The 57,671-nt window shown below is 30.6% G+C and carries 61 protein-coding genes (2 of these 61 only partly in view); 57 read left to right on the plus strand and 4 right to left on the minus strand.

All coding sequences use genetic code 11. The annotated features are described in order from the left end of the window. On the minus strand, nt 1-944 hold the 5' portion of the coding sequence (locus tag NSU06_RS05830; RefSeq protein ID WP_054105784.1) for a replication-associated recombination protein A. 325 nt of this gene lie to the left of the window's left edge; 944 of the gene's 1,269 nt are visible here — the first part of the coding sequence; its start codon is at nt 942-944; its stop codon lies beyond the left edge, outside the window. An 83-nt stretch (nt 945-1,027) separates the two neighbouring features. Here NSU06_RS05830 and cymR point away from each other — a divergent pair, with 83 nt between their 5' ends. Together cymR and NSU06_RS05840 are read left to right on the plus strand one after the other, a co-directional pair. Next, nucleotides 1,028-1,450: a cysteine metabolism transcriptional regulator CymR gene (gene cymR / locus NSU06_RS05835; protein WP_002448977.1), complete on the plus strand. Its 423-nt coding sequence runs from the start codon at nt 1,028-1,030 to the stop codon at nt 1,448-1,450. A gap of 109 nt (nt 1,451-1,559) precedes the next feature. Next, nucleotides 1,560-1,703, plus strand: a complete 144-nt coding sequence (locus tag NSU06_RS05840; RefSeq protein ID WP_017176172.1) for an SAS049 family protein — start codon at nt 1,560-1,562, stop codon at nt 1,701-1,703. A gap of 98 nt (nt 1,704-1,801) precedes the next feature. Here NSU06_RS05840 and NSU06_RS05845 read toward each other — a convergent pair whose 3' ends face one another. Continuing rightward, the gene (locus NSU06_RS05845; RefSeq protein WP_049382006.1) at nt 1,802-2,806 is read right to left on the minus strand and encodes an LLM class flavin-dependent oxidoreductase; all 1,005 of its coding nucleotides are present in this window, start codon (nt 2,804-2,806) and stop codon (nt 1,802-1,804) included. Between the two features lie 199 nt (nt 2,807-3,005). Between NSU06_RS05845 and NSU06_RS05850 the strand changes: the two genes are divergently transcribed. The 32 genes from NSU06_RS05850 to holA all read left to right on the plus strand — a co-directional run bounded on the left by NSU06_RS05850 (nt 3,006) and on the right by holA (nt 32,916). After that, nucleotides 3,006-4,145 (plus strand): cysteine desulfurase family protein, encoded by a 1,140-nt coding sequence (locus NSU06_RS05850; protein WP_145428795.1) that lies wholly within the window; start codon nt 3,006-3,008, stop codon nt 4,143-4,145. Nucleotides 4,146-4,148: 3 nt separating this feature from the next. Further along, nucleotides 4,149-5,261 (plus strand): tRNA 2-thiouridine(34) synthase MnmA, encoded by a 1,113-nt coding sequence (gene mnmA, locus NSU06_RS05855; protein WP_017176175.1) that lies wholly within the window; start codon nt 4,149-4,151, stop codon nt 5,259-5,261. A gap of 86 nt (nt 5,262-5,347) precedes the next feature. After that, nucleotides 5,348-6,019 carry a tetratricopeptide repeat protein gene (locus NSU06_RS05860; RefSeq protein ID WP_017176176.1) on the plus strand — a complete coding sequence of 224 codons (672 nt, stop codon included), beginning with the start codon at nt 5,348-5,350 and terminating at the stop codon, nt 6,017-6,019. Between the two features lies 1 nt (nt 6,020). Beyond that, nucleotides 6,021-8,444, plus strand: coding sequence for an SF1B family DNA helicase RecD2 (recD2, locus tag NSU06_RS05865; protein ID WP_145428793.1), 2,424 nt, complete (start codon nt 6,021-6,023; stop codon nt 8,442-8,444). A gap of 279 nt (nt 8,445-8,723) precedes the next feature. After that, entirely contained in the window at nt 8,724-11,354 is a 2,631-nt protein-coding gene (gene alaS / locus NSU06_RS05870; RefSeq protein ID WP_019835422.1) for an alanine--tRNA ligase, read from the plus strand. A 64-nt stretch (nt 11,355-11,418) separates the two neighbouring features. Continuing rightward, on the plus strand, nt 11,419-11,679 hold the full coding sequence (locus NSU06_RS05875; RefSeq protein ID WP_002448947.1) for an IreB family regulatory phosphoprotein: 261 nt from the start codon (nt 11,419-11,421) through the stop codon (nt 11,677-11,679). Next, nucleotides 11,680-12,108 (plus strand): Holliday junction resolvase RuvX, encoded by a 429-nt coding sequence (gene ruvX / locus NSU06_RS05880; RefSeq protein WP_017176179.1) that lies wholly within the window; start codon nt 11,680-11,682, stop codon nt 12,106-12,108. Nucleotides 12,109-12,122: 14 nt separating this feature from the next. Further along, a complete protein-coding gene (locus NSU06_RS05885; RefSeq protein ID WP_017176180.1) occupies nt 12,123-12,437 on the plus strand; it encodes a DUF1292 domain-containing protein in 315 nt (104 codons plus the stop codon). 260 nt (nt 12,438-12,697) lie between these two features. After that, complete coding sequence (locus NSU06_RS05890) at nt 12,698-13,333, plus strand: O-methyltransferase (protein ID WP_145428791.1); 636 nt, start codon at nt 12,698-12,700, stop codon at nt 13,331-13,333. Nucleotides 13,334-13,335: 2 nt separating this feature from the next. Then, nucleotides 13,336-14,259 carry a peptidase U32 family protein gene (locus tag NSU06_RS05895; RefSeq protein WP_017176182.1) on the plus strand — a complete coding sequence of 308 codons (924 nt, stop codon included), beginning with the start codon at nt 13,336-13,338 and terminating at the stop codon, nt 14,257-14,259. Between the two features lie 13 nt (nt 14,260-14,272). Beyond that, entirely contained in the window at nt 14,273-15,541 is a 1,269-nt protein-coding gene (locus NSU06_RS05900) for a peptidase U32 family protein (protein WP_017176183.1), read from the plus strand. Then, nucleotides 15,541-16,164 carry a uridine kinase gene (gene udk, locus NSU06_RS05905; RefSeq protein WP_017176184.1) on the plus strand — a complete coding sequence of 208 codons (624 nt, stop codon included), beginning with the start codon at nt 15,541-15,543 and terminating at the stop codon, nt 16,162-16,164. Before NSU06_RS05900 ends, udk begins: the two co-directional genes overlap by 1 nt. Nucleotides 16,165-16,221: 57 nt before the next feature. Then, nucleotides 16,222-16,698: a transcription elongation factor GreA gene (greA, locus tag NSU06_RS05910; RefSeq protein WP_017176185.1), complete on the plus strand. Its 477-nt coding sequence runs from the start codon at nt 16,222-16,224 to the stop codon at nt 16,696-16,698. Nucleotides 16,699-17,034: 336 nt separating this feature from the next. Continuing rightward, nucleotides 17,035-17,763, plus strand: a complete 729-nt coding sequence (gene pxpB, locus NSU06_RS05915) for a 5-oxoprolinase subunit PxpB (protein WP_070436600.1) — start codon at nt 17,035-17,037, stop codon at nt 17,761-17,763. Further along, on the plus strand, nt 17,753-18,757 hold the full coding sequence (locus tag NSU06_RS05920) for a 5-oxoprolinase subunit C family protein (RefSeq protein ID WP_145428789.1): 1,005 nt from the start codon (nt 17,753-17,755) through the stop codon (nt 18,755-18,757). The genes pxpB and NSU06_RS05920 overlap by 11 nt, the downstream gene beginning before the upstream one ends. A 2-nt stretch (nt 18,758-18,759) precedes the next feature. Further along, nucleotides 18,760-19,200 (plus strand): acetyl-CoA carboxylase biotin carboxyl carrier protein, encoded by a 441-nt coding sequence (locus tag NSU06_RS05925; protein ID WP_097601974.1) that lies wholly within the window; start codon nt 18,760-18,762, stop codon nt 19,198-19,200. A gap of 16 nt (nt 19,201-19,216) precedes the next feature. Beyond that, complete coding sequence (locus NSU06_RS05930; RefSeq protein ID WP_019834851.1) at nt 19,217-20,578, plus strand: acetyl-CoA carboxylase biotin carboxylase subunit; 1,362 nt, start codon at nt 19,217-19,219, stop codon at nt 20,576-20,578. Then, nucleotides 20,578-21,330, plus strand: coding sequence for a 5-oxoprolinase subunit PxpA (pxpA, locus tag NSU06_RS05935; protein WP_048680291.1), 753 nt, complete (start codon nt 20,578-20,580; stop codon nt 21,328-21,330). Before NSU06_RS05930 ends, pxpA begins: the two co-directional genes overlap by 1 nt. A 12-nt stretch (nt 21,331-21,342) precedes the next feature. Then, on the plus strand, nt 21,343-22,581 hold the full coding sequence (locus NSU06_RS05940; protein ID WP_017176191.1) for an NRAMP family divalent metal transporter: 1,239 nt from the start codon (nt 21,343-21,345) through the stop codon (nt 22,579-22,581). Nucleotides 22,582-22,748: 167 nt separating this feature from the next. Then, nucleotides 22,749-23,435, plus strand: coding sequence for a 5'-methylthioadenosine/adenosylhomocysteine nucleosidase (locus tag NSU06_RS05945; protein WP_017176192.1), 687 nt, complete (start codon nt 22,749-22,751; stop codon nt 23,433-23,435). A gap of 27 nt (nt 23,436-23,462) precedes the next feature. Next, the gene (locus NSU06_RS05950) at nt 23,463-23,990 is read left to right on the plus strand and encodes a YqeG family HAD IIIA-type phosphatase (protein WP_145428787.1); all 528 of its coding nucleotides are present in this window, start codon (nt 23,463-23,465) and stop codon (nt 23,988-23,990) included. Next, on the plus strand, nt 23,991-25,091 hold the full coding sequence (gene yqeH, locus NSU06_RS05955; protein ID WP_049419717.1) for a ribosome biogenesis GTPase YqeH: 1,101 nt from the start codon (nt 23,991-23,993) through the stop codon (nt 25,089-25,091). A 12-nt stretch (nt 25,092-25,103) separates the two neighbouring features. Continuing rightward, nucleotides 25,104-25,910 (plus strand): shikimate dehydrogenase, encoded by an 807-nt coding sequence (aroE, locus tag NSU06_RS05960; protein ID WP_019834855.1) that lies wholly within the window; start codon nt 25,104-25,106, stop codon nt 25,908-25,910. A gap of 6 nt (nt 25,911-25,916) precedes the next feature. After that, nucleotides 25,917-26,207: a ribosome assembly RNA-binding protein YhbY gene (gene yhbY, locus NSU06_RS05965; protein WP_017176196.1), complete on the plus strand. Its 291-nt coding sequence runs from the start codon at nt 25,917-25,919 to the stop codon at nt 26,205-26,207. 4 nt (nt 26,208-26,211) lie between these two features. Further along, nucleotides 26,212-26,781, plus strand: coding sequence for a nicotinate-nucleotide adenylyltransferase (locus NSU06_RS05970; RefSeq protein WP_002449696.1), 570 nt, complete (start codon nt 26,212-26,214; stop codon nt 26,779-26,781). Then, entirely contained in the window at nt 26,771-27,355 is a 585-nt protein-coding gene (yqeK, locus tag NSU06_RS05975; protein WP_017176197.1) for a bis(5'-nucleosyl)-tetraphosphatase (symmetrical) YqeK, read from the plus strand. The genes NSU06_RS05970 and yqeK overlap by 11 nt, the downstream gene beginning before the upstream one ends. After that, nucleotides 27,356-27,709, plus strand: a complete 354-nt coding sequence (rsfS, locus tag NSU06_RS05980; RefSeq protein WP_002449779.1) for a ribosome silencing factor — start codon at nt 27,356-27,358, stop codon at nt 27,707-27,709. It abuts the gene before it with no gap. Nucleotide 27,710: 1 nt separating this feature from the next. Beyond that, a complete protein-coding gene (locus NSU06_RS05985) occupies nt 27,711-28,442 on the plus strand; it encodes a class I SAM-dependent DNA methyltransferase (RefSeq protein WP_019834856.1) in 732 nt (243 codons plus the stop codon). 52 nt (nt 28,443-28,494) lie between these two features. Beyond that, nucleotides 28,495-29,157, plus strand: a complete 663-nt coding sequence (locus tag NSU06_RS05990; RefSeq protein ID WP_017176199.1) for a helix-hairpin-helix domain-containing protein — start codon at nt 28,495-28,497, stop codon at nt 29,155-29,157. 66 nt (nt 29,158-29,223) lie between these two features. Continuing rightward, nucleotides 29,224-29,688 carry a ComE operon protein 2 gene (locus tag NSU06_RS05995; protein ID WP_017176200.1) on the plus strand — a complete coding sequence of 155 codons (465 nt, stop codon included), beginning with the start codon at nt 29,224-29,226 and terminating at the stop codon, nt 29,686-29,688. Nucleotides 29,689-29,864: 176 nt separating this feature from the next. Then, nucleotides 29,865-31,871, plus strand: coding sequence for a DNA internalization-related competence protein ComEC/Rec2 (locus NSU06_RS06000; protein ID WP_239682456.1), 2,007 nt, complete (start codon nt 29,865-29,867; stop codon nt 31,869-31,871). A 70-nt stretch (nt 31,872-31,941) separates the two neighbouring features. Continuing rightward, nucleotides 31,942-32,916, plus strand: a complete 975-nt coding sequence (gene holA, locus NSU06_RS06005) for a DNA polymerase III subunit delta (RefSeq protein ID WP_017176202.1) — start codon at nt 31,942-31,944, stop codon at nt 32,914-32,916. A gap of 42 nt (nt 32,917-32,958) precedes the next feature. Here the strand turns inward: holA and rpsT are convergent, their stop codons facing one another. Further along, nucleotides 32,959-33,210, minus strand: a complete 252-nt coding sequence (gene rpsT / locus NSU06_RS06010) for a 30S ribosomal protein S20 (RefSeq protein WP_017176203.1) — start codon at nt 33,208-33,210, stop codon at nt 32,959-32,961. Nucleotides 33,211-33,540: 330 nt separating this feature from the next. Here rpsT and lepA point away from each other — a divergent pair, with 330 nt between their 5' ends. From lepA to recO, 19 genes are all read left to right on the plus strand, one after another. Then, nucleotides 33,541-35,364 carry a translation elongation factor 4 gene (gene lepA / locus NSU06_RS06015; protein ID WP_017176204.1) on the plus strand — a complete coding sequence of 608 codons (1,824 nt, stop codon included), beginning with the start codon at nt 33,541-33,543 and terminating at the stop codon, nt 35,362-35,364. 82 nt (nt 35,365-35,446) lie between these two features. Beyond that, nucleotides 35,447-36,568 carry a radical SAM family heme chaperone HemW gene (hemW, locus tag NSU06_RS06020; protein ID WP_145428783.1) on the plus strand — a complete coding sequence of 374 codons (1,122 nt, stop codon included), beginning with the start codon at nt 35,447-35,449 and terminating at the stop codon, nt 36,566-36,568. Nucleotides 36,569-36,671: 103 nt separating this feature from the next. Beyond that, entirely contained in the window at nt 36,672-37,649 is a 978-nt protein-coding gene (hrcA, locus tag NSU06_RS06025; protein WP_145428781.1) for a heat-inducible transcriptional repressor HrcA, read from the plus strand. 31 nt (nt 37,650-37,680) lie between these two features. Next, nucleotides 37,681-38,304: a nucleotide exchange factor GrpE gene (gene grpE / locus NSU06_RS06030; RefSeq protein WP_017176207.1), complete on the plus strand. Its 624-nt coding sequence runs from the start codon at nt 37,681-37,683 to the stop codon at nt 38,302-38,304. Nucleotides 38,305-38,346: 42 nt separating this feature from the next. Next, nucleotides 38,347-40,179, plus strand: a complete 1,833-nt coding sequence (gene dnaK, locus NSU06_RS06035) for a molecular chaperone DnaK (protein WP_017176208.1) — start codon at nt 38,347-38,349, stop codon at nt 40,177-40,179. Between the two features lie 152 nt (nt 40,180-40,331). After that, complete coding sequence (gene dnaJ / locus NSU06_RS06040; RefSeq protein WP_017176209.1) at nt 40,332-41,462, plus strand: molecular chaperone DnaJ; 1,131 nt, start codon at nt 40,332-40,334, stop codon at nt 41,460-41,462. A gap of 2 nt (nt 41,463-41,464) precedes the next feature. Beyond that, entirely contained in the window at nt 41,465-42,403 is a 939-nt protein-coding gene (prmA, locus tag NSU06_RS06045; RefSeq protein ID WP_017176210.1) for a 50S ribosomal protein L11 methyltransferase, read from the plus strand. 1 nt (nt 42,404) lies between these two features. After that, nucleotides 42,405-43,157 (plus strand): 16S rRNA (uracil(1498)-N(3))-methyltransferase, encoded by a 753-nt coding sequence (locus tag NSU06_RS06050; RefSeq protein ID WP_017176211.1) that lies wholly within the window; start codon nt 42,405-42,407, stop codon nt 43,155-43,157. A 5-nt stretch (nt 43,158-43,162) separates the two neighbouring features. Then, on the plus strand, nt 43,163-44,509 hold the full coding sequence (mtaB, locus tag NSU06_RS06055) for a tRNA (N(6)-L-threonylcarbamoyladenosine(37)-C(2))-methylthiotransferase MtaB (protein WP_340779612.1): 1,347 nt from the start codon (nt 43,163-43,165) through the stop codon (nt 44,507-44,509). 132 nt (nt 44,510-44,641) lie between these two features. Continuing rightward, a complete protein-coding gene (rpsU, locus tag NSU06_RS06060; RefSeq protein ID WP_002449867.1) occupies nt 44,642-44,818 on the plus strand; it encodes a 30S ribosomal protein S21 in 177 nt (58 codons plus the stop codon). 151 nt (nt 44,819-44,969) lie between these two features. Beyond that, on the plus strand, nt 44,970-45,677 hold the full coding sequence (locus NSU06_RS06065) for an NfeD family protein (protein ID WP_017176213.1): 708 nt from the start codon (nt 44,970-44,972) through the stop codon (nt 45,675-45,677). A gap of 14 nt (nt 45,678-45,691) precedes the next feature. Then, nucleotides 45,692-46,678: a flotillin-like protein FloA gene (gene floA / locus NSU06_RS06070; RefSeq protein WP_017176214.1), complete on the plus strand. Its 987-nt coding sequence runs from the start codon at nt 45,692-45,694 to the stop codon at nt 46,676-46,678. A 16-nt stretch (nt 46,679-46,694) separates the two neighbouring features. Beyond that, complete coding sequence (locus tag NSU06_RS06075; RefSeq protein WP_048682790.1) at nt 46,695-47,390, plus strand: hypothetical protein; 696 nt, start codon at nt 46,695-46,697, stop codon at nt 47,388-47,390. Between the two features lie 272 nt (nt 47,391-47,662). Next, on the plus strand, nt 47,663-48,610 hold the full coding sequence (locus NSU06_RS06080) for a PhoH family protein (protein ID WP_002449734.1): 948 nt from the start codon (nt 47,663-47,665) through the stop codon (nt 48,608-48,610). Further along, a complete protein-coding gene (gene ybeY / locus NSU06_RS06085) occupies nt 48,611-49,072 on the plus strand; it encodes an rRNA maturation RNase YbeY (RefSeq protein WP_017176216.1) in 462 nt (153 codons plus the stop codon). Then, the gene (locus NSU06_RS06090) at nt 49,068-49,415 is read left to right on the plus strand and encodes a diacylglycerol kinase family protein (RefSeq protein ID WP_029376821.1); all 348 of its coding nucleotides are present in this window, start codon (nt 49,068-49,070) and stop codon (nt 49,413-49,415) included. The genes ybeY and NSU06_RS06090 overlap by 5 nt, the downstream gene beginning before the upstream one ends. A gap of 13 nt (nt 49,416-49,428) precedes the next feature. Beyond that, nucleotides 49,429-49,833, plus strand: coding sequence for a cytidine deaminase (gene cdd / locus NSU06_RS06095; protein ID WP_002455278.1), 405 nt, complete (start codon nt 49,429-49,431; stop codon nt 49,831-49,833). Then, nucleotides 49,834-50,733, plus strand: coding sequence for a GTPase Era (gene era, locus NSU06_RS06100; RefSeq protein ID WP_002449851.1), 900 nt, complete (start codon nt 49,834-49,836; stop codon nt 50,731-50,733). 33 nt (nt 50,734-50,766) lie between these two features. Next, nucleotides 50,767-51,516 carry a DNA repair protein RecO gene (gene recO / locus NSU06_RS06105; RefSeq protein ID WP_017176218.1) on the plus strand — a complete coding sequence of 250 codons (750 nt, stop codon included), beginning with the start codon at nt 50,767-50,769 and terminating at the stop codon, nt 51,514-51,516. A 72-nt stretch (nt 51,517-51,588) separates the two neighbouring features. Here the strand turns inward: recO and NSU06_RS06110 are convergent, their stop codons facing one another. Continuing rightward, nucleotides 51,589-52,980, minus strand: coding sequence for a glycine--tRNA ligase (locus tag NSU06_RS06110; RefSeq protein ID WP_017176219.1), 1,392 nt, complete (start codon nt 52,978-52,980; stop codon nt 51,589-51,591). 330 nt (nt 52,981-53,310) lie between these two features. Here NSU06_RS06110 and NSU06_RS06115 point away from each other — a divergent pair, with 330 nt between their 5' ends. The 4 genes from NSU06_RS06115 to rpoD form a co-directional block, all read left to right on the plus strand. After that, complete coding sequence (locus NSU06_RS06115; RefSeq protein WP_072291429.1) at nt 53,311-53,934, plus strand: helix-turn-helix transcriptional regulator; 624 nt, start codon at nt 53,311-53,313, stop codon at nt 53,932-53,934. A gap of 10 nt (nt 53,935-53,944) precedes the next feature. After that, a complete protein-coding gene (locus NSU06_RS06120; RefSeq protein ID WP_017176221.1) occupies nt 53,945-54,757 on the plus strand; it encodes a pyruvate, water dikinase regulatory protein in 813 nt (270 codons plus the stop codon). Nucleotides 54,758-54,820: 63 nt separating this feature from the next. Next, a complete protein-coding gene (gene dnaG / locus NSU06_RS06125) occupies nt 54,821-56,629 on the plus strand; it encodes a DNA primase (RefSeq protein WP_017176222.1) in 1,809 nt (602 codons plus the stop codon). Between the two features lie 272 nt (nt 56,630-56,901). Beyond that, on the plus strand, nt 56,902-57,671 hold the 5' portion of the coding sequence (gene rpoD / locus NSU06_RS06130) for an RNA polymerase sigma factor RpoD (protein ID WP_002449793.1). 337 nt of this gene lie beyond the right edge of the window; only the first 770 of its 1,107 coding nucleotides appear in the window; it begins with the start codon at nt 56,902-56,904; its stop codon lies beyond the right edge, outside the window.

The raw sequence follows: 57,671 nt of genomic DNA on the forward strand, positions 1-57,671 counted from the left end.
ATTCGTGCTTCAGGCAATCCGAGTCGTTCAGCTGATTGAATAGCTGCTAGTGTTCTTTGACCAGCACTTGGAGAAGCTAAGCCAATATCTTCATAACTAATGACGAGTAAACGTCGTACGATTGTTGGAAGATCACCTGCTTCGATTAGTCTCGCCAAATAATGTAAAGCAGCATTAACGTCACTTCCACGAATAGACTTTTGAAATGCACTCATGACATCATAATGCATGTCACCATCTTTATCACTGATAAAAGCACCTTTTTGTAAACAATCTTTAGCATCTTCTAAAGTAACATGACGTTGATTATTGGAAACTTTAGCACTTAATACTGCTAATTCCAAAGCATTTAAAGCGCTTCTTACATCACCATGACTTCGAGTAGAGAAATATTTTAGTGCATCTTCATCAATTTTTGGTTGATACGATTTTAAACCATTTTGATCATCATTTAATGCTCTAGTTAATGCTTGATATACATCCTTTTCATCAAGTGGATATAATTCAAAAATTTGTACACGTGAGCGAATCGCTGGATTAATTGCATGATAAGGGTTAGAAGTTGTAGCACCAATTAAAATGATTTTACCATTTTCTAAATGTGGTAATAAAAAATCCTGTTTTGCTTTATCTAAGCGGTGAATCTCATCTAATAATAAAATGACTTGTCCTGACATTTTAGCTTCTTCAACTATCATTTGCATATCTTTTTTTGTATTCGTTACTGCATTTAATTGTCTAAATTTATATTCAGTACTGCCAGCAATGGCTTTAGCAATACTAGTTTTTCCAATTCCAGGAGGTCCATAAAAAATCATAGAAGATAATTTTTTAGTTTCTACCATACGTCTTATAATGCCTCTTGGACCAACTAGATGTTGTTGTGAAATAATTTCATTTATATTTGTAGGCCTCATTCTTGAAGCTAAAGGTTCTGTATTCAATTTTTTCACACCTTTCTATTACTATATTAACTGAAAAAATGATAGAATGGGACTATATTATTCGAATTAAGTGAGGTAAAACTATGAAAATATCAACGAAAGGGAGATATGGGTTAACTTTAATGATTTCCCTAGCAAAAAGAGAGGGGCAAGGGTGTGTATCATTAAAAACAATTGCTGAAGAAAATCATTTAAGTGATTTATATTTAGAACAACTCGTGGGTCCTTTAAGAAATGCTGGATTAATTCGAAGTATTCGTGGCGCTAAGGGTGGATATCAATTAAGAGTCCCATCTGAAGAAATTTCAGCTGGCGATATTATTCGCTTATTAGAAGGACCTATTACTATTGTAGAAAGTATAGATTCTGAACCACCAGCACAAAAAGAATTATGGTTGCGAATGAGAGATGCTGTTAGAGAAGTTTTAGATAATACAACATTAAAATATTTAGCTGATTTTGTAGAATCAGATAACGATTTAGATGGTTATATGTTTTACATTTAAAAATTTAAATTTATTATGTTTAAAACTTTTTTGCTGTGGTATTGGATTAATATAAGTAAAAATTACTTATTAAAAATTAAATGCTTAAATTCGAAAGGAGAATTTCAACATGGGATTCATGGATAAAGCAAAAGATGCAGCAGAGAAATTTAAAAATAGCGATAACGAACAAGTAAATAAAGTAAAAGATAAAATTAATGAATATACTGGCGGAAATAATGACAGTAAAGACGACAAAAAAGACAATAAATAATTAAAATTGTGAGTGGTGATTTTGATCATCACTCTTTTTTTATGAAAAATTTAAAACCTGTTGACAATTTATTTATATTCAACAGGTTTTAATCAATATTATTTATTTAATTTTTGAATGACTCGTTTAAAACGCTCATATGATTCAAATTGTCTATCTTGGTCATAAATATAGCTTACGACCATTATTTCATCAATATCACCATATTCCTCTAAAAATGCTTCTAATTTAGCTTTCACTGTTTCTTCAGAACCAATAAGAGAATCATCAAATCTTTGTTTTGCCATTTCATACTCTCTAGGTGTTAAAAGACCTTTTAAATCATCAGTTGGTGGTTGAACTGGTTGCATTCTTCCTCGAGCAATACTAATGAATACTTGTGCTAAAGAACTAGCTAAATATTCTGCTTCTTTATCAGTTTCTGTCACTATAGCATTTAAACATACAATCATATATGGTTTATCTAATGCTTCAGATGGTTCAAATAAGTCGTGATAAATTTCAATTGCTTCTTTCATTTGCTGTGGTGCAAAATGACCTGCAAAAACATAGGGTAGACCTTTTCTAGCTGCTAAATGTGCAGAGTCAGTTGATGATCCGAGTATATACAACGGTACATTTTTATCTACTGCAGGATAAGCCCTTACATAAGCTTGTTTATTTCCTGGACCAAAATAAGTTTGTAATTGTTCTACTTCTTCAGGGAAAGCATACACACCATTATGTTGATCTCGTCTCAATGCACTTGCTGTCATCATATCAGTACCAGGTGCTCTACCTAATCCTAAATCTACACGATTGGGATAAATGGTTTCTAAGGTACCAAATTGCTCAGCAACAACTAAAGGTGCATGGTTTGGAAGCATGATGCCACCTGAACCAACTTTAATATTATGAGTATGTTCAAGCGTATGTTGTATTAACAATGATGTAGCTGAGCTTACTAAATTAGGTGCATTATGATGTTCTGCAATCCAATAACGCTCATAATCTAATTCATCTAATTTCTGAGCTAAAGCCACCATATCATTAATTGCATCTTTATCAGTTTGACCTTCTCGTATAGGAACTAAATTTAATGCAGAAAATTTTATATCAGACATAGACTATTTCTCCTTTTTATCTTTATTATCTAATAGTTTAACAACTTAAAACGATTACAGTTATTAAATTGCTCATACTTAAAATAATTATTGAAAGAAAAATAGTTAATATATTAATTCATAAACAAGAAGGTAGAAAATTTTAGAATGAGGTGCTATTATAGGAACATTGATAATATTGTGAGGAGTGTACTTAATAATGGAAGTATATGCAGATTATGCTGCAACTACACCAGTCAAACCAGAAGTTATAGAAGCAATGATGGATATATATCAATCGCACTACGGCAATCCATCTTCTATTCACACAGTAGGTAGAGATGCTAGACGTTATTTAGATGAATCTAGAAGAAATGTAGCTCAATTACTAGGTGCTAAACCAAGCGAAGTCATTTTTACTAGTGGTGCTACAGAATCAAATAATACTGCTATTAAAGGTTTAGTCTATGCTAATGAGCATTTAGGTAATCATATTATTACTACAAAAATTGAACATCATTCTGTATTACACGTATTCGAGCAACTAGAAAAAGAAGGATATGAAGTCACATATTTAGATGTAGATGATACAGGTAAAGTTGATTTGGATCAATTGGAAGAAGCCTTAACAGATGATACTATCTTAGTATCTATTATGTTTGTCAATAATGAAGTGGGCACAGTAGAACCTATTTACGATATTGAAAACATTGTTTCTAATTCAAATGCTCTATTACATGTGGATGCAGTCCAAGCAATTAGCCATTTAGATATTAAATTTAGTGAGTTTAATATTGATACCATGAGTATTACTGCTCATAAATTTGGTGGACCTAAAGGTGTAGGTATTTTATTAGTAAAAAACAATACACCAATCGAGTATTCTCAATTAGGCGGGGAACAAGAAACTAAACGCCGTGCTGGAACGGAAAGTGTTCCACAAATAGTTGGAATGACAAAAGCTCTAGAAATAGCTACTAAAAATCGAGATCAAAATAATATTCATTTAATGCAATTAAAAGAACTATTTTTAGTAAGTTTGCAAGAACGTGCAATTTCATTTGAAGTCAATGGTTCAATGGTAGAAACGACTGGCCATATACTTAATTTATATTTTCCATTTATAGATGTAGAAACAATGTTAACTTTATTGGATTTAGCAAATATTTATGTTTCGTCTGGTTCTGCATGTACAGCTGGCTCAACAACTCCGTCACATGTACTTGCTGCTATGTATGAAGATGAAGATCGCGCAAAACATTCAGTTAGATTTAGTTTTAATGAACTCACAACCGAACAAGATATAAAATATATTGTTGCTGAAATTCATAAAATATATCATAAATTTAAGGAGGAATAGAACTTGTCAAATAAAGATATACGTGTTGTAGTTGGTATGTCTGGAGGTGTAGATAGTTCAGTCACAGCATATCTTTTAAAGGAACAAGGATATGATGTCATTGGCATCTTCATGAAAAACTGGGACGACACAGATGAAAATGGTGTATGTACAGCTACAGAAGATTATAATGATGTCATAGCTGTATGTAATCAAATTGGTATACCATATTATGCTGTGAATTTTGAAAAAGAATATTGGGATAAAGTATTCACATATTTCTTAGATGAATATAAAAAAGGTCGTACACCTAATCCAGATGTCATGTGTAATAAAGAAATTAAATTTAAAGCATTTTTAGAACATGCATTAAAATTAGGAGCCGATTATGTGGCTACTGGTCATTATGCACGAATCCGTAGACATGAAGATGGTCGCGTAGAAATGTTACGTGGGGTAGATGATAATAAGGATCAAACATACTTTTTAAATCAATTATCTCAAGAACAATTATCTAAAGTCATGTTTCCAATTGGAGACATAGAAAAAAAAGAAGTTCGTAAAATCGCTGAAGAACAAGACTTAGCAACAGCTAAGAAAAAAGATTCTACAGGTATTTGCTTTATTGGGGAACGTAATTTTAAATCATTCCTTTCTCAATATTTACCGGCACAATCTGGTGAAATGAGAACACTCAATGGTAAAAAAATGGGCATACACAGTGGTTTAATGTATTATACTATTGGCCAACGTCATGGACTAGGTATTGGTGGAGATGGAGATCCATGGTTTGTTGTTGGTAAAAATCTTGAAGATAATATTTTATATGTCGAGCAAGGCTTCCATCATGATGCATTATATAGTGATTATTTAATTGCTTCCGACGCATCATTTGTTAATCCAGTTGATTTAGAAAATGGATTTGAATGTACTGCTAAATTTAGATATCGTCAAAAAGACACTAAAGTATTTGTTCAAAAAGAAGATGAACAATCTATTCGAGTTACTTTCGACGAACCTGTTCGAGCTATTACACCAGGCCAAGCAGTGGTATTCTATAATGGAGAAGTTTGTTTAGGTGGCGCTACTATAGACGATGTATATAAAACAACAGGTCAACTTAGCTATGTTGTTTAATTTTTAGTAAACCGTTAACTCATTGTAAATGAGAATTAGCGGTTTCTTTTTAATTGCAAATTTATGTTAGAAATGGAGACATGGAAATGATTGAACAAGAAACAATATATCAGTGGATGAATAATGGTAATTATGAAGAAGCCATTAAAGCATTATTTAATAACATTGAAGAGAATCCTAACATTATTGAAAATTATATTAATGCTGGTATTATTTTAGCTGATGTTGGTGAGATTGAGAAAGCAGAAAGATTCTTCCAAAAAGCAATAACATTAGATGACAAAAATGGTGCTGTTTACTATAATTTAGCTAATCTATATTATGAACAATCTCGTTTTCAAGAAGCAATAAAACTTTATCAACGAGCTTTAAAGTATAATATGAATCCCATTGATACTAATTATATGATTGGTATGTCTTTTAGCCAACTAGATGCGCAAAGAGAAGCATTACCCTTTTTTATGACTGCTGCTGAATTAGATCAAACTTTGGACACAGAAGTTCAATTTCAATATGGTTTAACCTTATGTCATTTAGAAATGTTTCAAGAAGCCATTAAGCAATTAAACTATGTTTTATCTATTAATCCTAATCACGTAGATGCATTATATAATTTAGGTCTGGCAACGTATATGGAAACTGAGGATGCTGATGAAGCAATTCAGTATTTTGATAAAGCAATTCAAATTGATCCTAAACATTTATTAAGTCAGCATGCTAAACAAACATTTAAATCTCTAAAAAATGAGGAGGAATAATATGTCAAACCCTACACTATTTGATTACTCAATGGTTAAAGGAACAGTTGATACCATTCTATTTCAAAATAAAGATAACTTTTATACTGTTTTAAAAGTAGATTCCATTGAAACTAATGAATCATTTGATAATCTGCCTACAGTTGTAGGGTTTTTTCCTAATATTGTTGAAGGAGATGTCTATACGTTTAAAGGACAAATTGTTCAACATCCTCGTTATGGTAAACAACTTAAAGCTGAAACATTTGAAAAAGAACTGCCTCAAACTAAAGATGCCATAATAAGTTATTTATCTAGTGATTTATTTAAAGGTATTGGTAAAAAGACTGCTCAGAATATTGTAAATACATTAGGAGAAAATGCAATAAATGATATTTTAACTGATCCTTCTGTTCTCGAAAACGTTCCTAGTTTAGCAAAATCGAAACAAAAACAGATTGCAGAACAAATTAGTGCAAATCAAGAGTCAGAAAAAATAATGATTCGCTTACATGACTTAGGTTTTGGTCCAAAATTATCCATGGCGATTTATCAATTTTATCAATCAGAGACTTTAAAAATTCTAGAAAACAATCCATACCAATTAGTTTATGATGTAAAAGGTATTGGTTTTCAAAAAGCTGATACATTAGCTAGAAATAATGGTATTGCTTATAACGATTCAGAACGTTTAAAAGCTGGGTTATTATATACTCTTGAAGAAGAATGTATAAAACAGGGACATACTTATTTAGATGAAAATGCTGTATTAGAAATTACAGAAGATATGCTTTCAGATAAGCATTTAGATGAAACAATTGAACAAGAACAATTAAAACATGTGCTACAAACACTTTTTGAAGAAAAGAAAATTATTTTAGAGAATAGTCATGTTGCGATTCCAAGTTTATACTATTCAGAACTTAAAAGCGTTCAAAATTTGTATCGTATCAACACATACAAAAATCACTTTAAAATAATAGAGCAATCAGATTTACAGATACATATTGGTGAAATAGAAGATCAAAATAATGTTAATTATGCTAAATCACAACAAGAAGCACTTGAAACGGCGATGAATTCGAAAATAATGTTACTAACTGGAGGTCCAGGAACAGGTAAAACAACTGTTATTAAAGGGATTGTAGAATTGTATGCTGAAATTCATGGTCTATCTCTTAAGTATTCCGATTATCAAGAAGATGATTATCCAATCGTATTAGCCGCCCCAACTGGAAGGGCATCAAAACGTTTACAAGAATCAACTGGATTAGAAGCAATGACGATTCATCGATTAATAGGATGGAATCAAGATACTCAACCAGAAGATATTCTTGAAAATGAAATTAAAGCTAAGCTCATTATAATTGATGAAATGTCAATGGTTGATTCTTGGTTGTTCCATCAATTTTTAAGTGCCGTTCCACTAGATGCACAAATTATTCTAGTAGGCGATGAAGATCAATTGCCGTCTGTCGGTCCTGGCCAAGTATTTAAGGATTTAATTGAGTCTAAAGCATTTCCAAGAGTTAATTTAACTGAAGTTTATCGCCAACAAGATGGTTCTAGTATTATTGACTTAGCTCATCGCATGAAACATCATGAGTCAATAGATATTACAAAACGTTATCACGATAGAAGTTTTATTCATTGCAATGTAGAACAAATTCCAACCGTAGTGGAGAAAGTAGTATCTAGCGCTGTAAATAAAGGATATGATATGAGTGATATTCAAGTTTTAGCACCTATGTACAAAGGAAGTGCAGGGATAAAAAGACTTAATCAAGTATTACAAAATATTTTAAATCCTAAAGAAAAAGATACAAGAGAAATAGAGTTTGGCGATATAAAGTTTAGAAAAGGAGACAAAGTTTTACAACTAGTTAATCGACCAAATGACAATATTTTTAATGGTGATATTGGCGTCATAGTAGGTATATTTTGGGCTAAAGAAAATGCACTTAATAAAGATGTACTGATTGTCGATTTTGAAGGAAATGAAATTACATTTACTAGACAAGATTTATTAGAACTCACACATGCTTATTGTACCTCAATCCATAAATCACAAGGATCAGAATTCCCAATTGTTATTATGCCTATTGTCAAACAATATTTTAGAATGTTGCAAAGACCTATTTTATATACAGGTCTGACACGTGCAAAACAATCTTTAGTACTATTAGGAGATCCAAAAGCATTTGACATTGCCTTAAATACTCAAGGTCAAGAAAGACATACACAATTAAAAACACTAATTATAAATTATTTTGGTATGAGTCAGGTTAATATAGACGTAGAAGAGAATGATGAACCGATAAATATAGATGATACAGAGGATAATAATGCAGTTGAACACATTACTTTAAGTGAAGAAACAATTTATCAAATTAATCCAATGATTAATATGGGAAATGTTTCACCTTACGACTTTGTTGAACATTGACAATTTAAATAAAAATACTTAAAATAAATTTGAATTCGCATAAAGATGAGTAAACTTTTTAACTTAAGTAGAGATGTACTGGTTGGTGAAAAGTACAAGTTAATCTGTTGAACGCTACTTTGTGTTAACGTTAATATGATAATTAAGTGATGAGAAATTAAATATATTTGAAAAATATTTATTTCTTGTAACTAGGGTGGTACCGCGAAAACGTTCGTCCCTTTGTTGGATGAACGTTTTTTTATTTATAAATGTATTAATTATATTAGGAGTGAAAAAATGAAAAAACTTAAAGCAAGTGATATACGTCAAAAATATATTGATTTCTTTGTTGAAAAAGGTCATATGGTAGAACCATCTGCACCACTTGTGCCTATTGACGATGATTCGTTACTTTGGATAAACTCTGGTGTTGCAACTTTAAAAAAATACTTTGATGGACGAGAAACACCTAAAAAGCCTAGAATAGTGAACTCTCAAAAAGCAATCAGAACAAATGATATTGAAAACGTAGGTTTTACTGCGCGTCATCATACTTTCTTTGAAATGCTTGGAAACTTCTCAATTGGTGACTATTTTAAAAAAGAAGCAATTGAATTTGCTTGGGAATTTTTAACTAGTGACAAATGGATGGGGATGGAACCAGAGAAGCTATATGTAACGATTCATCCAGAAGATGTTGAAGCCTATCGTTTATGGCATGAAGATATTGGTTTAGAAGAAAGTCGTATTATTAGAATTGAAGGGAATTTCTGGGATATTGGAGAAGGACCATCAGGACCTAATACCGAAATTTTCTATGATCGTGGTGAAGCATATGGTCAAAATGATCCAGCAGAAGAAATGTATCCTGGCGGTGAAAATGAGAGATATTTAGAAGTATGGAACTTAGTATTTAGTGAATATAACCATAATAAGGATCATACTTATACACCACTTCCAAATAAAAATATTGATACCGGCATGGGATTAGAACGTATGACGTCTATTTCCCAAAATGTTCGTACCAATTATGAAACAGATTTATTTATGCCAATTATTGAAGAAGTAGAGCATATATCAGGAAAAAAATATCTTGAAAATAACGAACAAGATGTAGCATTTAAAGTCATCGCCGATCATATCAGAACAATCTCATTCGCAATCTCTGATGGTGCTTTACCTGCAAATGAAGGGCGCGGTTATGTTTTACGTCGTCTCTTACGTCGTGCTGTACGTTTTAGTCAAACGCTTGGCATTAATGAGCCATTTATGTATAAATTGGTTGATATCGTTGCTGACATTATGGAGCCATATTATCCAAATGTAAAAGAAAAATCGGATTTTATTAAACGTGTTATTAAATCTGAAGAAGAACGTTTCCATGAAACACTTCAAGAGGGTGTATCTATATTAAATCAACTCATTACGCAAGCAAAAGAATCTACACATCAGATTAATGGTTCAGATGCGTTTAAATTATATGATACGTATGGATTCCCAATTGAGTTAACTGAAGAACTAGCAAGTCAAGAAGGTATTACAGTCGACATGGCAACATTTGAAACTGAAATGGAACAACAACGTACTAGAGCGAGAGAAGCTAGACAAAGTTCACAATCTATGCAAGTTCAAAGTGATGTTTTAAAAAATATTAATACTGAAAGTCAATTTGTTGGATATGAAACAACAGAATATCAAACAATTTTAACAGATTTAATTTATAATGGTAAAACTGTTACATCTGCTGAGGCTGGAGAAACAGTTTACTTTATCTTAAAAGAAACACCATTTTATGCAGTAAGTGGTGGACAAGTTGCAGATAAAGGAACAGTAGGAAATGATCATTTCGAAATAGCCGTTCAAGAAGTTACAAAGGCACCAAATGGACAAAATTTACATCAAGGTACAGTTCAATTTGGACAAGTAAGTGTAAATAGTCATGTAGATGCAACTGTAAATAAAGAAGAACGTAAAGATATACAAAAAAATCATAGTGCCACTCACTTACTACATGCTGCATTAAAAGAGATTTTAGGTGAACATGTTAACCAAGCAGGTTCACTCGTTGAAAGTGAACGATTAAGATTTGACTTTTCTCACTTTGGTCCAATGACAGAAGAAGAGATTGATCAAGTTGAAAGAAGAGTAAATGAAGAAATTTGGAAAGGAATTTCAGTTCATATTCAAGAAATGCCTATTCAAGAAGCTAAAGAAATGGGTGCTATGGCTCTATTTGGTGAAAAATATGGTGATATTGTAAGAGTAGTCAATATGGCTCCATTTTCAATTGAATTATGTGGTGGTATTCATGTAGATAATACTGCTGAAATAGGGTTGTTTAAAATTGTAAGCGAATCAGGTACAGGCGCAGGTGTTAGACGTATTGAGGCACTTACCGGTAAAGCTGCATTCTTATATTTTGAAGATATTCAGAATAAATTTAATTCTGTCAAAGAACAACTTAAAGTAAAATCAGATAAACAAGTTTATGATAAAGTTGTTCAAATTCAAGAAAATGAAAAACAATTGAATAAGCAATTAGAGCAACGTAATAAGGAAATTACTTCACTTAAAATGGGTAATATAGAGGATCAAGTAGAAATGATTAATGGATTTAAAGTATTAGCTACAGAGGTAGAAGTATCTAATCCAAAAGAAATCCGTCAAACAATGGATGATTTTAAATCAAAACAACAAGATACAATTATTATTTTAGCAAGTCATGTTGGTGAAAAAGTTTCGTTAATTGCCGCTGTACCTAAAGAGCTTACAAGTCAGGTTAAAGCCGGAGATATCATTAAAAACATGGCTCCAATTGTAGGAGGAAAAGGTGGCGGTCGTCCAGATATGGCACAAGGTGGCGGCACACAACCTGAAAACATCTCAGAATCATTACGCTTTATTAAAGATTATATTAAAAACCTATAACTTTTTAATCAACTGGTGTAAAATTAATATGTAAGTTAATACATGTCAGAGGAGTGTCGCATCTATGGAAAATATTGATAAAACTATGAAATTCGATTATGATGAAATTCCAAAAGAAAATGTCCAAACAGTTTTAAAAAACGTACATCAAACTCTAGAAGAACGAGGCTACAATGCTGTAAATCAAATTGTTGGTTATTTACTTTCAGGAGACCCTGCATACATTCCACGTCAAAATGATGCACGTAATCAAATACGACATATTGATAGAGATGTAATTATGGAAGAACTCGTTTCAAACTACTTAAAAGAGAATAATAAATAAATGTTAAGTCATAAAATTTTAGGATTAGATGTAGGTAGTAGAACTGTAGGTATCGCAATTAGTGATTTGATGGGCTGGACTGCTCAAGGACTAGACACTCTAAGAATAAATGAAGAAAATGAAGAATTTGGTATTGATAGACTGGTTTCAATCATAAAAGACAATAATGTTGGTTCAGTAGTCATAGGATTACCGAAAAACATGAATAATTCTATTGGTTTTCGTGGAGAAGCATCTCTTAAATACAAAGAATTGCTTCAAGAGGCTTTACCAAATATTGAAATTATTATGTGGGATGAACGTTTAAGTACCATGGCTGCTGAGCGCTCATTATTAGAAGCTGATGTCTCAAGACAAAAAAGAAAAAAAGTAATTGATAAAATGGCAGCAGTTTTCATACTGCAAGGCTATTTAGATTCAATTCAATAAAGGAGAATATCATTATGACTGAACATAATCACAATCATAATACAGAATTAAATATTAGTAATGAAGAAGAATTATTAACTTTATTCGATGAAAATGGAAATGAAGTTTTATATCGAAAAATGCTAGAATTTTATCATCCAGAATTTAAAAAAGAGTATGTTATTTTAGCTGAAGAAGGTGCTCAATCTGATGATGATGACATGATTGAGCTCATTCCAATGATTAATGAACCAGATGAATCTGGTGATGGTGGTAAACTTGTTCCTATCGAAACAGATGAAGAATGGGATATGATTGAAGAAGTTGTAAATACAAATATGGAAGAATAAACAGTCTTTTGTTAATAATAAATCTCTAATCAATGTACTTTGGTTAGAGATTTTTAATATTTCAGACTTAAATTTAATTTAGAATTATGATAAAATATTTAAAGTTAAATTACTATAAGCATAAATTTTTAAATATACAGTCAGTTACTATATTTATACATTAAAATATAAAGTAGGTTTATTATTTTATTTTAAATAATGTAATATTAGTTGACTGATTTATTTTTATGCCTATTGATATTAAAAGGGAAGTTATAGAAGTGGAATCAAATCAATCCTATTTATTAAATCTTCATGAACAGTTAGATAATAATATTGAAGAGCTAAGATTTTATGCAGAAGAACATGCTGTTCCTATAGTAGATAAATTAACTTTAGACATGATAAAACAATTAATTAGAATTCATCATTCGAAAAATATTTTGGAAATTGGAACTGCTATTGGATATAGTTCGATGCAATTTGCTTCTGTTTCACCAGATATTTCTATTACTACTATTGAACGTAATGAGAATATGATAAAACAAGCAAAACTTAATTTTAAAAAATTTGAATACGAAACTCAAATTCGCCTTATAGAGGGCGATGCGCTATCACAGTACGATAAAGTGAGCAATCATTTATATGATATGATATTTATCGATGCAGCTAAAGCGCAATCTCAAAAATTTTTTGAATACTATACACCGTTATTAAAAAAAGGTGGCTTAGTTATTACTGATAACGTTTTGTATCATGGATTTGTATCTGATATAGATATTGTACGATCAAGAAACGTTAAGCAAATGGTAAAAAAGGTACAAAAATATAATACTTGGCTTATGAAACAAAAGAACTATAAAACAAATTTTTTAAATATGGATGATGGTTTAGCCATATCTATTAAAGGAGAATGAATATGACTGAATTACTTGTCACTCCAAAATCTTTAAATCATATGAAAACATTGATAGAACTCGGTGCTGATGCATTTGTGATTGGAGAACAAAAATTTGGATTGCGATTACCTGGAGAATTTAATCGTGAAGATGTTAGAAAAGCAGTTAATTTAGCACACGAACATGATAAAAAAGTATATGTGGCAGTTAATGGTATTTTTCATAATTATCATTTAAATGCCTTAGAAAACTATATTGAATTTTTACATGAAATAAGAGTGGATAGAATAATTTTTGGTGATCCTGCTGTCGTGATGTATGTTAAAAAACAAGATAATCCGATACCATTAAATTGGGATGCAGAAACAATTGTTACGAATTATTTCCAATGTAATTATTGGGGTGGAAAAGGCGCTAAAAGAGCTGTATTAGCACGTGAATTAAATCTAGATGAAATTTTAAATATCAAAAAACATGCAAATGTTGAAATTGAAGTTCAGGTTCACGGTATGACTTGTATGTTCCAATCTAAACGTATGTTATTGGGTAATTATTACACTTTTCAAGATAGACAAATGAAAATCCAACGTAGTGAAAATGATCAAGATTTATTATTGTACGATGAAGAAAGAGAAAATAAATATCCTGTTTTTGAAGATTACAATGGTACTCATATTATGTCTCCTAATGATATCTGTTTAATTGAAGAATTAGAGCCATTCTTTGAAGCAAATATCGATTCATTTAAAATTGATGGTATCTTACAAAGTGAAGCATACATTAATACTGTTACAGCACAATATAGAGAAGCCATTGACTTATATCATGAAGATCCAGAAGCTTATGAAGATGAAAAATTTATGTTAATTGATCCAATAGAAGAAATTCAACCTGAACATCGTCCGTTTGATGAAGGGTTCTTATATAAACAAACAGTATATTAAGGGAGGCGCCAGTATGAAGACGTTAAATGAAATTGAAGTAAATGCTAAAAGAAAAATAAAAAAACCTGAATTATTAGCGCCTGCTGGAAACTTAGAGAAGTTAAAGATTGCGGTTCACTATGGTGCTGATGCAGTATTTTTAGGTGGACAAGAATACGGGTTACGTTCTAACGCTGATAACTTTACAATGGAAGAAATTAAAGAAGGCGTTGAATTTGCAAACCGTTATGGTGCAAAAATTTATGTTACGACTAATATTATCGCTCATGATGAAAATATAGACGGTTTAGAAGATTATTTACGTCAATTAGAAGCTACAGGTGCAACAGGAATTATTGTAGCTGATCCACTTATTATTGAAACATGTAAGAAAGTAGCTCCTAAATTAGAAATTCATCTTTCAACACAACAATCTCTTTCTAATTACAAAGCTGTGGAATACTGGAAAGAAGAAGGACTTGATCGAGTAGTATTAGCTCGTGAAACAGGCGCTATGGAAATGAAAGAGATGAAAGACAATGTTGATATCGAAATAGAAGCCTTTATTCACGGTGCAATGTGCATTGCTTATTCAGGTAGATGTACTTTAAGTAATCACATGACAGCACGAGACTCTAACAGAGGTGGTTGTTGCCAAAGTTGTCGTTGGGATTATGATTTACTAGCTGTTGATGAAGAGGGAGAATTAGATTTATTTTATCAAGATGGCGACGTTGTGCCTTTTGCTATGAGTCCAAAAGATTTAAAATTAATTGAGTCTATTCCTCAAATGATGGATATTGGTATAGATTCTTTAAAAATTGAAGGACGAATGAAATCTATTCATTATATTGCTACGGTAGTATCAGTTTATCGTAAGGTTATTGATGCATATGCGGAAGATCCAGATAATTTTAAAATTAAACCAGAGTGGTTAATTGAATTAGACAAATGTGCTAATCGAGATACAGCACCTGCTTTCTTTGAAGGAACGCCTGGATATGAAGAGCAAATGTTTGGTGTTCAACAAAATAAAAAGTCACCATATGATTTTTGTGGATTAGTTTTAGATTATGACGAAGCAACTCATATTGCTACAATACAACAAAGAAATCACTTTAAACCAGGCCAAGAAATTGAATTTTTTGGACCTGAAATTGAATCATTTAAACAGGTTATTGATGTCATTTATGATGAAGAAGGAAACCACCTTGATGCAGCACGTCATCCTCTTCAAATTGTTCAAATTAAAGTGGATCATCCTATTTATCCTAATAATATGATGAGAAAGGAAATTGGCTAATGACACAGACAACAATCATCGGAATCGCTGGCGGTTCAGGATCAGGAAAGACAACTGTTACAAATGAAATAATGAAAAATTTAGAAGGCCATAGTGTTGCTTTACTTGCTCAAGATTATTATTATAAAGATCAATCGCACTTAACATTTGAAGAACGTCTTGAAACTAACTATGATCATCCTTTTGCATTTGATAATGATTTACTGATTAGTAATTTAAAGGATTTACGTAACGGTCAAGCGGTGGAAGTTCCAACATATGATTATAAAAATCATACTAGAAGTGATGAAACAATTGCATTTGAACCTAAAGATGTTATTATCGTAGAGGGTATATTTGCTTTGGAAAATAAAACATTACGTGATATGATGGATGTTAAAATATACGTTGATACTGATGCTGATTTACGTATTTTAAGAAGACTTGTACGTGATACAAAAGAGCGAGGGCGCTCAATGGAATCAGTTATTAACCAATATTTAAATGTTGTCAGACCTATGCATAATCAATTTATAGAACCAACAAAAAAATATGCTGATATTATTATTCCAGAAGGTGGAAGTAATAAGGTAGCAATTGATATAATGACAACAAAAATACAAACGCTTGTTGGTAAGCATTAACGAATAGTATGTATTTTTTCAGAATTAAATTAACTTGTTGAAAAGGAAGATGAACTTATGGAAAATCAAAAACAATATCCAATGACACAGGAAGGTTATGAAAAATTAGAACAAGAATTAGAAGAACTTAAAACAGTTAAACGTCCTGAAGTAGTAGAAAAAATCAAAGTTGCTAGATCTTTTGGTGACTTATCTGAGAACTCAGAATACGATGCTGCTAAAGATGAACAAGGTTTTATTGAGCAAGATATTCAACGTATTGAACACATGCTTAGATATGCTTTGATTATTGAAGACAACGGTGATAACAATGTTATTCAAATTGGTAAAACTGTTACGTTTGTCGAATTACCTGGCGATGAAGAAGAAAGCTATCAAATTGTTGGATCTGCAGAAGCAGATGCGTTTAAAGGAAAAATTTCGAATGAATCTCCAATGGCGAAAGCACTTATTGGTAAAAGTTTAAATGATGAAGTTCGTGTTCCACTTCCAAATGGTGGAGAAATGAAAGTTAAAATCGTTGATATTAAGTAACAAAAAATCCAAAAATCATTTTGATTTTTGGATTTTTTTATAGTTAAATATTTATAATTATTTAACTATTAATTAGATATAAGCAAGTACATTCATTTAATTTTTAGAACTTTCACATGACAAAAATATAAATATATGCTTAAATAACAATGTAGATAAATTATATAGTTATCTTGTACTGAAAGGGAGTAAGCGATTACATTAATGCATTACTTACCTTCTTTTATTATTGTCTATTTGAAAGACATATTAAACTACTATGAATACGTGGATATTTTATATTACTAATATATAAAATGAAATACGTTATTTATAATCGAAGGAGGACCATCATCTTTGGAAATAAAGATTATTAATGAACAATCAATTGCGCTTTATTTTAAAGAAGAAATATCTGAAAGTAATTACAGAGATGTTGAATCCGTTACTAAACATATACACGCTAAAAGAATAGATGGTATCAAAGATGTGATACCGTCATATAGAGCAATTATGATAAATTTTGATAATATAAAGCTTAATTTTAAGCAATTAATAGATATATTAGATTTAAAACAGTTAAATGGTGAACATGCTAAAGATATTTCAGATAAAACGATCATACATATTCCAGTATTATATAATTCAGAAGTCGGACCTGATTTACCATATGTAGCTAAACATAACAAACTAACTACTGATGAAGTCATTCAAATCCATACTCAAAATGAATATCTCGTTTACATGTTAGGTTTTATGCCTGGTTTTCCATTTTTAGGTGGATTGGATTCTCGTTTACATACTCCACGTCGAGATGAACCTAGAGTCAACATTGACGCAGGTTCAGTAGGAATAGCAAATAATCAAACGGGTTTATATCCTTCTGATTCACCAGGTGGTTGGCAAATTATTGGAAGAACACCATTAAAAGTATTTGATATCAACGACGATGAAATGTCTTTATATCAAGCGGGGGATTATATTAAGTTTTATTCTATTGATGAAAATACATTTAACGACATCCAAAGTGAAATAGCAGAAAATCGATTTAATAAAGAAAAGTGGGTGTTAAATCATGTCGATTAGTATTATTCAACCTGGTATGTTTACAACTGTTCAAGATGAAGGAAGATTTGGTTTTCAACACCTAGGTTTTTCAAGTGCTGGTGCTATGGATTTATATAGTTATTTAATTGGTAAGACTTTAATTGGTAATAATGGACCGAGCCTTGAATATACTATTATCGGTCCAACACTTCAATTTAATAAAGATAATACATTTATTTTGACAGGAGCACATGTAAACGCAAAATTAAATGAAGAGACAGTTGATATTAATACTGTAATTTATGCATGCAAAGGCGATATTTTGAAAGTTGGAGCAGTGACTGCAGGCGCTCGTGGTTATATTTTCTTTGGACATCCTTTAGATATTCAACCAATAGCAGAAAGTTATTCGACACATACTAGAAGTAAAATTGGTGGTTACAAAGGGAGACCATTATCAAAAGGAGATTTGATATACTTAAAAGAAAATCCATCTTTCAAACAAAATTTGGGTAAAACAACAGTTTATAATGCTATTCCCGAAGATAATATAATACATATTATTACCGGTCCACAAATTGAAGCATTTTCAAAGGAAAGTATAAATAAGCTCGTTAATATGGAATATAAAGTTTCTGAAAAATCTGATAGAATGGGGTATCGTCTTAATGGTGAGCATATCCCTCCTAAAACTGGGGCAGATATTATTTCAGAACCTGTTGCTTTAGGAAGTATTCAAGTCCCAAATGATGGTAATCCTATTATCTTATTAAATGATAAACAAACTATAGGTGGCTATACGAAAATCGCTACAGTCACTCAACTGGATTTAAATAAAATTGCTCAATTTAAGCCAGGGGATTTAATTCGATTTAAGTGGTCAACGATTGAAGAAGCTACAAAGGTTCAGGAACAATATCTAAATCACTTTAATCATTTAAATGCTGAAATTAACACGTCACCAACCTTTAATATGGGTGAAATGAGACCGACAGCAAAGAAATTGACTACAATCATTACAGAGGAGAGATAGTTATGGATATTAAAAAAATAGAAGAAGTCATTAAACTTGTAAAATCAAATGATGTAAAAAAATTTAAATATAAAGATAACAAAAACGAAATCGAATTAGATTTTACTGAACAAAGTAACAATCAAAATAATAGTACTCCAGTAATACAATCTGAAGGACATTCTCAAAATAAAAATATTTCAGAAAATAACCCTTCAAATGATTCAGCAAAAACAATTACTTCTCCTATGGTAGGCACATTTTTCTTACAAGATAGCAAGGAATTAACGGATCCTATAATTCAAGTAGGTGATAACATTAAATCTGGTGATGTTATCGGATATGTTGAAGCAATGAAAGTAATGAATGAAGTGACTAGTGATATAGATGGTGAGATTACCGACATTGTGGTTGAACATGGTACAAACGTTGAATACGATCAAGTTCTAGTTAAAGTGAAGTAAAAGGGGGGACAGAAATATGTATCGTTGTTTAGTAGCGAATAGAGGAGAAATTGCGGTACGTATCATTCGAGCGTGTCGAGAAATGGGAATAGAAACTGTTGCATTATACGCTAAAGGTGATGAAAAAAGTCTTCATGTAAGCTTGGCTGATCAAGCAGTTTGCATTGGAGAAGCAAATCCTTTAGATAGTTATTTAAATATAGAGCGTATTATTGGTGCAGCTGAAATCACAGGTTCTAATGCTATTCATCCTGGATACGGCTTTCTATCGGAGAGTACAACATTTGCCCAAAAAGTTGAAGAAAATGATATTCATTTTATTGGCCCTAACAAAAAAACAATGGAAATGATGGGTGATAAAATAACTGCTCGTCAAACTGTTCATTCAGCAGGAGTGCCAGTTATTCCTGGCTCAACAGATGCAGTAAATTCTGTAGAAGAAATTAAAGAATTAGCAAAAGACATAGGATATCCTTTAGTATTAAAAGCCGCAAGCGGTGGTGGCGGTAAAGGTATTCGAATTGTTAAAGAAGAAAATCAACTTGAAAAATCATTAAAAGAAGCTAAAAGTGAAGGTCAAAAATATTTTAATGATGATCGTGTGTATGTGGAAGCATTTATTCCTGTTGCAAAACACGTAGAGGTTCAAGTGATTGGTGACGGAAAAGAAAATTATGTTCATTTAGGTGAACGAGATTGTTCAGTCCAAAGAAAAAATCAAAAATTAATAGAAGAAGCACCATGTGCAGCATTATCTGAAGAACGACGTGAAAAAATATGTAATGATGCTGTCAAAGTTGCAAAAGCTTCTAATTATCGTAGTGCTGGTACTATTGAATTTTTAGTTACTGAAGATGCACATTACTTTATTGAAATGAACGCAAGAATACAAGTAGAACATACTGTTACTGAAATGCGTGCAGATAGAGATTTATTACAAGCACAATTATATTTGTTATTACATAATAAATTACCGTTCAGTCAAGAAGATATTGTATTCAATGGTCATGTAATAGAGGCACGTATCAACGCTGAAAATCCAGAAAAGAAATTCCAACCTACTCCAGGTAAAGTTAAACGTCTACACTTACCTCAAGGTTTTAATATTAGAGTAGATTCGTTATTATATGCTGGTTATCAAGTATCTCCTTACTATGATTCACTAGTTGCAAAAGTTATCGTAAAAGACTCTAATAGAACTTCTGCGATTAACAAATTAAAAGTGGCACTTGATGAAATGGTAATTGATGGTTTCACTACTACGGCTGATTTTCTATATGCAGTATTAAGTTACCCACCATATGCAAAAGGAAATGCAGAAGAAGTTGATATTAAATTCCTTGAAAAACATCAAATAGTTAAAGGAGTGAAATTATGATGAAAGTTGATTTAAACTGTGATCTAGGTGAAGCATTTGGTAACTATTCATTTGGAGGTGATAAAGATATCATTCCTTTAATTACATCTGCTAATATAGCCTGTGGTTTTCATGCGGGTGATGAAAATGTAATGAATCAAACAGTAAAATTAGCTAAAGAAAATCATGTGAGTATTGGCGCTCATCCCGGACTTCCAGATTTAAAAGGGTTTGGTCGTCGAAAGATGGATATTAGTCCTACCGAAGTATATAACCTAATAGTTTATCAGTTAGGTGCTTTAGAAGGATTTTGTAAAGTACACCAAACACGAATAAATCATGTTAAACCACACGGTGCACTGTATAATATGGGTGCTAAAAATAAAGCAATTGCAAAAGCAATTGCAAAAGCAGTATACGATTTTGATTCTACTATAGTGCTTGTAGGTTTATCTAATTCATTATTAATATCTGAAGCTAAAGCAATCGGATTGAAAACAGCTTCTGAAGTATTTGCTGATAGACGTTACGAAGATAATGGTCAATTAGTTAGTCGTAAAGAACCAGACGCAGTCATTACTGATTCTGACGAAGCATTAAAACAAGTTTTGAAAATGGTAACTGAAAACAAAGTGATAAGTCGCAATGGAAAAGAAATTGATTTGGAAACAGATACAATATGTGTTCACGGTGATGGTAAACATGCACTAGAATTTGTTGAACAAATAAGAAAAAAATTAACGAAAGAAGGCATTGATATTCAATCCTTATAAGGGGGTTTTCTAATGAAAGAAAATTTAAATCAAAAACAAGATAAAGACAATTTTAAATTTACAAAAAGTCATAGACGCTTACTTTATGGATCTGTATTTTTAATGGCTACATCAGCGATCGGTCCTGCATTTCTAACTCAAACTGCTGTGTTTACGGCAGAATTTTATGCAAGTTTCGCTTTTGCAATCTTAATATCTATATTAATTGATATTGGAGCTCAAATTAATATTTGGCGCGTATTAGTTGTAACAGGTTTACGTGGTCAAGAAGTATCAAATAAAGTGTTACCTGGATTAGGAACTTTAATTTCAATATTGATTGCTTTTGGAGGACTTGCTTTTAATATCGGGAACATAGCTGGTGCAGGTTTAGGATTGAATGCAATGTTTGGACTTGATGTTAAATGGGGAGCAGCTATTACAGCCATTTTTGCAATTTTAATATTTGTAAGTAAAAGTGGTCAAAAAATTATGGATATTGTTTCAATGATTTTAGGAGTAATAATGATATTAGTAGTAGCTTATGTCATGGTTGTATCTAACCCTCCCTATGGTGATGCACTTGTTCATACAGTTGCACCAGAACATCCTATTAAATTAATTTTACCAATCATTACTTTAGTTGGAGGAACAGTAGGTGGATACATCACATTTGCTGGTGCACATAGAATACTTGATTCTGGAATGAAAGGTAAAGAGTTTTTACCATTTGTGAATCGTTCAGCTATTGCAGGTATCTTAACTACAGGTATTATGAGAACATTATTATTCTTAGCAGTACTTGGAGTTGTAGTGACAGGTGTCACTTTAAATGCAGATAATCCGCCAGCATCAGTATTTGAACATGCTATTGGACCAATAGGAAAAAATATTTTTGGAGTTGTTATTTTCGCAGCCGCAATGTCATCAGTGATTGGTTCAGCATATACAAGTGCAACTTTCTTAAAAACATTACACAAATCATTATTTAATAAAAATAATTTGATTGTCATTGTCTTCATCGTGATTTCAACAATAATTTTCTTATTAATTGGAAAACCAATTAGTTTATTGATTATTGCAGGAGCAATAAATGGATGGATTTTACCGATTACTTTGGGTGCAATATTGATAGCGAGTAGAAAAAAATCAATTGTTGGAGATTATAAACATCCAATATGGATGTTAGTATTTGGCATTGTAGCAGTTATTGTTACAATTATAACAGGTGTATTGTCTCTACAAGATTTAGCTACTTTATGGAAAGGTTAACCATAAATAAATATGTAATTTAAAATTTAACTGTCGACAGTGTTTAACTGTATCGACAGTTTTTTTATTAAATATTTTTCAAGATGATTTAATAAAAAAAGTTAGTCGTGATGAACTAGAAATTATGTTAGAATAACATGTGCTAAGATTAAAGTTGAGGTGTAAATATGATTGGAATTATTGGAGCTATGGAAGAAGAAGTAGCGATTTTAAAACATAAATTAGTGAATTTAAATGAGATTGAAGTAGCACATGTAAAATTTTATCGTGGGCAACTAAATAATAAAGATGTTGTCTTAACACAAAGTGGAATTGGAAAAGTAAATGCTGCAATTTCGACAACACTATTAATTGAAAAATTTAAACCTACATTGATTATAAATACAGGTTCTGCTGGTGCTTTAGATGATAGTTTATCAGTTGGAGATATTTTAATTAGTAATAATGTGATGTACCATGATGCAGATGCAACTGCCTTTGGATACGACATCGGTCAAATACCTCAAATGCCAGCTCAATTTGAAGCTAACCAACAATTACTCCAATTAACTGAAAAAGTTGTAAAACAACAAAATTTAACCGCTAAAATTGGTCAAATTGTAAGTGGCGATAGTTTTATTGGTAGTAGTGAACAGCGATTAAAAATTAAACGTCAGTTTTCAAAAGCTATGGCAGTTGAAATGGAAGCAACGGCTATTGCTCAAACTTGTTATCAATTTAATTTACCTTTTATCGTTACTCGTGCTGTTTCTGATTTAGCAAATGGGGAAGCAGAGATGTCGTTTGAAGAGTTTCTTGGTAAAGCAGCTCAATCATCAAGTAAAATTGTTGAACAGTTGGTTAATGAAATATAAAAAATAAATAACTTAAAGGTGAAATGAATGGGATTAATTAAAACATATTTTATGCCTAATGATTATGTACAATCTGTATTTCAAATTGAGATTGAAAAATTAGCAAATTCTGGTTTTAAAGGTATTATTACAGATTTAGATAATACATTAGTAGGTTGGGACGTTAAAACACCAACGAAAGAAATACAAGAATGGTTTAAAAAGGCAAATGATTTAGGTTTAACGATTACAATAGTATCAAATAATAATGAAAAACGTGTTTCCGGTTTTTCGAAAGACTTAGACGTTGATTTTATCTTTAAAGCTAGAAAACCTATGGGAAGAGCTTTTAAAAAAGCGATACAACACATGAATATTAAACCAGAAGAAACAATCGTTATAGGTGACCAAATGCTTACAGACGTACTTGGTGGCAATAATAACGGTCTATATACTATCATGGTAGTTCCTGTCAAAAAGACAGATGGATTTTTAACTAGACTAAATAGAATAATCGAACGTCGATTATTAAACTATTTTAAAAGAAAAGGTTATATTACATGGGAGGAAAATTGATTGGATGAAACTTTAAAATGTATCGGTTGTGGCGCTCCTTTACAATCTGAAGATAAAAACGCACCTGGGTATGTGCCAGAACATAATTTATTTAGAGATGATGTTATATGCCAACGTTGTTTTAGATTAAAAAATTATAATGAAATACAAGATGTAGGAATGGATAGTGAAGATTTTTTAAATTTATTAAATGGATTATCCGATAGACAAGGGATTATCGTTAACGTAGTTGATGTTTTTGACTTTGAAGGATCGTTTATTAATGCTTTAAAACGAATTGTAGGAAATAAGAAAATCATTTTGGCAGCGAATAAATTAGATCTTTTACCAAGACAAATTAACCAACGTCGTGTAAAAGAATGGTTAAAAAGAACAGCTAGAAAGTATGGATTAGAAGCTGAAGAGGTGGTATTAATATCAGCTCATAAAGGATGGGGTATTGATGCACTTTTAGAATCAATCAACCGTTTTAGAAATCATCAAGATGTTTATATCGTTGGTACTACAAATGTTGGTAAATCAACTTTAATCAATAAATTAATTGAGCAAAGTGTAGGTGAAAAAGATGTCGTTACAACATCAAGATTTCCAGGTACAACATTAGATATGATAGATATTCCTTTAGATGAGAAAACTTTTATGTATGACACACCTGGCATTATACAAGTGCATCAAATGACCCATTATGTTACTGAAAAAGAATTAAAAGTGATTATTCCTAAGAATGAAATTAAACAACGTGTATTTCAATTAAATGAGGGACAAACTTTATTCTTCGGTGGATTAGCTAGGATAGATTATGTTTCTGGTGGGAAACGACCACTTGTATGTTATTTTTCTAATGATTTAAATATTCATAGAACTAAAACTGAAAAGGCAAATGATTTATGGCGAAAGCAAATAGGACATTTATTAAGTCCACCTAGTAATCCAGAAAAATTTAATATAAGTGATATGAAAGCTGTACGTCTAGAAACAGGGAAAGAAAAACGTGACATTATGATTTCTGGATTGGGCTTTATTACAATCGAAGCAGGTGCAAAAGTGATTGTCCGAGTTCCTAAAAGTGTTGATGTTGTTTTAAGACAATCTATTATGTAGGGAGGATTCATAATGAAATTTGCAGTGATAGGAGATCCGATTTCACATTCATTATCACCAGTGATGCATAATACTAATTTTAAAGTTTTAGGTTTAAATGATACTTATGAAGCATTGCATATACCGGTTCAAGATTTCGATAATATTAAAGAAATAATAACTGAAAAAAATTTAAGTGGATTTAATGTTACTATTCCTCATAAAGAACGCATCATTCCATTCTTAGATGATATTGATGAACAAGCTAAAGCTGTAGGTGCAGTGAATACTGTGAAAATAGAGGGGAATAAATGGATTGGTTATAATACTGATGGTCTTGGATACGTAAAAGGATTAAAACAAGTATATCCTGACTTATCTAATGCATATATTTTAATTCTTGGAGCTGGGGGCGCAAGCAAAGGTATTGCAACTGCACTTTCACAATGTGTACAGCCTAAATTAACTATAGCGAATAGAACAATGAGTCGCTTTGATAATTGGAAATTAGATATTAATGCGATTACCCTACAACAAGCTGAACAATATCTTGATGAGTTTGATATTATTATTAATACAACATCAGCAGGATTAGATAATAATAAAGAGAGTGTAATTCGTCTCAATCAATTATCACCGAATACATTGGTAAGTGATATCATTTATATTCCCTATAAAACATCATTTTTACAACAAGCTGAAGAGAAGGGTAACCCTATTTATAATGGTCTAGATATGTTTGTATATCAAGGTGCTGAGAGCTTTAAAATATGGACTGGCAAAGATGCTGAAATTAAAGAAATGAAATTAGCAGTTTTAAATCAATTAAAAGGAGAATAATATGCTATGCTAACAGGTAAACAAAAAAGATATTTAAGAAGTTTGGCGCATAACATTGATCCAATTTTTCAAATAGGTAAAGCTGGAATTAATGATAATATGATTAGTCAAATAGATGAAACACTTGAAAATAGAGAATTAATTAAAATTCATATACTTCAAAATAATTTTGATGATAAAAACGATTTAGCCCAAACGCTAAGTCAAGCTACTAATAGTGAAGTGGTCCAAGTCATTGGATCAATGATAATCATTTATAGAGAATCTCAAGAAAATAAGGAAATTTCATTACCATAATTCTATGAAAAAAATTGTTTTATACGGCGGACAATTCAATCCTATTCATACTGCACATATGTTAGTAGCTAATGAAGTATTTCATAAAATTAAACCGGATGTTTTCTATTTTTTACCAAGTTATATGGCTCCACTTAAAGAACATAACGATTACTTAGATGCTCATTATCGCATCAAAATGATTAATATGGTAATCGAGCAGTTAGGTTTCGGAAATATTTGTTATGCAGAATTAGAAAGAAAAGGTCAAAGTTATACGTATGATACATTAAAAGCTTTAATTGACCAAAATCCTTACGATAAGTTTTATTTTGTAATAGGATCAGACCAATATGATCAACTTGATAAATGGTATAAAATAGATGAATTAAAGCAAATGATTATCTTTATAGTAGTAAATAGAGAAAAAAATATTCAAAAGGTTGATGAAAATATGATTTCCATATCTATTCCAAGAATGGATATTAGTTCATCAATGATTAGACAACGTGTAAAAGATAAAAAAACAATTGATATTTTAGTCCCTCGAAATGTTAGTAAATATATTAGAGAGGAAGGATTCTATGAACACTAAAGAAGCAAAAAAACTTATCGAAAATAAATTGCCCGAAAAGCGTTTTAAACATTCTCTTAGAGTAGCTGACACAGCAGTTAAGCTTGCTGAAATCTATGATGGAGATAAAAGTAAAGCAGAGTTAGCAGGCATTTTACATGATTATTGTAAATATGATGATTTAGGAAAAATGTATCAAGTCGTTCGCCAACATGATTTAGATAGCAATTTGTTAAGTTATGGAAGTGAAATTCTTCATGGACCTGTATGTGCAGCATTAATGAAGGCTGATTATGGCATCGAAGATGAAGAAACATTATTAGCCATTAAATATCACACTACTGGTCGTAAAGAAATGACAAAAACTGAAAAATTGGTATTTATTGCTGACTATATAGAACCTGGTAGAAAAACTCCAGGAGTTGAAGAAATTAGAGATATGGCATACAATCAAGGTAGCTTAGATAAAACAATTTATGAAATATCAAAGCGAACAGTGTTATTTTTAATTAGTAAAGATATTACTGTTTATGGTTCTACAATTGAATGTTTAAATTATTATAATTATAGTGATCAAAAGATAAAGGATGATTAAATGAATTCAGAAGAATTATTAAATATTGCTGTCACAGCGACAGAAGATAAAAAAGCAGAAGATATTGTTTCTCTTAATATGCAAGGTATTAGTGATATGACTGATTATTTTGTAGTGTGTCACGGTAACAATGAACGTCAAGTTCAATCAATTGCTAGAGCAGTAAAAGAAAAAGTACATGAAAATAATATTGAAGTAAAGCGTATGGAAGGTTATCAAAGTGCAAGATGGGTCTTAATTGATTTAGCAGACGTAGTAGTTCATATTTTCCATAAAGATGAACGCAATTACTATAATATAGAGAAACTTTATCAAGATGCTCCAATAGAATCATATAATCAGGTAGCATATTAAAATGGTGCAATACACTGAAATGAGTAAAGTTTATGATCAGCTTACTCAAGATCAACCTTATGAAGAATGGTTTAATATTGTAAAATATTATACAAGAACAATGTCTTCTAATGATTCAATGAATATTCTTGATATTGGTTGTGGCACCGGAAGTTTAACGCAATTACTTCCTTCTATTGGCACGGTTACCGGCATGGATTTAAGTACAGACATGTTATCTATTGCTGCAAATAAATCTAATCAAGTTACTTGGTTAGAAGGTGACATGACCGATTTTTCATTAAATACAACATATGATGTTGTAACAATATTTTGTGATTCCCTGAATTATTTACCTGATATTGATGATATCGTAAATACGTTTAATTGTGTATTTAATCATTTATCTGATTTAGGAATGTTTATATTCGATATTCATACGATATATAAAATGAACACAGCATTTAATAATCAATGTTATATTGATGATAATGATGATATATTTTTAGCGTGGGAAGCTATAAAGGGTGAAGAACCTTATAGTGTTTATCATGATATGAGTTTCTTTTTAAAACAGCATAATGGTAATTATCACCGTTTTAATGAATCACATTATCAAAGAACATTTGAAAAGGATTTCTATATTCGATTGTTAAAACAAACTGGATTTAATCGTATTGAAACTTTTGTAGACTTTGACATCAATAATCATAATGAAAAAGGTGACAGATTGTTTTTTGTTGCTTATAAATAAAATAAAGTAAACTCATCTTCTTATACGTTTATACATATAAGGAGATGAGTTTTTGTTTAAGTATAGAAATGAAATAATTCAATTGTTAACTAAGTGGAAGACTCATATCATCATTTTAATTGCAGTAGTGTTACTTTTTATAGTGATTCTCATGCTTATGAAAAATAATGAGCCTTCAGAATATATGACAACATCTAATGCTAACAATAGCCAATTTAATAATAATGAAAAATATAATAAAAATAAAAATGATAATAATTTATCCACTTCTTCTAAAGAAAATTCAACTATTTATGTAGATGTCAAAGGAGCGGTTAAATTACCAGATGTTTATGAAATGAAAAAGAACGATAGAGTTAAAGATGTACTAAAAAAAGCTAAAGTTTCTGAAAATGCTGATATTACAAAAATCAATTTATCTGAAAAACTTACTGATCAAAAAATGATTTATATACCTAATAAAAATGAAACGAAAATAAATGCTACACCCACTAATCAAAGTGATTTAAATACTTCTGAAAGTATTAAAGTCAATCTTAACACAGCAAATGAAAGAGAATTGCTTAATGTTCCAGGTATAGGTCCAACTAAAGTGAAAGAGATTATTAAATACAGAGAGGAAAAGGGACAATTTAATAAGGTTGAAGACTTAAAACAAGTAAGAGGAATTGGAGGGAAAACTTTCGAGAAACTTAAAGATTACTTTACTACATAAATTAAATTGGAAGAATTTTTAATATAAATTATAATAGATATATATTTTTTTAAGGAGTTGAACTTTATGGATAGAATAAAATGGGACGAATATTTTATGGCACAAAGCCATTTGCTTGCATTACGTTCTACATGTCAACGACTATCAGTAGGCGCAACAATTGTAAAAGACAATAGAATAATTGCAGGAGGTTATAACGGCTCAGTAGCAGGAGAAGTTCACTGTATTGATGTAGGATGTTTAATAGAAGATGGTCATTGTATTAGAACCATTCACGCAGAAATGAATGCATTATTACAATGCGCAAAACAAGGTGTATCATCAGATAATGCAACGATATATGTCACACATTTTCCTTGTTTAAACTGTACTAAGTCTATTATTCAAGCAGGTATTAAGAAAATATACTATGCAAAAGATTATCATAATCATAAATATGCTATTAAATTATTAAATCAAGCAGGTATTGAGTATGAAAAAATACCATTTTCTGCTAATAAAATAGCTGAATTTTTAACTAAAGAATGTTAGTTGTTTTATATGCACTTTCTTTTTTAAGTGGTATATTATGGGTTCATCTTAAATTATTTTCAATTTTAATATTTGCTATTATATTAATTATTGTGTATCGAAAGAGTATTCCTTTATACCACTATTTATTAATTTTATCCTTTTTCTTTCTAGCTTTATTTCAAGTACACCATACTTTGAAAACAAATCATTTTATACTCCAAAATTTAAAAGTCCACAGTAATATAAATTCAAAAGTAACGTTTCAAAATGATATAAAACAATTCAATCAAATTATTAAAGGACAATTTCAATATAAACATAATAATTATCACTTTACTTTTAAAAGTCCACAATTGAAAGCTAAAGATTTAAAAAATCGAGAATGTAAAATTAATGGAAATATCACAAATAGTATTCATAATGAAGTCTATGTTTATATCGATCAAATAGATAATAAACATTGTACTAAAGTTAATCATATAAGTTTTATAGATAAACACCTAAATTATATTCAAAACAAGTTATACCATTCTTCGTTAAAATATCCAGAGAGAGTCTTAGCTTTAATTACTGGAGATACTAGTGCAATTGATACAGATTACTTAGATAAAGTTAAAGCGATAGGTATTTATCATTTACTTGCTGTCAGTGGATCACACGTTGCTACCATTATTTTTATCATTCAATATAGTTTGGTCAGGTTTAATATTCCAAAATTATTCATACGAATTTTTATTATTATGATACTAATACTATTTATTTTTTATACAAATTTTGCACCGAGTGCTATAAGAGCAGTTTTAACCGCTATTACTTTTTTTATTATCCCTAAGACTTTTAAAATTTCGTCTATAAGTGTATTATCGTTGGTCTTTTTATTTATGACAATTTGGAATATGAATTTTGCTTATGACATTGGATTTCAATTTTCTTTCATTATTTCTTTTTTTATACTATTTTCTAAGCCATTATTTAATAATCAATCAATTTTAAAGAATTATATTTATATAACAATTATCGCTCAATTTTCATCCATGATTATTAGTATTTATCATTTTAATCAGTTTCAATGGATTGGTTTTATTTCTAATGTAATATTTGTCCCATTATATTCTTTCATTATTTTTCCACTTTCTATTGTTCTATTTACTTTCTATCATTTCTTTAGTGACTTGCGATGTATAAATATGGTTGCAAATCAATTATTTGAACTGCACGATAGAATAATGCACCCGTTCATTTTATTTAGAAATTACCAAATAAATATCGCTGATCAATCAAATTTAAGTCTACTCTACTGTTTTATTTTATTAACTCTACTAACTATATTTATATGTTATAAAAATTATAGAGCATTCTTAATTATAATTATCTTATTTATAATATTTATAAGATTAACTAATCAACCATTAGCGACGACGTTTACTGCTTTAAATGTTGGTCAAGGTGATAGTTTTCTTTTTCAAACAAAAAATAATGAAACTGTGATGGTAGATACTGGTGGTAAAGTAGTTCAAACGAAGATTAAAGATAATCATAATATTGCGAAATATCATATTATGCCTACTTTAAAATCTAGAGGAATATCAAAAATTGATCACTTAATTCTTACTCATCCACATAATGATCATATAGGCGAATTTCCTTATTTAGCACAAAATATAAGAATTAAAAATTTATATTTATATATAAAAAGTTATTCAGTAGATCAAATTAAAACTATACATACATTTTGTAGTATATATCATATAAAAGTTATTGATGTTTTAGAGACTAATAATATTCAGTTGAAAGAAGCTAAAATATCATTTTTAAATGCTTTTATTGATTCCAATGAAGACAAAAATGCACAAAGTATAATTTCATTAATAGAGTACAAAAATTACAAATTATTATTGATGGGCGACGCAATTGAAGAAAATGAAAATTTATTATTAAAGAAATATCATTTACCGTTAATTGATGTTCTAAAAGTTGGACACCATGGCAGTAAAACAAGTAGTTCAAAACATTTTTTAGAAATCATACAACCTAAAATTAGTATGATTTCAAGTGGAAAAAATAATACTTTTCATTTGCCTAATAACGAAACGATAGATAAATTAGAGAAAATTAATTCTCATATCTACAATACTCAAACTGATGGAGAAATTACTTTAAATCTCGATAATCAACTTATATCATCCTTTAATAGAAGTTAATGATAGAGAATAATAATTACACAATGCTATAATAACTTAATGGTATAATTTTGAAAGGGTGCAAGTTTACATGGCTAATAATATAATGGCTATATACGGAGAAGTGCCAGAACTAGTGGAGAAAAAAAGTAATGAAATCGTAGAAAGTTACTTAAATGAAAAAAAAGACGATTTTAACTATGTTAAATATAATCTTTATGATACAAGTTTTAATCAGATTATAGAAGAAGCATTAACAATGCCTTTTATTTCAGAGAAAAAAGCTATTGTTGTTAAAAATGCTTTTATTTTTACAGGTGAGAAAGTTTCAAAAGATATCCAACCGAACAACGAACAAGTAAATGAATTTTTAGAAAAATATGATGGAGAAAACTTTATCATTTTTGAAGTGTATCAAAATAAATTAGATGAAAGAAAGAAAATTACTAAGACTTTAAAAAAGACAAGCAAGCTAGCTAAAGTTGAACAGATGTCTGAACAAGAGATTAAAAATTGGATAAAAAATAAACTTCATGAAAATTTTAAAGATATTAAACAGGATGCATTAGATTTATTTATAGAATTAACTGGTATTAACTTTAATATAGTTTCGCAAGAATTAGAAAAAATTATTTTATTCTTAGGAGAGCGAACAACTATAAATAAAAAAGATGTTGAAGAGATTATTAATAGAAGTTTAGAACAAAATGTTTTTCTTTTAACTGAATATATACAAAAAGGGGAAAAATATAAAGCCATTCAACTTATTAAAGATTTAATAGTAATGAAAGAAGAACCTATTAAACTATTGGCATTAATAACAAGTAATTATCGATTATATTATCAATGTAAAATTTTAAGTCGAAAAGGATATAGCGGACAACAAATTGCTAAAACAATTAATGTGCACCCATACCGAGTTAAATTGGCTTTAAATCAAGTAAAACATTATCAATTAACTCATTTGCTAAATATTATTGATCAATGTGCAGAAACTGATTATAAGTTAAAATCTTCATATATGGATAAACAACTGATTTTAGAATTATTTATTCTTTCTTTATAAATAAAAAAAAGTTCAAGCTAATCGCTTGAACTTTTTAAATGATTATTTGCTTGAAGACATTAATTGTGATTTAATGCGGTCAGCTTTATTTGAATGAATTAAGTTACTGTGTGCAGCTTTATCAACTGATTTAATTGCGAAGTTAACTAATTCAGCTTTATTATCAGCATTATTTTCAATTGCTGATTTAGCATTTTTCACTGCAGTACGCATAGCGTTTTTTTGTGAAATATTACGTGCTTCAGCAGTTTCAGTTGTTCTTACACGTTTAATAGCAGATTTAATATTTGGCATTACTGTCACCTCCTAAAAGTGATCTAAGCATATCAAATTTTATTTTGATTACAACAAGAAATATTTTATCAAAACATGAATATTTGTGCAATCATTTATTAACATTAAACCTATTTATTTACAAAAAGAACGATATTAACTATTGGAAACCTTTATACAACACTTTATAATTGTTATGTAGTTTAAGAAAAATCTTAAAATTAAAAGTAAATAAAGAATCTTCACATGATGATTCTTTTCTCTTAAATTTGCAAATAATGATTAAAAACGATATTATGTCAAAGATGTATACATATACGGGTAAATTTACGAAAGCGAGAATGATAAGTTATGGATATGCAAGAACGCTATAACCGAAGAGATAATATAAGAAACTTTTCTATAATTGCTCATATTGATCATGGTAAATCAACGTTAGCAGATAGAATTTTAGAAAATACTAAATCTGTAGAAACTAGAGAAATGCAAAATCAATTGCTTGATTCAATGGATCTTGAAAGAGAGCGCGGTATTACAATTAAATTAAATGCTGTTAGATTAAAATATGAATCTAAAGATGGACAGACTTATACGTTTCATTTAATCGATACTCCAGGGCACGTCGATTTCTCATATGAAGTTTCTCGTTCATTAGCTGCATGTGAAGGCGCTATTTTAGTAGTTGACGCTGCACAAGGCATCGAGGCTCAAACTCTTGCTAATGTTTACTTAGCACTAGATAATGATTTAGAACTCTTACCGGTAGTAAATAAAATAGATCTACCCGCTGCTGAACCAGAAAGAGTAAAACAAGAATTAGAAGATGTTATTGGCTTAGATAAAGATGAAGTTGTGTTAGCAAGTGCCAAATCAAATATTGGTATCGATGAAATCTTAGAAAAAATTGTTGAAGTTGTTCCTCCACCAGAAGGAGATCCTAGTGCACCGCTTAAAGCTCTTATTTTTGATTCAGAGTACGATCCTTATCGAGGCGTTATTTCTTCTATTCGAGTAATGGAAGGTGTTGTAAAAGCTGGAGATCGTATCAAAATGATGGCAACAGGAAAAGAGTTTGAAGTTACTGAGGTTGGGATTAATACTCCTAAACAACTACCAATTGAAGAACTTACAGTAGGCGATGTTGGATATATTATTGCAAGTATTAAAAATGTCGACGATTCACGTGTTGGGGATACTATCACTCATGTAGATAGACCAGCAGATGCTCCGTTAAAAGGGTATAAAAAGATGAATCCAATGGTTTATTGTGGATTGTTCCCAATTGATAATAAAGATTATAACGATTTAAGAGAAGCTCTTGAAAAACTTCAATTAAATGATGCATCATTAGAATTTGAACCAGAATCATCACAAGCACTGGGATTTGGATTTAGAACAGGATTCTTAGGTATGCTACATATGGAAATTATTCAAGAGAGAATTGAACGAGAATTTGGAATAGAATTAATTGCGACTGCACCTTCAGTTATATATAAATGTGAAATGAATGATGGTTCAGAAGTTACAGTTGATAATCCATCTCAAATGCCTGAACGTGATAGAATTAAAGCGATTTATGAACCATATGTAAAAGCGACAATGATGGTGCCAAATGACTATGTTGGAGCAGTTATGGAACTGTGTCAACGTAAACGTGGCCAATTTATAAATATGGATTACTTAGATGATATCCGTGTGAATATCGTTTATGAAATTCCATTATCAGAAGTTGTATTTGATTTCTTTGACCAATTAAAATCTAATACGAAAGGCTATGCTTCATTTGATTATGAATTTATTGAAAATAAAGAAAGTAATTTAGTTAAAATGGATATTTTATTAAATGGTGACAAAGTAGATGCACTTAGTTTTATCGTTCACAGAGATTTTGCATATGAACGAGGTAAAGCTCTTGTTGAAAAATTAAAAACACTTATTCCTAGACAACAATTCGAAGTTCCAGTTCAAGCTGCAATAGGTCAAAAAATTGTGGCCCGAACTAATATTAAATCTATGGGTAAAAACGTGTTATCTAAGTGTTATGGTGGAGATATCAGCCGTAAACGTAAATTACTTGAAAAACAAAAAGCTGGTAAAGCAAAAATGAAAGCTGTTGGTAACGTAGACATACCACAAGATGCTTTCTTAGCTGTTCTTAAAATGGATGATGAATAGGTTATTAATGCGAGGCTGGAACCCAGAATCATGTGTTCCAACCTCGTTTGTGTTTTAAAAACTTAAAAATGAGGGTGTAACGATGTCAATAAAAAGTGCATATATTCATATACCTTTTTGCGTTAGGATTTGTACATATTGTGATTTTAATAAGTACTTTATTAACAAACAACCAGTAGATGAGTATATTTCTGCATTAATTAAAGAAATGAAAACAAGTGAAATTAGAAATCTTGAAACAATGTACGTTGGAGGAGGTACGCCTACAGCTTTAAATCTCAAGCAACTTGAAAGACTTTTAAAAGCAATACAGTCAACTTTTTCAATTAAAGGTGAATATACATTTGAAGCAAATCCCGATGAATTAACCTTAGATAAAGTGAAATTACTACACTCATATGGTGTAAATAGAATTTCTATGGGCGTACAAACATTTAAACCAGAATTACTAAAAATTCTAGGTAGAACACATAAAACTCAAGATATATATAATGCTGTAGAGTATGCTAGAAAAGCAAATATTGAATCGATTAGTTTAGACCTAATGTATCATTTACCAAATCAAACATTAGAAGATTTTTCAGATAGTCTTAATAGAGCAATACAAATGGATATAGATCATATTTCAAGTTATGGATTAATTTTAGAACCTAAAACTCAATTTTATAATATGTATCGAAAAGGCAAATTAAAATTGCCAAACGAAGATATAGGAGCTGAAATGTACCAATATTTAATGAATGTTTTAGGAGAAACCTCATTTAAACAATATGAAATCTCAAATTTCGCTAAGTCTCATCATGAATCAAGGCATAATAAGACTTACTGGCTAAATGAAGAATATTATGGTTTTGGAGCAGGCGCAAGTGGATATGTAAATGGGGAACGCTATTCGAATCTCAATCCTGTTAATCATTACATCAATGCTATTAATAATCATCAACGTCCTATTTTAACTTCCAATTTTCCTACTCATTCAGAAAGAATGGAAGAAGAAATGTTTTTAGGATTAAGAATGAATAAAGGTGTCGATAAAGTTAAATTTCTTTCAAAATTTGGTACCTCAATGGATAAAGTATTTGGTGAGACAATAAATAATCTGAAAAAGAAAAATTTACTTTATGAAAGAGATAACCATATTTCATTGACCAATAGGGGAAAAATCATTGGAAATGAAGTTTTTGAAGCATTTCTATTAAATTAATAAATTTTTTTGAAAAATAAGAGCTTTAACGTTGACTTACTTTGACCAATTTGTTAAATTATAATTAGCACTTGAGACAAAGGAGTGCTAATGAGGTGAAGACATGATTACAAATAGGCAATTAAGCATTTTAAATGCAATTGTTGAAGATTATGTTGATTTAGGACAACCGATAGGTTCTAAAACCTTAATTGATAGACATAACTTAAATGTAAGCCCAGCTACTATTAGAAATGAAATGAAGTATTTGGAAGAGTTGAATTTTTTAGAAAAAATACATTCATCTTCAGGGCGTGCACCTTCTGAACAAGGTTTTAGATTATACGTCAATCAATTGTTAAAACAAACATCTCATCAAAAACAAAATAAAGTTCAACGTTTAAATAAACTTTTGATTGAGAATCATTATGATATTTCTTCAGCCCTTAGTTATTTTGCTGATGAATTATCAATAAAATCTCAATATGCAACGTTGGTTGTTCGACCTAATCACAAAACAGATATTATAAATAATGTTCATTTGATTCGTGCAAATTCGTCTATAATTATAATGGTCATCATCTATAATTCTGGACATGTAGAACATTTACATTTAAGTGAATCAATGGAGTTTGACGATGAAAGGTTAACAAGGATTTCAAATTTTCTGACTGATAATTATTATAAAAGTCAATTTGATTTTAATAAGAAATTAAAACAATTTACAAATTCTATGGCGGAACAATCCTTTATAAATGAATTAACTATCATGTTAACTTCTCATCTCCATAAACAAAGTAATAGCATTTTTATGGGTGGAAAGGTTAAACTTATTGATGCACTGAACGAAACCAATGTTTCTTCTATTCAGCCAATTTTACAATATCTAGAATCAGAAAAAATTATCGAGTTACTAGAAGATATTTCCACTTCTGAAATTAATGTTAAAATTGGCCACGAAATAGATGAAGGGTTAAGTGATATTTCAATTATAACGAGCCAGTACCATTTTGATGATGCACTAAAAGGACAAATTGCGGTTATCGGACCAACTGCGATGCATTATCAAAATGTGATTCAATTACTTAATCAAATATGGTGAATCTAATTGTAATTATATTGGAGGGCATAAAATGACAGAAAAAGACGAATCAGTGAAAAATAACACTGAACATACTGAAGAAAATGAAAACGTTAAAAACGAAGCGTCGTCTTCAAATGATGTAGAAAATAATCCTTCTGAAGAAGAATTAAATAATGAATCTACATCTGAACATGATAATGATGATAAAAATGATCAATCTAAAGACGAAGAAATTCAACAATTACAATTAAAAGCAAATGAAAATGAAGAAAAATATTTAAGATTATATGCTGAATTCGAAAATTATAAGCGTCGAATTCGAAATGAAAATGAAACAAATAAAAAATATCAAGCTCAACCCGTGCTTACTGATATTTTACCTACTATCGATAACATTGAACGTGCACTTCAAATTGAGGGTAATGACGAATCATTTAAATCTCTCAAAAAAGGCGTTCAAATGATTCATGAAAGCTTATTAAGAGCATTAAAAGACAATGGCTTAGAAGAAATTGAGTCTGAAGGTCAAGAATTCGATCCAAACTTCCATCAAGCTGTTGTTCAAGATGACAATCCTGATTTCAATTCTGGTGAAATCACTCAAGAATTACAAAAAGGGTATAAATTAAAAGATAGAGTTTTAAGACCATCTATGGTCAAAGTTAATCAATAAGATTTAAATTTGAAAAATTTTTAAAATTGGAGGAATTTTATTATGAGTAAAGTAATAGGTATTGACTTAGGTACTACAAATTCTTGCGTATCTGTATTAGAAGGAGACGAACCTAAAGTAATTCAAAATCCTGAAGGTGCTAGAACAACTCCATCAGTTGTGGCATTTAAAAATGGAGAAACTCAAGTAGGTGAAGTTGCTAAACGTCAAGCAATTACAAACCCAAATACTGTACAATCAATTAAACGTCATATGGGTACAGATTATAAAGTAGATATTGACGGCAAATCATATACACCACAAGAACTTTCAGCAATGATTTTACAAAATTTAAAAAACACTGCTGAAAGTTATTTAGGAGATAAAGTGGATAAAGCAGTAATTACTGTGCCTGCTTATTTCAATGATGCTGAACGTCAAGCTACTAAAGATGCTGGTAAAATTGCTGGTTTAGAAGTAGAACGTATTATTAACGAACCAACAGCTGCAGCATTAGCTTATGGTTTAGATAAAACTGAACAAGATCAAAAAGTTTTAGTATTTGACTTAGGTGGCGGTACTTTCGACGTTTCTATTCTTGAATTAGGCGATGGCGTATTCGAAGTATTATCAACTGCAGGGGATAACAAACTTGGAGGGGACGACTTTGACCAAGTAATCATCGACTATTTAGTATCAGAATTCAAAAAAGAAAATGGTGTTGACTTATCACAAGATAAAATGGCGTTACAACGTCTTAAAGACGCTGCAGAAAAAGCTAAAAAAGATTTATCTGGTGTATCTCAAACACAAATCTCATTACCATTCATTTCAGCTGGAGAAAATGGTCCATTACACTTAGAAATCAACTTAACTCGTTCTAAATTTGAAGAATTAGCTGATTCATTAATCAGAAGAACAATGGAACCAACTCGTCAAGCACTTAAAGATGCTGGCTTATCTACTTCTGAAATTGATGAAGTTATCCTAGTTGGTGGTTCAACTCGTATTCCTGCAGTACAAGAAGCAGTTAAAAAAGAAATTGGTAAAGAACCTCATAAAGGTGTAAACCCAGATGAAGTTGTTGCAATGGGTGCTGCTATCCAAGGTGGCGTAATTACTGGTGATGTTAAAGACGTTGTATTATTAGACGTAACTCCATTATCATTAGGTATCGAAATTATGGGTGGTCGTATGAATACGTTAATTGAACGTAATACAACAATTCCAACATCAAAATCTCAAGTATATTCAACAGCAGCTGACAATCAACCAGCAGTAGACATTCACGTATTACAAGGTGAACGTCCAATGGCTTCAGATAATAAAACATTAGGTAGATTCCAATTAACTGATATTCCACCAGCTCCACGTGGTGTACCTCAAATTGAAGTAACATTTGATATTGATAAAAACGGTATCGTAAACGTTACTGCAAAAGACTTAGGTACAAATAAAGAACAAAATATCACTATTCAATCAAGTTCTGCATTATCTGATGAAGAAATTGATCGTATGGTTAAAGATGCTGAAGAAAATGCTGAAGCAGATAAACAACGTCGTGAAGAAGTAGACTTAAGAAACGAAGCAGACAGCTTAGTATTCCAAGTTGAAAAAACAATTAAAGACTTAGGTGAAAATATCAGTGAAGAAGACAAATCAAATGCTGAAAGCAAAAAAGATGCGCTTAAATCAGCATTAGAAGGTCAAGATTTAGATGATATTAAAGCTAAAAAAGAAGAATTAGAACAAGTAATTCAAGAATTATCTGCTAAAGTATATCAACAAGCTCAACAAGCTCAACAACAAGCACAAGGTAGTTCACAACAATCAAATGATAGCAATGTTGAAGACGCTGAGTTCAAAGAAGTTAAAGACGACGAAGATAAAAAATAAAGCTAATCGTTTATAACGTTTACTATGTAAACATTTATAAATGTAAGCCAAAAAGTCAAAGTCAATTGAACATTGGCTTTGACTTTTTCTTTTATAGTTAAGATACTTGAGTATGTGTTTAAATTATAAAATTTAGAAAGGGAGAGATACTTGTGGCTAAAAGAGATTATTATGAAGTTCTTGGCGTAAGTAAAGATGCTTCAAAAGATGAAATAAAAAAAGCATATCGTAAATTATCAAAAAAATATCATCCGGACATCAATAAAGAAGAAGGCGCCGATGAAAAGTTTAAAGAAATTTCTGAAGCATACGAAGTTCTAAGTGATGACAATAAACGTGCAAATTATGATCAATTTGGACATAGCGGTGCCCAAGGTGGATTTGGTAGTCAAGGATTTGGTGGACAAGACTTCAGTGGCTTCGGTGGAGGCTTTGAAGATATATTTAGCTCATTCTTTGGTGGTTCACGTCAAAGAGATCCAAATGCACCTAGAAAAGGTGACGACTTACAATACACTATGACTTTAGAATTCGATGAAGCTGTTTTTGGTACTAAAAAAGAAATTTCTATTCGAAAAGATGTTACCTGTCATACATGTCATGGTGATGGTGCTAAACCAGGCACAAGTAAAAAAACATGTAGCTATTGTCATGGTTCAGGACATGTATCTGTTGAACAAAATACAATTTTAGGACGCGTAAGAACTGAGCAAACTTGTCCTAAGTGTGAGGGTAGTGGTCAAGAATTTGAAGAACCATGTCCAACTTGTCATGGTAAAGGGACTGAAAATAAAACAGTAAAATTAGAAGTAACTGTACCTGAAGGTGTAGACAATGAACAACAAATCCGTCTTGCTGGTGAAGGTGCACCTGGTGAAAATGGCGGTCCTCATGGTGATCTTTATGTAGTATTCCGTGTTAAACCTTCTGATAAATTTAGAAGAGATGGCGATGATTTATTCTATGAACTTAACATTAGCTTCCCACAAGCATCACTTGGCGATGAAATCAAAGTACCAACTCTAAACAGTAATGTTATGCTTACAATTCCTGCTGGTACTCAAACTGGTAAACAATTCCGTCTTAAAGAGAAAGGCGTTAAAAATGTTCATGGATATGGACATGGTGATTTATTTGTTAATATAAAAGTTGTCACACCAAATAAACTAACTGATAGACAAAAAGAATTAATGAGAGAATTTGCGGAAATCAGTGGTGAAAATCCGGAAGAACAACCTTCTAATTTTAAAGACAAAGCTCGTAAATTCTTTAGAGGTGAATAATCATGAACTGGACAGAATTTGCAGTCACTGTAAATCATGAAGTTGAACCTTTAGTCACTAACATATTAGAAAACTATGGTTCAAATGGAGTAGTTATAGAAGATTCAAATGATTTAATTAATCAACCTACTGATAAATTTGGTGAAATCTACGAATTAAAAAAAGAAGATTATCCTGAACAAGGTGTGAGATTAAAAGCATACTTTAACGAATTGAAATATAACACTCAATTTAAAAATAAATTAAAAAATGAAATATTAAATTTGGACCTTATAGATGATTCAGTAGTTGAGTTTTCAGCAAAGACTATTGCTGAAGTAGATTGGGCTAATGAATGGAAAAACTATTTTCATCCTTTTAGAGCTTCTGAGAGATTTACGATTGTTCCAAGTTGGGAAGATTATTCAAAAGAATCAGAAGATGAATTGTGTATAGAATTAGATCCCGGAATGGCTTTTGGTACTGGAGATCATCCAACAACAAGTATGTGTCTAAAAGCGATTGAAACTTATGTAACACCAGATTCTTCAGTTATTGATGTAGGTACAGGTTCTGGTATATTAAGTATCGCTAGTCACTTATTAGGTGTTAAAAGAATTAAAGCCTTAGATATAGACGAAATGGCTGTTGGTGTGGCTAAGGAGAATTTTAGAAAAAATCATTGCGAAAATGCTATTGAAGCAATTCCCGGTAATTTATTAAAAGAAGAAAATGAAAAATTTGATGTAGTTATCGCAAATATTTTAGCTCATATTATTGATGAAATGATTGAAGATGCTTATAATACACTAAATGAAGATGGTTATTTTATAACTTCAGGTATTATAGAAGAAAAACATGAAGATATACTGTCACATATGAAGCGTGTTGGATTTAATATTGTATCAATCAATCATGACAATGGATGGGTTTGCATTGTTGGTCAGAAAGTGAGTGAATAATTTGCAACGATACTTTATCAATCAAAACGCTGATTCTCATCAGCGTTTTTTTATTACCAATGAAGAAGATATACATCATATCAAAAATGTAATGAGAAATACGATTGGTAACAAAATTATAATTAATTTTAATGATAAAAAAGTATTTATTACTGAAATTACACATATAAGTTCTAATCAAATTGAAGTTTTACCAATAAACCAATTAGATATTGACACTGAATTACCAGTTGATGTAACGATTTGTAGTGGTTTAATAAAAGCTGATAAATATGAATGGTTGCTTCAAAAAAGTACAGAATTGGGTGCCAATCATTTTATTTCAGTGGGTATGGATCGATCTGTAGTTAAATTACAAGAGAACAAGGTACAAAAGAAAATAGATAGATGGCAAAAGATTGTAAAAGAAGCTGCTGAACAAAGTTATAGACTTGTTATTCCAGATGTTAAATTTCAGTCGAATTTAAAAGTAATTTATGATACCATAAATAATTATGACTATGTGTTAATAGCATATGAAGACGAAGCCAAGCATGGTGAAAAAAGTCGATTTAAAAATATTTTAAACAACTTTCAAACGAATGATCGTGTGTTAATCATATTTGGACCTGAAGGTGGTTTTTCCGATAAGGAAATTGATCTCTTTAGGGAGGTAAGCTTAAACATTGGTTTAGGCCCTAGAATATTAAGAGCAGAAACTGCGCCACTATATGCACTTAGTGCTATAAGTTTTGAGAAAGAATTGATGGGGTGAATTAAATGGCAACAGTAGCGTTTCATACTTTAGGTTGTAAAGTAAACCATTATGAAACTGAAGCAATATGGCAATTATTTAAAGATGCTAATTATGAAAGAGTAGATTTTGAAACTAATGCAGATGTATATGTCATTAATACTTGCACCGTGACTAATACAGGTGATAAAAAAAGTAGACAAGTCATTAGAAGAGCAATACGTCGTAATCCTGATGCAGTAGTATGTGTTACAGGTTGTTATGCACAAACATCTTCTGCTGAAATTATGGAGATTCCAGGCGTAGATGTCGTTGTTGGTACTCAAGACAGACATAAATTACTTAGTTATATTGATCAATTTAGAGAAGAACGTCAACCAATTAATGGTGTTGGAAATATTATGAAAAATCGTACATATGAAGAATTAGATGTACCTTATTTTACGGATAGAACTCGTGCATCTCTAAAAATCCAAGAAGGTTGTAATAACTTTTGTACGTTTTGTATTATTCCATGGGCACGTGGTTTAATGCGCTCTAGAGATCCTGAAAAAGTAGTTGACCAAGCAACACAGTTAGTTCAATCTGGATATAAAGAAATTGTATTAACTGGTATTCATACCGGTGGATACGGTCAAGATTTAAAAAATTATAATTTAGCTCAATTACTCAGAGATCTTGAGGAAATTGATGGTTTAGAAAGAATTAGAATTTCTTCAATTGAAGCCAGTCAACTTACTGATGAAGTCATTGATGTTCTAAAAAATTCTAATAAAGTGGTTAGACATTTACATGTACCATTACAATCAGGTTCAGATACAGTATTAAAACGTATGCGCCGTAAATATACTATGGAACATTTTTCTGAAAGACTAACAAAGTTACATGATGCATTACCTGATTTAGCGGTTACAAGTGATGTTATAGTAGGTTTCCCAGGAGAAACTGCAGAAGAATTCCAAGAAACATATGATTTTATAGTTAAACATAAATTCTCAGAGTTACATGTTTTCCCGTATTCACAACGTATTGGTACACCTGCTGCACGTATGGATGATCAAATTGATGAGTCAATTAAAAATGAACGTGTACATAAACTTATTGCTTTAAGTGACCAACTTGCTAAAGAATACGCATCAAAATTTGAAAATGAAGTTTTAGAAGTGATTCCAGAAGAAGTAGGAGAAACAAAAGATACATTAGTAGGTTACGCAGATAATTATATGAAAGTTGAATTTGAGGGTAGTGAGGATTTAATCGGTGAGATTGTTAAAGTTAAAATTAATAAAGCTGATTATCCAATTAACATTGGTAGTGCAGTTAGAATCGTTAATCATGCTACTAATAAAACTGAAGAAGGCGTATTATTATAAATTTTTGAAATTATAAAGATTTATAATTGACCATAATTATTTCATATATTATACTAAATAAAGCATAGTTAATTATTTCTATGCAATTATTGACTTTAAGTTTCGTTGATATTTGGAGGGAGGGAAATACAGATGTCTAAAACAGTAGTACGTAAAAACGAATCACTAGAAGATGCATTACGTAGATTTAAACGTTCAGTATCTAAAAGTGGTACTATCCAAGAAGTACGTAAACGTGAATTTTACGAAAAACCAAGTGTAAGACGTAAGAAAAAATCAGAAGCTGCACGTAAACGTAAATTCAAATAATTAATAGCTCTGTTGACTCCCTCAACATGAATGTTAATTATATATATATTCTCTCAATTAGTTAAACTAATTGAGAGTTTTTTTATACAATTGTAATACTATAATATAGTATTTATTTCATGTATAATTTAATTGAGAGCGAGGTGAGATAATGATAAGTATAAATTTGATACATATCGAGAATACTTTTGCTTCATTGAATCATTCATGGTTGGGTGATATGTCAAATATCATTGTTAATCCTATTGTTTTATTAATTCTTACATGTATTATCTTTTTAGGTTTTTTATATCAACTTTATTCTAAAAGGATAAATATTTTAGGTATTTTAGCTTCTCTAGCGTTACTTATTCTATTTCTAGGGTTTTTAATTAATGGCGATGTCAATTTGATTTCAATTTTATTGTTTTTCATAGGTATCATCTTAGTAATAATAGAACTATTCATTGTTGGAGCAGTAATTGGAATTATAGGAATAGTGCTTATTATTGTTAGTATGATTATGTTAGGAGATAATATTTTAGTTATGCTCTTTAATGTTATTGTCGCTTTAATACTTTCTATTATAGAATGGGTGATTTTGGTGAAAGTGTTTAATCGTAAAATACCATTTTTTGATAAAGTGATATTGAATGATTCAACGAGTACAGAAGCTGGTTATAGATCTCATGATGATCGTTCTTACTTAGTGGGAAAAACTGCGTATACTACTACTGATTTAAGACCTGCTGGAATCATAACTTTAGATGACAAAAGAATTGATGCTGTTTCTGACGGTACATTTATCTTGAGAAATAAAAAAGTAAAAATTTTAGAGGTAGAAGGTAGTAGAGTAGTTGTAAGAGAAATAAAAATATAAAAGGAGTAAAGTCAATGTTAAATATTGGAATTATAATTATTGCGATTATTATAATAGTTGCTTTATTATTATTATTTTCATTTGTACCAGTCGGATTATGGATTTCCGCTATTGCTGCAGGTGTAAAAGTTAGTATTGCTACACTTGTAGGAATGCGACTTCGTAGAGTATCTCCTCGTAAAGTGATAGGTCCTCTTATTAAAGCTCATAAAGCAGGACTAAATTTAACAACAAATCAATTGGAATCTCATTATCTAGCTGGTGGTAATGTAGATAGAGTAGTGGATGCCAACATAGCAGCTCAACGTGCAGATATCAATTTACCTTTTGAAAGAGGTGCCGCAATAGACTTAGCAGGACGCGATGTCTTAGAAGCTGTTCAAATGTCTGTTAATCCCAAAGTAATCGAAACTCCCTTTATTGCCGGTGTTGCGATGAACGGTATCGAAGTTAAAGCTAAAGCTAGAATTACAGTAAGAGCTAATATTTCTAGACTTGTAGGTGGTTCTGGAGAAGAAACAATTATTGCACGAGTTGGTGAAGGTATTGTTTCCACAATTGGTTCTAGTGAACATCATACACAAGTACTAGAAAATCCTGATAATATTTCTAAAACAGTATTAAGTAAAGGATTGGATTCAGGAACAGCATTCGAAATTTTATCAATTGATATTGCAGATGTAGATATCGGTAAAAATATCGGCGCTGATTTACAAACGGAACAAGCACTCGCAGATAAAAATATTGCTCAAGCTAAAGCTGAGGAACGACGTGCTATGGCTGTTGCCTCTGAACAAGAAATGAAAGCACGTGTTCAAGAAATGCGTGCTAAGGTAGTAGAAGCTGAATCAGAAGTACCACTAGCGATGGCTGAAGCTTTACGTAAAGGTAATATTGGAGTAAAAGATTACTATAATTTAAAAAATGTAGAAGCAGATACAGGTATGAGAAACGCTATTAATAAACGTACCGAACAAAATGACGATGAATCACCAAATTAAATAGAGGGGTGATTAAATGAATATTGGAATTCTTATATTCGTTATTTCTGTGATTGTTACTGGTATTAGTGCAATGAGAGATAAAAGTCATGAACAACGAAAAAATCAAACGCCTCCACACAAAAATACACAAAGACCTACGCAAAACACACCAAGAAAAAAAGGTATTTTTGAACAGATAGAAGAAGCTTTTAATGAGATGGCATCAGAATTTGATGAAGAAGAACAAAATAAAAAAACATCATCACCAAAACCATCTTCTAAAAAAGAAACGGTTCACAGTGATAAAAATCTTAAAAAAGAAGTTAAGACTGAACATCCTCGTGGAGAATTAAAACGGTTTGAAACTAAACAATCTCATACCGAAAAAGTGCCTTCTAAAGATAGTGATTCAACTTCACGAGAGAGATCTCAAAGTGAAAAAGATATTAAAAAACAGTTAGAAGACTCGCTATCAAAAGAATTATTTAATGTGAGATCTGAAATTGACAAAGAAAAAGAAAAACAACTTTCTTTAATTGAAAAGAAAGCTAAAGAAATTATTAATGATAAGTACTTATCTGAAAAAACGAAACGTTATAAACTGAATCAATTACTCAATAGTAAATCTATTGAAAAAAATATGACACATCAAACGTTTCAATTTGACAATGACCCGATAGTTGATGGGATTATTTGGCAAGAAATACTAAATAAACCTAAAAAATTATAAGGGTTATAAATAAAAGAATAAGACAACATTTATTGTTTCATTCTGACCTTTACAAGAGACTTTCTACGTGGAAGTCTCTTTATTTATGCTCCTAATATGTTAAGATGCGCCTAAAACACATATTGTTCTTGGTACTTTTTATTATGTTATATTATCTTAGGTTAATTATTCATTCAAAACATTTAAATTTGTATACTTTATCATTGTTTAGTAAAATTTATATGAAAGATTAATTATTAATGAATATGTTTTATGTGAAAAGGAGCGCTTTTATGCCAGGAATAATTCAAATAGATAACATCAACCATTCTCAAGCTTTAATTGGTAATAATGATGAACATTTAAAATCGATTGAAGAAGCATTTGATGTTATCATACATGCTCGTGGGCAAGAAATTGCAGTAAAAGGTCAAGTATTAGAGCATGTTGAAAAAGCAGAATTAGTTCTTAAAAATTTATTAAAGGTAATTGAGTTAGGACATTCAATTACATTAAAAGATGTTGAGGCTGCCATAAAGATGGCTAAAAATGACACTATTCAATATCTATTGGATTTATATGATGAAGAGATTACTAAAGATGCCTTTGGTAAAACAATTCGTGCAAAAACAATGGGGCAACGTCTTTATATTAATGCTATGAAACGTAATGATTTAGTGTTTGGTATAGGTCCTGCTGGAACAGGTAAAACTTTCCTTGCAGTTGTTTATGCTGCAAAACAATTAAGAAAAGGAACAGTAAAAAGAATTGTTTTAACAAGACCAGCTGTAGAAGCTGGTGAATCATTAGGTTTCTTACCAGGAGACTTAAAAGAAAAAGTTGATCCATATTTAAGACCTCTTTATGATGGTTTAAATACTGTCCTAGGTAGAGAACAAACAGCACGTTTTATTGAACGAGGTACAATTGAAATTGCTCCCTTAGCGTATATGAGGGGTAGAACTCTAGATGATGCATTTGTCATTTTAGATGAAGCTCAAAATACAACACATGCACAAATGAAAATGTTTTTAACTCGTCTAGGATTTGGTTCAAAAATGGTTGTAACTGGAGACCAAACTCAAATTGACTTACCAAAAGGTGTTAAAAGTGGATTAAAAGAAGCTATTAAGAACCTTCGTGGTGTTAAAGGAATAAATATAATGGAACTAGATCAAAGTGATGTAGTACGACACCCATTAGTAAGTAAAATTATCGAACGTTATGAAGGAGACAATTAAATGTTTACGATTGATTTCAATGATCATACAAACTTAGTTAAAGATGAATGGTATCATCAAATCGAAGACTTAATTAACTTTGCTAAAGAAAAAGAAAACATTCATGAAGATGCTGAATTGTCAGTTACTTTTGTAGATAAAGATGAAATTCAAGAAATAAATAAAAATTATCGAGATAAAGATAGAGTGACTGATGTTATTTCTTTTGCACTTGAAGAAGATGAACCAGATATTATTGGTTTAGATATTCCTAGAGTGTTAGGAGATATTATTATTTGTACTGATGTAGCTAAGGAACAAGCTGAATCTTATAATCATTCATTTGAAAGAGAACTTGGTTTTTTAGCTTTACATGGTTTTTTACACTTATTAGGATATGATCATATGAATGAAGAAGATGAAAAAGAAATGTTTGGACGCCAAAAAGAAATTTTAAACGCATATGGATTGACTAGAGATTAAATTTTTAAAACGATTTAAATACACTTTTGATGGTTTAAAAACACTTCTTCAAAAAGATCACAATTATCTAATACACTTAATATTCGCATTCATAGCTATCATTTTAGGAATTATCGTAAGACTTTCAACTGTAGAATGGTTGTTTATTTTGTTAAGCATCACTTTGGTACTTACGCTTGAGGCTGTGAATACAGCTATAGAATGCGTCGTAGATTTAGTTACTTCTGACTATCACGAATTAGCTAAACAAGCTAAAGATATTGCCGCCTTTAGTGTTATGGTTGTTTCAATCTTTGCACTAATTATGGGTTTAATGATTTTTATACCTCACATCTTTTTTTAAAGGGGACAATAAAATGAGTTATCAATCACATTATTTTCAAGAAGTTAGAAAAGCTCAACAACGTGCTTATGTACCGTATAGTCATTTTAAAGTAGGTGCATATTTAAAAACAAAAGACGGTCGCCATTTTTATGGAGCAAATGTTGAAAATGCAGCTTATCCAGCAACGATTTGTGCAGAACGATCTAGTTTAGTAGCTGCAATTTCAGAAGGCTATCGACCAGGAGATTTTGAATCAATAACAGTTACCGTTGACGCTGAACATCCGTCATCACCTTGTGGAACATGTCGTCAAGTATTAAAAGAACTCTGTGATGACGACATGCCTGTGTATATGACAAATCATAAAGGTGAGATGATTAAGTCAACTGTAGCAGAACTATTACCTCACGGCTTTTCGGGAAAGGATTTAGAATAAATGACAGAACACAAATCAGGATTTGTATCTATTATAGGGAGACCGAATGTGGGAAAATCCACGTTTATGAATAGAGTCATTGGACATAAAATTGCAATTATGTCAGATAAAGCTCAAACAACAAGAAATAAAATTCAGGGAGTAATGACAAGAGAAGATGCTCAAATCATTTTCTTAGATACACCAGGTATTCATAAACCTAAGCATAAATTAGGAGATTATATGATGCGTGTAGCTAAAAATACACTATCAGAAATTGATGCTATTATGTTTATGGTAAATGTAAATGAAGATATTGGTCGTGGTGACGAATATATAATGGAAATGCTAAAAAATGTTAAAACACCAGTATTTCTAGTGTTAAATAAAATTGATTTAGTTCATCCAGATGCACTTATGCCTAAGATTGAAAAATATAAAACCTATATGGATTTTACTGAAATTGTGCCAATTTCGGCACTTGAAGGATTGAATGTGGATCACTTTATCGATGTACTTAAAGATTATTTACCTGAAGGTCCAAAATATTACCCTGATGATCAAATATCGGATCATCCAGAACAATTTGTAGTAGGCGAAATTATTAGAGAAAAAATCTTACATCTAACAAGTGAAGAAATCCCCCATGCAATAGGGGTAAATGTAGATAGAATGATTAAGGAAAGTGAAGAAAGAGTAAGAATTGAAGCAACTATTTTTGTTGAACGTGATTCTCAAAAAGGAATTGTTATAGGTAAGGGTGGGAAAAAACTTAAAGAAGTCGGTAAAAGAGCTCGACGTGATATTGAAATGCTTCTCGGATCAAAAGTTTACCTCGAATTATGGGTAAAAGTTCAGAAAGATTGGAGAAATAAAGTAAACTTTATTCGTCAAATGGGATATGTTGAAGATCAAGATTAACGTTTAAATTAATAGGAAAGCCGGTGAGATGCATTGTTAGAAAAACAAAAAGGAATTATCATAAAATCAGTAGATTATGGTGAATCCGATAAAATTATTACAATATTAAACGAGCATGGTGCTAAAATTCCTATTATGGTAAGACGTGCTAAGAAATCTAAAACCGGCTTGCAAGCTCATACACAACTCTTTGTGTATGGCTTATTTATTTATAATAAATGGAAAGGTATGGGAACGCTCAGTTCTATTGATGTCATAAACCAATATTATCAATTACGATTAGATATTTTTGATAGTAGTTATGCGACTTTATGCGTCGAAGCAATAGATCGATCATTAGAACCAAATGAAGTTTCTTTATATCATTATAAGTTATTAGAATTTGTACTCAATAAAATTTCAGAAGGTAATTCTGCTCAATTAATGTCGATTATCGTATTATTGAAATGTATGAATAAATTTGGTTTTGGCGCATTTTTCGATTATTGTGCAATTACTGGTGATACTGATCAATCTAAGCTTATTGCTTACAGTTTTAAATATGATGGGACCATCTCAGAAACTGTATTAAATAATGATCCTTATGCCTTAAAGCTATCCAATAAAACATTTTATTTATTGGATATTTTACAAAAGTTGCCAATTGATAAAATGAATCATTTTAATATTAACCAAGCTTTATTAGATGAAATGTCAGAATTAATGATAATGCTGTATAGAGAATATGCTGGCATGTACTTTAAAGGTCAAAAATTAATTAATCAACTTAAGCGATTAGAATAATATAAAATGTTTAAATTAATTAAAAGAACCCACTTATTACTCATAGTAAGTAATAAGTGGGTTCTTGTTATATTAAAACTTAACTTTTTCAGCTAAGAATGTTTCTAATTCTGAGATTGGCATACGAACTTGTTCCATAGAATCTCTATCACGTACTGTAACTTGATTATCTTCTAATGAATCAAAATCAAATGTAATACAGTAAGGAGTACCGATCTCATCTTGACGACGATAACGCTTACCAATTGATTGTGATTCATCAAAATCAACAGAAAACTTAGAACTTAATTGTTCAAAGATTTTAATTGCTTCTTCAGATAATTTTTTACTTAATGGTAAAACAGCAGCTTTATATGGCGCTAAAGCAGGGTGGAAATGCATTACTGTACGAGCATCTTTACTACCTTCAACGCCTTCTTCATCATAAGCATCACATAAGAAAGCTAATGTAACACGATCTGCCCCTAAAGAAGGTTCAATACAATATGGAATATATTTCTCATTTGTTTCTGGATCATGATATCTGAAATCTTCACCAGAATGTTCACTGTGCTTTTTCAAGTCAAAATCAGTACGGCTTGCAATACCCCATAATTCGCCCCAACCAAATGGGAATTTATATTCAATATCTGTAGTCGCATTAGAATAGTGAGATAATTCTTCTTCATCATGATCGCGTAATCTCATATTTTCTTCATTGATGTTTAAATCTTTTAACCATTGACTTGCAAATGTTTTCCAGTAATTTTGCCATTCAATTTCTTCACCAGGTTTACAGAAGAATTCTAATTCCATTTGTTCAAATTCTCTTGTTCTAAAAATAAAGTTACCAGGCGTGATTTCATTACGGAATGATTTACCGATTTGACCAATACCAAATGGTAATTTTTTACGCATTGAACGTTGAACATTTTTATAATTTACGAAAATACCTTGAGCAGTTTCTGGACGTAAAAATAGTTCATTAGTAGAGTCCTCAGTAACACCTTGGAATGTTTTAAACATTAAGTTAAATTGACGAATATCTGTCCAATTAGCAGTCCCACTTACAGGACATACAATGCCTTCATCATCGATAATACGTTTCATTTCCTCAAAACTTAAGCCATCAGCAATGAAATTTTCGTCACCTTTTTCATTTTGCATATAGTCTTCGATTAATTTATCTGCACGATAGCGAATTTTACTATCTTTATTATCAATCATTGGGTCGTTAAAATTACCTAAATGACCAGATGCTTCCCAAGTTTTTGGATTCATTAAAATGGCAGCATCAATCCCAACATTGTATGGTGATTGAGTAATGAATTTTTGCCACCATGCTTTTTTAATATTATTTTTTAATTCAACACCTAATGGACCATAATCCCATGTATTAGATAAACCACCGTAAATATCACTACCTGGGAATACAAATCCTCTATGCTTAGCTAGTGATACAATAGTATCCATATCTTTAACCATATTATCTCTCCTTTTAAAATAAAAACGTCCCAAGACAATAAATAAATATAAAATAATACTTATTATTATCTTGGGACGAGTTAATAATTCATCTATATAAATATATAGTGTTAACAAAATAACCCGCGGTTCCACCCAAATTAGTGTAGACACTCGCTTTTATGTAATGATATTGATAAGCCAATTTTTGAAATGTTAAGCTTCCACCGACCTTAACTCGCTTAATCATATTTTAATTCATAGAAAATTGAATAGCAAGGATTTATATGTATTTGTAGGTATATATATAAATAGGTATAATAAAAATGAAATTAAAAGGGGTGAAGACCTATAGAATTAAGTAAAAGACAAGAACAAATAATTGAAATAGTTAAAGATGGTGGCCCGATAACAGGTGAACATATAGCAGATAAACTTAATTTAACTCGTGCTACTTTACGTCCTGATTTAGCTATTTTAACTATGTCTGGTTTTATTGAAGCTAGACCACGTGTGGGTTATTATTATTCAGGTAAATCTAAGAATAAATTAGTCAGTGATCATTTACGTCAATATATAATAAAAGATCATATGTCTCTACCTGTTATCGTTAAAGAAGATATGACAATTTATGATGCTATATGTACTATATTTTTAGAAGATACAGGAACATTATTTATTACTAATCAAAAAGATGAATTGATTGGTGTGAGCTCGCGAAAAGATTTGTTACGTGCCTCTATGATTGGGCAAGATATTCATACTATGCCTATAAGTGTCATCATGTCACGTATGCCTAATATTGTTTATTTAGAAGAAGAAGACCTCGTCATCTATGCAGCAAGTCAAATGATAGATAAGGAAATTGATTCAATTCCCGTTGTTAGAAAAAAAGAAAATAGTAAATATAAAGTTGTAGGTAGAATATCTAAAACAACAATAACAAAATTATTTGTTTCATTATTTAAAGAATAGGTGATAAACAATGGAAAATATAAAGATAATCATTGCATCTGATTCAATAGGAGATACAGCTGAGTTGGTTGCTAGTGCTTGCGTCGCTCAATTTAATCCTAAAGCTTGTAAACATGGTTTTTTGAGATATCCTTATATAGAAACCTTTAAGGATATAGATGAAGTTATACAGGTCGCTATAGATAAAAATGCAATTATTGTATATACGTTAGTAGAACCAAAAATCAAAGCATATATGAAGAAAAAAGTAGACGCTTTCTCCTTAAAAGCTGTTGATATAATGGGTCCTCTAATGACACTACTTAATCAAACGCACGATGAGGAGCCGTATAATCAGCCAGGCAGAGTTCATAAATTAGACGATGCCTATTTCAAAAAAATAGATGCAATTGAATTTGCGGTAAAATATGATGATGGCAAAGATGCGAAAGGATTACCTAAGGCAGATATTGTTTTAATTGGCATTTCAAGAACTTCTAAGACACCTCTATCTCAGTATTTAGCGCATAAAAGCTATAAAGTAATGAACATTCCTCTAGTTCCAGAGGTAACGCCACCAGACGAATTGTTTAAAATTAATCCAAATAAATGTATAGCATTAAAGATTAGTGAAGATAAACTTAATTTAATAAGAAAACAACGACTTAAACAATTAGGATTAGGTGAGCATGCTAGATATGCTACTGAAGATAGAATTAAAGAAGAAATTCAATATTTTGAAAAAATTGTCGAAAAAATAGGATGTCCTGTTATTGATGTATCTGATAAGGCTATTGAAGAAACAGCAAATGATGTTATACAAATCATTGAAAGTAAAGCATAAATATTTAAAAACCTTCTATAAAAGTGTATAATACTATGACTACTATTTAATAGGTGATATATATTGCGTATAGAACAGTCTGTAATCAACGAAATAAAGGAAAAAACAGATATTTTAGATTTAGTAAGTGAATATGTGAAATTAGAAAAAAGAGGACGCAATTACATTGGTTTGTGTCCTTTTCATGATGAAAAAACACCTTCGTTTACAGTTTCTGAAGATAAACAAATATGCCATTGCTTTGGTTGTAAAAAAGGTGGAAATGTTTTTCAATTTATTCAAGACATTAAGGACATTTCATTCGTAGAAGCAGTACAAGAACTTGGAGAACGCGTTAATATAAAAGTAGATATTGGTCATTCTAATCCATCTACAACGCAGATAGCATCTGAAGACTTAAAAATGATTGAAATGCATGAATTAATTAATGAATATTATATGTATGCATTAATGAAATCCGTAGAAGGTGAAGAAGCTTTAAATTATCTTGTAAATCGTGGTTTCACTGAAGAATTAATAAAATCTCGTGGAATTGGGTATGCCCCTAATAACGCTCACTTTTGTCATGACTTTTTACAACAAAAAGGATATGACATAGAACTAGCTTATGAAGCTGGTTTGTTATCACGTAACGAAGAAAATTTTAGTTACTATGATCGTTTTAGAGATCGCATTATGTTTCCTTTAAAAAACGCTCAAGGAAGAATTGTCGGTTTTTCTGGTAGAACTTATAACAATCAAGAGCCTAAGTATTTAAATAGTCCTGAGACACCGATTTTTCAAAAGAGACGATTACTTTATAATCTTGATAGCGCAAGAAAGTCAATTAGAAAAAATGATGAAGTAATGTTGTTAGAAGGATTCATGGATGTAATTAAAGCTGATTACGCTGGATTAAAAACAGTAGTAGCAAGTATGGGTACAGCATTATCAGAAGATCACATTACAGTGTTAAAAAAATTAACCTCTAATATAACTTTAATGTTTGATGGAGACTTTGCTGGTCAAGAGGCCATTTTAAAAACTGGAGAACATTTACTTAAACATGGATTGAATGTATTTGTAGTACAATTACCAAAAAACATGGATCCCGATGAATATATAGTTAAATTCGGTAAAGAAAAATTTATAGAATTTATAAATAATGAGAAGAAATCGTTTATTATTTACAAAGTTCAATTCTATCGAGATGAAATTGAAAATAATGATCTAGCTTATGAGCGTCACTTTAAAGAGATTACTGAAGATCTTTCATTTGTCAGATCTTCAATATTAAAAAATAAAATTGTGAATGACGTAGCTGACATTTTCAATATTGATGCCAATACTATTATGTCCAATGTACATCAACAACCTGAATTTATCTCATATGAAGAAGACTATATTGGAAATACCAATGATAACTCGAATTTAAATTCTCAAAATTTAAATATTGTTTTTACACATTTAAACAAAAGTGAAAAAGCACAAAGAGCTTTATTAAAACACTTTATGATGGATAAAGATGTATTTCTAAATTATAATCGACAACTTGAAGCAAATGATTTTACGAATAAATATTTCCAAAGTATTTTTAAAGTGCTAACCGATTATTATTCTGAAAATGATTACTATTCGATTAGTGATTTAATATTATACATTGAAGATAAAGATATTAGAGAAGCAATCATACAGCTTGATGATTATGAATTAAATCGAGAACCTTATGATTTAGAAATTGAAGAATATATCTCAACTTTAAATGAAAACAAATATGAAGATTCTATTGAAGAACTTAATCATAAATTAAAAGAAGCACTTAGAATTGGTGACGTAGAATCTCAAAAGTATTATTTACAAATGATAGTTAATAAAAACAAGCAACGCATGTAGATGAACATTTAAATTAAAGGAATATAAACAAATATTAAACTTTTAATATAGTATTTATATTTAATAACCATTACTGTATAATGGTTATTATGCTTTTTTAAAGGGTAGAGAAATAATAAGTTAAATATTTATGAAATAAGGATATCATTTTATTACCTATAGAATGATAATATTTCATGTTTATTATAAAATATACTTTTCTTATTATAATAATTTATTATATAATTAAATATCTTAATTGAAAGTTGAAAATACGATTGGGAGGCCTTTTCATGTCTGATAACCAAGTTAAAATCAAAAAACAAACAATTGATCCGACTTTAACATTAGAAGATGTTAAAAAACAATTAATTGAAAAAGGTAAAAAGGAAGGTCATCTAAGTCATGAAGAAATTGCTGAAAAGCTGCAAAATTTTGACATGGATTCCGACCAAATGGATGATTTCTTTGACCAACTAAATGATAACGATATTAGTTTAGTAAATGAAAAAGATAGTTCAGATACAGATGAAAAATTAAATCCAAATGACTTAAGTGCGCCTCCAGGTGTTAAAATTAATGATCCTGTAAGAATGTACTTAAAAGAAATTGGACGTGTAAATCTTCTTAGCGCACAAGAAGAAATTGAATTAGCTAAACGTATTGAACAAGGTGATGAAGTAGCAAAATCTCGCCTTGCAGAAGCCAACTTGCGATTAGTTGTAAGTATTGCGAAACGATATGTTGGTCGTGGTATGCTTTTCTTAGACTTAATCCAAGAGGGAAATATGGGGCTTATCAAAGCAGTAGAAAAGTTCGATTTTAGTAAAGGATTTAAATTTTCTACTTATGCTACATGGTGGATTAGACAAGCCATTACACGTGCTATTGCTGACCAAGCTCGCACCATCCGTATTCCTGTGCATATGGTTGAAACAATTAATAAGCTTATTCGCGTACAAAGACAATTATTACAAGATTTAGGTCGTGATCCTGCTCCTGAAGAAATTGGTGAAGAAATGGATTTACCACCTGAAAAAGTTCGCGAAATACTTAAAATAGC

Origin of the sequence: Staphylococcus sp. FSL W8-1270 (assembly GCF_038007165.1) — a bacterium.
In the GTDB taxonomy this organism is placed as follows: Bacteria; Bacillota; Bacilli; order Staphylococcales; family Staphylococcaceae; genus Staphylococcus; species Staphylococcus hominis.

What these genes read in the sequence shown, in the direction of transcription:
- cymR (WP_002448977.1), top strand. Translation starts at nt 1,028, where the DNA reads ATGAAAATATCAACGAAAGGGAGATATGGGTTAACTTTAATGATTTCC.
- NSU06_RS05840 (WP_017176172.1), top strand. Translation starts at nt 1,560, where the DNA reads ATGGGATTCATGGATAAAGCAAAAGATGCAGCAGAGAAATTTAAAAAT.
- NSU06_RS05845 (WP_049382006.1), bottom strand. Translation starts at nt 2,806, where the DNA reads ATGTCTGATATAAAATTTTCTGCATTAAATTTAGTTCCTATACGAGAA.
- NSU06_RS05850 (WP_145428795.1), top strand. Translation starts at nt 3,006, where the DNA reads ATGGAAGTATATGCAGATTATGCTGCAACTACACCAGTCAAACCAGAA.
- NSU06_RS05860 (WP_017176176.1), top strand. Translation starts at nt 5,348, where the DNA reads ATGATTGAACAAGAAACAATATATCAGTGGATGAATAATGGTAATTAT.
- recD2 (WP_145428793.1), top strand. Translation starts at nt 6,021, where the DNA reads ATGTCAAACCCTACACTATTTGATTACTCAATGGTTAAAGGAACAGTT.
- alaS (WP_019835422.1), top strand. Translation starts at nt 8,724, where the DNA reads ATGAAAAAACTTAAAGCAAGTGATATACGTCAAAAATATATTGATTTC.
- NSU06_RS05875 (WP_002448947.1), top strand. Translation starts at nt 11,419, where the DNA reads ATGGAAAATATTGATAAAACTATGAAATTCGATTATGATGAAATTCCA.
- ruvX (WP_017176179.1), top strand. Translation starts at nt 11,680, where the DNA reads ATGTTAAGTCATAAAATTTTAGGATTAGATGTAGGTAGTAGAACTGTA.
- NSU06_RS05885 (WP_017176180.1), top strand. Translation starts at nt 12,123, where the DNA reads ATGACTGAACATAATCACAATCATAATACAGAATTAAATATTAGTAAT.
- NSU06_RS05895 (WP_017176182.1), top strand. Translation starts at nt 13,336, where the DNA reads ATGACTGAATTACTTGTCACTCCAAAATCTTTAAATCATATGAAAACA.
- NSU06_RS05900 (WP_017176183.1), top strand. Translation starts at nt 14,273, where the DNA reads ATGAAGACGTTAAATGAAATTGAAGTAAATGCTAAAAGAAAAATAAAA.
- udk (WP_017176184.1), top strand. Translation starts at nt 15,541, where the DNA reads ATGACACAGACAACAATCATCGGAATCGCTGGCGGTTCAGGATCAGGA.
- greA (WP_017176185.1), top strand. Translation starts at nt 16,222, where the DNA reads ATGGAAAATCAAAAACAATATCCAATGACACAGGAAGGTTATGAAAAA.
- NSU06_RS05920 (WP_145428789.1), top strand. Translation starts at nt 17,753, where the DNA reads ATGTCGATTAGTATTATTCAACCTGGTATGTTTACAACTGTTCAAGAT.
- NSU06_RS05925 (WP_097601974.1), top strand. Translation starts at nt 18,760, where the DNA reads ATGGATATTAAAAAAATAGAAGAAGTCATTAAACTTGTAAAATCAAAT.
- NSU06_RS05930 (WP_019834851.1), top strand. Translation starts at nt 19,217, where the DNA reads ATGTATCGTTGTTTAGTAGCGAATAGAGGAGAAATTGCGGTACGTATC.
- pxpA (WP_048680291.1), top strand. Translation starts at nt 20,578, where the DNA reads ATGAAAGTTGATTTAAACTGTGATCTAGGTGAAGCATTTGGTAACTAT.
- NSU06_RS05940 (WP_017176191.1), top strand. Translation starts at nt 21,343, where the DNA reads ATGAAAGAAAATTTAAATCAAAAACAAGATAAAGACAATTTTAAATTT.
- NSU06_RS05945 (WP_017176192.1), top strand. Translation starts at nt 22,749, where the DNA reads ATGATTGGAATTATTGGAGCTATGGAAGAAGAAGTAGCGATTTTAAAA.
- NSU06_RS05950 (WP_145428787.1), top strand. Translation starts at nt 23,463, where the DNA reads ATGGGATTAATTAAAACATATTTTATGCCTAATGATTATGTACAATCT.
- aroE (WP_019834855.1), top strand. Translation starts at nt 25,104, where the DNA reads ATGAAATTTGCAGTGATAGGAGATCCGATTTCACATTCATTATCACCA.
- yhbY (WP_017176196.1), top strand. Translation starts at nt 25,917, where the DNA reads ATGCTAACAGGTAAACAAAAAAGATATTTAAGAAGTTTGGCGCATAAC.
- NSU06_RS05970 (WP_002449696.1), top strand. Translation starts at nt 26,212, where the DNA reads ATGAAAAAAATTGTTTTATACGGCGGACAATTCAATCCTATTCATACT.
- yqeK (WP_017176197.1), top strand. Translation starts at nt 26,771, where the DNA reads ATGAACACTAAAGAAGCAAAAAAACTTATCGAAAATAAATTGCCCGAA.
- rsfS (WP_002449779.1), top strand. Translation starts at nt 27,356, where the DNA reads ATGAATTCAGAAGAATTATTAAATATTGCTGTCACAGCGACAGAAGAT.
- NSU06_RS05985 (WP_019834856.1), top strand. Translation starts at nt 27,711, where the DNA reads ATGGTGCAATACACTGAAATGAGTAAAGTTTATGATCAGCTTACTCAA.
- NSU06_RS05995 (WP_017176200.1), top strand. Translation starts at nt 29,224, where the DNA reads ATGGATAGAATAAAATGGGACGAATATTTTATGGCACAAAGCCATTTG.
- holA (WP_017176202.1), top strand. Translation starts at nt 31,942, where the DNA reads ATGGCTAATAATATAATGGCTATATACGGAGAAGTGCCAGAACTAGTG.
- rpsT (WP_017176203.1), bottom strand. Translation starts at nt 33,210, where the DNA reads ATGCCAAATATTAAATCTGCTATTAAACGTGTAAGAACAACTGAAACT.
- lepA (WP_017176204.1), top strand. Translation starts at nt 33,541, where the DNA reads ATGGATATGCAAGAACGCTATAACCGAAGAGATAATATAAGAAACTTT.
- hemW (WP_145428783.1), top strand. Translation starts at nt 35,447, where the DNA reads ATGTCAATAAAAAGTGCATATATTCATATACCTTTTTGCGTTAGGATT.
- hrcA (WP_145428781.1), top strand. Translation starts at nt 36,672, where the DNA reads ATGATTACAAATAGGCAATTAAGCATTTTAAATGCAATTGTTGAAGAT.
- grpE (WP_017176207.1), top strand. Translation starts at nt 37,681, where the DNA reads ATGACAGAAAAAGACGAATCAGTGAAAAATAACACTGAACATACTGAA.
- dnaK (WP_017176208.1), top strand. Translation starts at nt 38,347, where the DNA reads ATGAGTAAAGTAATAGGTATTGACTTAGGTACTACAAATTCTTGCGTA.
- prmA (WP_017176210.1), top strand. Translation starts at nt 41,465, where the DNA reads ATGAACTGGACAGAATTTGCAGTCACTGTAAATCATGAAGTTGAACCT.
- mtaB (WP_340779612.1), top strand. Translation starts at nt 43,163, where the DNA reads ATGGCAACAGTAGCGTTTCATACTTTAGGTTGTAAAGTAAACCATTAT.
- rpsU (WP_002449867.1), top strand. Translation starts at nt 44,642, where the DNA reads ATGTCTAAAACAGTAGTACGTAAAAACGAATCACTAGAAGATGCATTA.
- NSU06_RS06065 (WP_017176213.1), top strand. Translation starts at nt 44,970, where the DNA reads ATGATAAGTATAAATTTGATACATATCGAGAATACTTTTGCTTCATTG.
- floA (WP_017176214.1), top strand. Translation starts at nt 45,692, where the DNA reads ATGTTAAATATTGGAATTATAATTATTGCGATTATTATAATAGTTGCT.
- NSU06_RS06075 (WP_048682790.1), top strand. Translation starts at nt 46,695, where the DNA reads ATGAATATTGGAATTCTTATATTCGTTATTTCTGTGATTGTTACTGGT.
- NSU06_RS06080 (WP_002449734.1), top strand. Translation starts at nt 47,663, where the DNA reads ATGCCAGGAATAATTCAAATAGATAACATCAACCATTCTCAAGCTTTA.
- ybeY (WP_017176216.1), top strand. Translation starts at nt 48,611, where the DNA reads ATGTTTACGATTGATTTCAATGATCATACAAACTTAGTTAAAGATGAA.
- cdd (WP_002455278.1), top strand. Translation starts at nt 49,429, where the DNA reads ATGAGTTATCAATCACATTATTTTCAAGAAGTTAGAAAAGCTCAACAA.
- era (WP_002449851.1), top strand. Translation starts at nt 49,834, where the DNA reads ATGACAGAACACAAATCAGGATTTGTATCTATTATAGGGAGACCGAAT.
- NSU06_RS06110 (WP_017176219.1), bottom strand. Translation starts at nt 52,980, where the DNA reads ATGGTTAAAGATATGGATACTATTGTATCACTAGCTAAGCATAGAGGA.
- NSU06_RS06120 (WP_017176221.1), top strand. Translation starts at nt 53,945, where the DNA reads ATGGAAAATATAAAGATAATCATTGCATCTGATTCAATAGGAGATACA.